Annotated in this window: 55 protein-coding genes and 1 rRNA gene (1 of these 56 only partly in view); 30 read left to right on the plus strand and 26 right to left on the minus strand. The window is 72.1% G+C overall.

Annotated features, from left to right (window positions below):
* The 9 genes from rrf to ACZ470_RS03660 form a co-directional block, all read left to right on the plus strand.
* Positions 1-87: ribosomal RNA gene (gene rrf / locus ACZ470_RS03620) — 5S ribosomal RNA — on the plus strand; the annotation flags it as partial.
* A gap of 61 nt (positions 88-148) precedes the next feature.
* Positions 149-811 carry an HAD family hydrolase gene (locus tag ACZ470_RS03625; protein ID WP_468424070.1) on the plus strand — a complete coding sequence of 221 codons (663 nt, stop codon included), beginning with the start codon at positions 149-151 and terminating at the stop codon, positions 809-811.
* Between the two features lie 20 nt (positions 812-831).
* The gene (locus ACZ470_RS03630) at positions 832-2,100 is read left to right on the plus strand and encodes an MFS transporter (protein WP_468425158.1); all 1,269 of its coding nucleotides are present in this window, start codon (positions 832-834) and stop codon (positions 2,098-2,100) included.
* The gene (locus tag ACZ470_RS03635; protein WP_468424072.1) at positions 2,051-3,223 is read left to right on the plus strand and encodes an acetoin utilization protein AcuC; all 1,173 of its coding nucleotides are present in this window, start codon (positions 2,051-2,053) and stop codon (positions 3,221-3,223) included. The genes ACZ470_RS03630 and ACZ470_RS03635 overlap by 50 nt, the downstream gene beginning before the upstream one ends.
* Positions 3,224-3,315: 92 nt before the next feature.
* Positions 3,316-4,131 carry a phosphatase gene (locus ACZ470_RS03640; protein ID WP_468424074.1) on the plus strand — a complete coding sequence of 272 codons (816 nt, stop codon included), beginning with the start codon at positions 3,316-3,318 and terminating at the stop codon, positions 4,129-4,131.
* A 129-nt stretch (positions 4,132-4,260) separates the two neighbouring features.
* Complete coding sequence (locus ACZ470_RS03645; RefSeq protein ID WP_004984898.1) at positions 4,261-4,473, plus strand: helix-turn-helix domain-containing protein; 213 nt, start codon at positions 4,261-4,263, stop codon at positions 4,471-4,473.
* A 154-nt stretch (positions 4,474-4,627) separates the two neighbouring features.
* Complete coding sequence (locus tag ACZ470_RS03650) at positions 4,628-4,726, plus strand: 30S ribosomal protein bS22 (RefSeq protein ID WP_003948845.1); 99 nt, start codon at positions 4,628-4,630, stop codon at positions 4,724-4,726.
* A 190-nt stretch (positions 4,727-4,916) separates the two neighbouring features.
* On the plus strand, positions 4,917-5,978 hold the full coding sequence (locus tag ACZ470_RS03655; RefSeq protein WP_468424075.1) for an NAD-dependent epimerase/dehydratase family protein: 1,062 nt from the start codon (positions 4,917-4,919) through the stop codon (positions 5,976-5,978).
* Between the two features lie 10 nt (positions 5,979-5,988).
* Complete coding sequence (locus ACZ470_RS03660; protein WP_468424076.1) at positions 5,989-7,065, plus strand: lysophospholipid acyltransferase family protein; 1,077 nt, start codon at positions 5,989-5,991, stop codon at positions 7,063-7,065.
* 45 nt (positions 7,066-7,110) lie between these two features.
* Here the strand turns inward: ACZ470_RS03660 and ACZ470_RS03665 are convergent, their stop codons facing one another.
* From ACZ470_RS03665 to ACZ470_RS03675, 3 genes are all read right to left on the minus strand, one after another.
* Positions 7,111-8,358, minus strand: coding sequence for a DUF5667 domain-containing protein (locus ACZ470_RS03665; protein ID WP_468424077.1), 1,248 nt, complete (start codon positions 8,356-8,358; stop codon positions 7,111-7,113).
* Positions 8,359-8,608: 250 nt separating this feature from the next.
* A complete protein-coding gene (locus tag ACZ470_RS03670; protein WP_468424078.1) occupies positions 8,609-9,457 on the minus strand; it encodes an ECF subfamily RNA polymerase sigma factor, BldN family in 849 nt (282 codons plus the stop codon).
* Positions 9,458-10,078: 621 nt separating this feature from the next.
* Entirely contained in the window at positions 10,079-10,990 is a 912-nt protein-coding gene (locus ACZ470_RS03675; protein WP_468424079.1) for an HAD family hydrolase, read from the minus strand.
* Between the two features lie 104 nt (positions 10,991-11,094).
* On the opposite strand from ACZ470_RS03675, the gene ACZ470_RS03680 reads away from it, so the two are divergent.
* The 5 genes from ACZ470_RS03680 (at position 11,095) to ACZ470_RS03700 (ending at position 16,789) form a co-directional block, all read left to right on the plus strand.
* Positions 11,095-11,373 carry a glutaredoxin family protein gene (locus ACZ470_RS03680; protein WP_468424081.1) on the plus strand — a complete coding sequence of 93 codons (279 nt, stop codon included), beginning with the start codon at positions 11,095-11,097 and terminating at the stop codon, positions 11,371-11,373.
* Positions 11,374-11,662: 289 nt separating this feature from the next.
* Positions 11,663-12,427 carry a redox-sensing transcriptional repressor Rex gene (locus tag ACZ470_RS03685; RefSeq protein WP_468424082.1) on the plus strand — a complete coding sequence of 255 codons (765 nt, stop codon included), beginning with the start codon at positions 11,663-11,665 and terminating at the stop codon, positions 12,425-12,427.
* On the plus strand, positions 12,424-14,139 hold the full coding sequence (locus ACZ470_RS03690; RefSeq protein ID WP_468424083.1) for a glutamyl-tRNA reductase: 1,716 nt from the start codon (positions 12,424-12,426) through the stop codon (positions 14,137-14,139). Before ACZ470_RS03685 ends, ACZ470_RS03690 begins: the two co-directional genes overlap by 4 nt.
* Positions 14,136-15,095 carry a hydroxymethylbilane synthase gene (hemC, locus tag ACZ470_RS03695; RefSeq protein WP_468424085.1) on the plus strand — a complete coding sequence of 320 codons (960 nt, stop codon included), beginning with the start codon at positions 14,136-14,138 and terminating at the stop codon, positions 15,093-15,095. Before ACZ470_RS03690 ends, hemC begins: the two co-directional genes overlap by 4 nt.
* Positions 15,092-16,789 carry a bifunctional uroporphyrinogen-III C-methyltransferase/uroporphyrinogen-III synthase gene (locus ACZ470_RS03700; protein WP_468424087.1) on the plus strand — a complete coding sequence of 566 codons (1,698 nt, stop codon included), beginning with the start codon at positions 15,092-15,094 and terminating at the stop codon, positions 16,787-16,789. Before hemC ends, ACZ470_RS03700 begins: the two co-directional genes overlap by 4 nt.
* Before the next feature lie 68 nt (positions 16,790-16,857).
* Here the strand turns inward: ACZ470_RS03700 and ACZ470_RS03705 are convergent, their stop codons facing one another.
* The 7 genes from ACZ470_RS03705 to ACZ470_RS03735 all read right to left on the minus strand — a co-directional run bounded on the left by ACZ470_RS03705 (position 16,858) and on the right by ACZ470_RS03735 (position 22,872).
* Positions 16,858-17,457, minus strand: coding sequence for a dihydrofolate reductase family protein (locus ACZ470_RS03705; RefSeq protein WP_468424089.1), 600 nt, complete (start codon positions 17,455-17,457; stop codon positions 16,858-16,860).
* Complete coding sequence (locus tag ACZ470_RS03710; protein ID WP_468424091.1) at positions 17,454-18,308, minus strand: metalloregulator ArsR/SmtB family transcription factor; 855 nt, start codon at positions 18,306-18,308, stop codon at positions 17,454-17,456. Before ACZ470_RS03710 ends, ACZ470_RS03705 begins: the two co-directional genes overlap by 4 nt.
* A gap of 76 nt (positions 18,309-18,384) precedes the next feature.
* Positions 18,385-19,026, minus strand: coding sequence for a DUF4232 domain-containing protein (locus ACZ470_RS03715; protein WP_468424093.1), 642 nt, complete (start codon positions 19,024-19,026; stop codon positions 18,385-18,387).
* Between the two features lie 138 nt (positions 19,027-19,164).
* Positions 19,165-20,652, minus strand: coding sequence for a MocR-like pyridoxine biosynthesis transcription factor PdxR (gene pdxR, locus ACZ470_RS03720; RefSeq protein ID WP_468424095.1), 1,488 nt, complete (start codon positions 20,650-20,652; stop codon positions 19,165-19,167).
* A gap of 14 nt (positions 20,653-20,666) precedes the next feature.
* Positions 20,667-21,395, minus strand: a complete 729-nt coding sequence (locus ACZ470_RS03725) for a B3/B4 domain-containing protein (RefSeq protein ID WP_468424097.1) — start codon at positions 21,393-21,395, stop codon at positions 20,667-20,669.
* 1 nt (position 21,396) lies between these two features.
* Positions 21,397-22,002 (minus strand): LysE family translocator, encoded by a 606-nt coding sequence (locus ACZ470_RS03730; RefSeq protein ID WP_468424099.1) that lies wholly within the window; start codon positions 22,000-22,002, stop codon positions 21,397-21,399.
* A gap of 108 nt (positions 22,003-22,110) precedes the next feature.
* Entirely contained in the window at positions 22,111-22,872 is a 762-nt protein-coding gene (locus ACZ470_RS03735) for an alpha/beta fold hydrolase (protein ID WP_468424101.1), read from the minus strand.
* Between the two features lie 129 nt (positions 22,873-23,001).
* Between ACZ470_RS03735 and hemB the strand changes: the two genes are divergently transcribed.
* A complete protein-coding gene (hemB, locus tag ACZ470_RS03740; protein ID WP_468424103.1) occupies positions 23,002-23,994 on the plus strand; it encodes a porphobilinogen synthase in 993 nt (330 codons plus the stop codon).
* Here hemB and ACZ470_RS03745 read toward each other — a convergent pair.
* Together ACZ470_RS03745 and ACZ470_RS03750 are read right to left on the minus strand one after the other, a co-directional pair.
* Positions 23,958-24,695: an NAD(P)H oxidoreductase gene (locus ACZ470_RS03745; RefSeq protein WP_468424105.1), complete on the minus strand. Its 738-nt coding sequence runs from the start codon at positions 24,693-24,695 to the stop codon at positions 23,958-23,960. The genes hemB and ACZ470_RS03745 overlap by 37 nt on opposite strands.
* A complete protein-coding gene (locus ACZ470_RS03750) occupies positions 24,692-25,735 on the minus strand; it encodes an NADP-dependent oxidoreductase (RefSeq protein WP_468424107.1) in 1,044 nt (347 codons plus the stop codon). The genes ACZ470_RS03745 and ACZ470_RS03750 overlap by 4 nt, the downstream gene beginning before the upstream one ends.
* 90 nt (positions 25,736-25,825) lie before the next feature.
* Here ACZ470_RS03750 and ACZ470_RS03755 point away from each other — a divergent pair, with 90 nt between their 5' ends.
* Entirely contained in the window at positions 25,826-29,098 is a 3,273-nt protein-coding gene (locus ACZ470_RS03755) for an AfsR/SARP family transcriptional regulator (protein WP_468424109.1), read from the plus strand.
* 15 nt (positions 29,099-29,113) lie between these two features.
* On the opposite strand, the gene ACZ470_RS03760 is transcribed toward ACZ470_RS03755, so the two are convergent.
* Entirely contained in the window at positions 29,114-29,851 is a 738-nt protein-coding gene (locus ACZ470_RS03760) for a DUF4232 domain-containing protein (RefSeq protein WP_468424111.1), read from the minus strand.
* A 213-nt stretch (positions 29,852-30,064) separates the two neighbouring features.
* Here ACZ470_RS03760 and ACZ470_RS03765 point away from each other — a divergent pair, with 213 nt between their 5' ends.
* Both ACZ470_RS03765 and ACZ470_RS03770 read left to right on the plus strand, forming a co-directional pair.
* On the plus strand, positions 30,065-31,408 hold the full coding sequence (locus tag ACZ470_RS03765) for a helix-turn-helix domain-containing protein (protein WP_468424113.1): 1,344 nt from the start codon (positions 30,065-30,067) through the stop codon (positions 31,406-31,408).
* A 92-nt stretch (positions 31,409-31,500) separates the two neighbouring features.
* A complete protein-coding gene (locus ACZ470_RS03770) occupies positions 31,501-32,403 on the plus strand; it encodes an SAM-dependent methyltransferase (RefSeq protein WP_468424114.1) in 903 nt (300 codons plus the stop codon).
* Between the two features lie 169 nt (positions 32,404-32,572).
* Here ACZ470_RS03770 and argS read toward each other — a convergent pair whose 3' ends face one another.
* The gene (gene argS / locus ACZ470_RS03775; protein ID WP_468424116.1) at positions 32,573-34,348 is read right to left on the minus strand and encodes an arginine--tRNA ligase; all 1,776 of its coding nucleotides are present in this window, start codon (positions 34,346-34,348) and stop codon (positions 32,573-32,575) included.
* A gap of 151 nt (positions 34,349-34,499) precedes the next feature.
* On the opposite strand from argS, the gene lysS reads away from it, so the two are divergent.
* Positions 34,500-36,242: a lysine--tRNA ligase gene (gene lysS, locus ACZ470_RS03780; RefSeq protein WP_468424118.1), complete on the plus strand. Its 1,743-nt coding sequence runs from the start codon at positions 34,500-34,502 to the stop codon at positions 36,240-36,242.
* Positions 36,243-36,311: 69 nt separating this feature from the next.
* Here the strand turns inward: lysS and ACZ470_RS03785 are convergent, their stop codons facing one another.
* The 3 genes from ACZ470_RS03785 to ACZ470_RS03795 all read right to left on the minus strand — a co-directional run bounded on the left by ACZ470_RS03785 (position 36,312) and on the right by ACZ470_RS03795 (position 39,473).
* Positions 36,312-37,622, minus strand: a complete 1,311-nt coding sequence (locus tag ACZ470_RS03785) for a DUF2637 domain-containing protein (protein ID WP_468424120.1) — start codon at positions 37,620-37,622, stop codon at positions 36,312-36,314.
* A gap of 88 nt (positions 37,623-37,710) precedes the next feature.
* The gene (locus ACZ470_RS03790; protein ID WP_468424122.1) at positions 37,711-38,544 is read right to left on the minus strand and encodes a DUF3558 family protein; all 834 of its coding nucleotides are present in this window, start codon (positions 38,542-38,544) and stop codon (positions 37,711-37,713) included.
* Between the two features lie 119 nt (positions 38,545-38,663).
* On the minus strand, positions 38,664-39,473 hold the full coding sequence (locus ACZ470_RS03795) for a DUF3558 domain-containing protein (RefSeq protein WP_468424124.1): 810 nt from the start codon (positions 39,471-39,473) through the stop codon (positions 38,664-38,666).
* A gap of 214 nt (positions 39,474-39,687) precedes the next feature.
* Here ACZ470_RS03795 and ACZ470_RS03800 point away from each other — a divergent pair, with 214 nt between their 5' ends.
* Complete coding sequence (locus ACZ470_RS03800) at positions 39,688-40,881, plus strand: RtcB family protein (protein ID WP_468424126.1); 1,194 nt, start codon at positions 39,688-39,690, stop codon at positions 40,879-40,881.
* Positions 40,882-40,909: 28 nt separating this feature from the next.
* On the opposite strand, the gene ACZ470_RS03805 is transcribed toward ACZ470_RS03800, so the two are convergent.
* Both ACZ470_RS03805 and ACZ470_RS03810 read right to left on the minus strand, forming a co-directional pair.
* The gene (locus ACZ470_RS03805; protein ID WP_468424128.1) at positions 40,910-41,059 is read right to left on the minus strand and encodes a hypothetical protein; all 150 of its coding nucleotides are present in this window, start codon (positions 41,057-41,059) and stop codon (positions 40,910-40,912) included.
* Positions 41,059-41,835 (minus strand): SDR family NAD(P)-dependent oxidoreductase, encoded by a 777-nt coding sequence (locus ACZ470_RS03810; protein ID WP_468424129.1) that lies wholly within the window; start codon positions 41,833-41,835, stop codon positions 41,059-41,061. Before ACZ470_RS03810 ends, ACZ470_RS03805 begins: the two co-directional genes overlap by 1 nt.
* Before the next feature lie 135 nt (positions 41,836-41,970).
* On the opposite strand from ACZ470_RS03810, the gene ACZ470_RS03815 reads away from it, so the two are divergent.
* Entirely contained in the window at positions 41,971-42,405 is a 435-nt protein-coding gene (locus ACZ470_RS03815) for an ester cyclase (protein ID WP_468424130.1), read from the plus strand.
* 30 nt (positions 42,406-42,435) lie between these two features.
* Here the strand turns inward: ACZ470_RS03815 and ACZ470_RS03820 are convergent, their stop codons facing one another.
* On the minus strand, positions 42,436-42,771 hold the full coding sequence (locus ACZ470_RS03820; RefSeq protein ID WP_383346145.1) for a YnfA family protein: 336 nt from the start codon (positions 42,769-42,771) through the stop codon (positions 42,436-42,438).
* 103 nt (positions 42,772-42,874) lie between these two features.
* Here ACZ470_RS03820 and ACZ470_RS03825 point away from each other — a divergent pair, with 103 nt between their 5' ends.
* From ACZ470_RS03825 to ACZ470_RS03855, 7 genes are all read left to right on the plus strand, one after another.
* Positions 42,875-43,360 (plus strand): MarR family winged helix-turn-helix transcriptional regulator, encoded by a 486-nt coding sequence (locus ACZ470_RS03825; protein WP_468424131.1) that lies wholly within the window; start codon positions 42,875-42,877, stop codon positions 43,358-43,360.
* Positions 43,361-43,423: 63 nt separating this feature from the next.
* A complete protein-coding gene (locus ACZ470_RS03830; protein WP_468424132.1) occupies positions 43,424-44,527 on the plus strand; it encodes an LLM class flavin-dependent oxidoreductase in 1,104 nt (367 codons plus the stop codon).
* A complete protein-coding gene (locus ACZ470_RS03835; protein WP_468424133.1) occupies positions 44,524-45,150 on the plus strand; it encodes a CE1759 family FMN reductase in 627 nt (208 codons plus the stop codon). Before ACZ470_RS03830 ends, ACZ470_RS03835 begins: the two co-directional genes overlap by 4 nt.
* Before the next feature lie 73 nt (positions 45,151-45,223).
* Complete coding sequence (locus ACZ470_RS03840; RefSeq protein ID WP_468424134.1) at positions 45,224-45,949, plus strand: response regulator transcription factor; 726 nt, start codon at positions 45,224-45,226, stop codon at positions 45,947-45,949.
* A complete protein-coding gene (locus ACZ470_RS03845; RefSeq protein ID WP_468424135.1) occupies positions 45,950-47,389 on the plus strand; it encodes a HAMP domain-containing sensor histidine kinase in 1,440 nt (479 codons plus the stop codon).
* 262 nt (positions 47,390-47,651) lie between these two features.
* A complete protein-coding gene (locus tag ACZ470_RS03850; protein WP_468425160.1) occupies positions 47,652-48,860 on the plus strand; it encodes an ArgE/DapE family deacylase in 1,209 nt (402 codons plus the stop codon).
* Positions 48,861-48,906: 46 nt separating this feature from the next.
* Entirely contained in the window at positions 48,907-49,563 is a 657-nt protein-coding gene (locus ACZ470_RS03855) for a maleylpyruvate isomerase N-terminal domain-containing protein (RefSeq protein ID WP_468424136.1), read from the plus strand.
* Positions 49,564-49,576: 13 nt separating this feature from the next.
* Here ACZ470_RS03855 and ACZ470_RS03860 read toward each other — a convergent pair whose 3' ends face one another.
* Positions 49,577-51,085 (minus strand): SulP family inorganic anion transporter, encoded by a 1,509-nt coding sequence (locus ACZ470_RS03860; RefSeq protein WP_468424137.1) that lies wholly within the window; start codon positions 51,083-51,085, stop codon positions 49,577-49,579.
* Positions 51,086-51,247: 162 nt separating this feature from the next.
* On the opposite strand from ACZ470_RS03860, the gene ACZ470_RS03865 reads away from it, so the two are divergent.
* Positions 51,248-51,667, plus strand: a complete 420-nt coding sequence (locus ACZ470_RS03865; RefSeq protein ID WP_468424139.1) for a MerR family transcriptional regulator — start codon at positions 51,248-51,250, stop codon at positions 51,665-51,667.
* A gap of 35 nt (positions 51,668-51,702) precedes the next feature.
* Here the strand turns inward: ACZ470_RS03865 and ACZ470_RS03870 are convergent, their stop codons facing one another.
* From ACZ470_RS03870 to ACZ470_RS03885, 4 genes are all read right to left on the minus strand, one after another.
* Positions 51,703-52,329, minus strand: coding sequence for a DUF305 domain-containing protein (locus ACZ470_RS03870; RefSeq protein WP_468424140.1), 627 nt, complete (start codon positions 52,327-52,329; stop codon positions 51,703-51,705).
* Between the two features lie 93 nt (positions 52,330-52,422).
* The gene (locus ACZ470_RS03875; protein WP_468424141.1) at positions 52,423-52,824 is read right to left on the minus strand and encodes a DUF6153 family protein; all 402 of its coding nucleotides are present in this window, start codon (positions 52,822-52,824) and stop codon (positions 52,423-52,425) included.
* Positions 52,825-52,857: 33 nt separating this feature from the next.
* Positions 52,858-53,523 carry a response regulator gene (locus tag ACZ470_RS03880; RefSeq protein WP_468424143.1) on the minus strand — a complete coding sequence of 222 codons (666 nt, stop codon included), beginning with the start codon at positions 53,521-53,523 and terminating at the stop codon, positions 52,858-52,860.
* A complete protein-coding gene (locus ACZ470_RS03885) occupies positions 53,520-54,647 on the minus strand; it encodes a sensor histidine kinase (RefSeq protein ID WP_468424145.1) in 1,128 nt (375 codons plus the stop codon). Before ACZ470_RS03885 ends, ACZ470_RS03880 begins: the two co-directional genes overlap by 4 nt.
* A 240-nt stretch (positions 54,648-54,887) precedes the next feature.
* Here ACZ470_RS03885 and ACZ470_RS03890 point away from each other — a divergent pair, with 240 nt between their 5' ends.
* Positions 54,888-55,262 (plus strand): DUF6223 family protein, encoded by a 375-nt coding sequence (locus tag ACZ470_RS03890; RefSeq protein ID WP_468424147.1) that lies wholly within the window; start codon positions 54,888-54,890, stop codon positions 55,260-55,262.
* A 336-nt stretch (positions 55,263-55,598) separates the two neighbouring features.
* Here the strand turns inward: ACZ470_RS03890 and ACZ470_RS03895 are convergent, their stop codons facing one another.
* Positions 55,599-55,806: the end of a protein kinase domain-containing protein gene (locus ACZ470_RS03895; RefSeq protein WP_468424149.1), read on the minus strand. 2,015 nt of this gene lie beyond the right edge of the window; the window shows 208 of its 2,223 coding nt (coding positions 2,016-2,223); its start codon lies beyond the right edge, outside the window — the gene reads right to left on this strand; its stop codon occupies positions 55,599-55,601.

The raw sequence follows: 55,806 nt of genomic DNA on the forward strand, positions 1-55,806 counted from the left end.
GGTTACATTCCGAACCCGGAAGCTAAGCCTTACAGCGCCGATGGTACTGCAGGGGGGACCCTGTGGGAGAGTAGGACGCCGCCGAACAAATATTGATGAAAACCCCGCACCGTTCCGGTGCGGGGTTTTCTGCGTTTAGGGTCGATGCATGCGCTATGACCTCGTCATCTTCGACAACGACGGTGTTCTCGTCGACAGTGAGCCGATCTCCAACCGCCTTCTGGCGGCCTATCTCACCGAGCTGGGCCACCCGACGTCGTACGACGACTCCATTCGTGACTACATGGGCTCCGCCTTGCATCGCGTGCACGATCTCGTGGAGGAGCGGACCGGGCAGCGGTTGCCGGCGGACTTCGACGACGTGTTCCACGCCCGGGTCTTCGCCGCGTTCGAGCGGGAGCTGAAGCCGGTGGTCGGCGCCATGGACGTACTGGAGAAGCTGGCTGCCGACGGCGTGCCGTACTGCGTGGCGTCGTCCGGGAGTCATGAGCGGATCCGGGTGGGGCATCGTGCGGCGGGGCTGGACCGGTGGTTCGACGACGGGCGGATCTTCAGTTCGCAGGACGTGGGGCGGGGCAAGCCGGCGCCGGATCTGTTCCTGTACGCGGCGGACCGTATGGGGGTGGCGCCCGAGCGGTGTGTGGTCGTCGAGGACAGCCCGCTGGGTGTTCAGGCGGCGGTCGCGGCCGGGATGGACGTGTACGGGTTCACCGCGATGACGCCGGCCGGGAAGCTGGCCGGGGCCGCGCGACTCTTCGGCGACATGCGGGAGTTGGCCGAGCTGCTCGACGGGAACCTGAGCGGAAACTGAGCACAACTCATCTTGACCGGATCTACCCACCGGTACCCCCGCGGCCTACGCTCGCCGCCATGACCGATGTGCTGCGGCGCGGCAGGGCCTCGCTGGCGTTCAGCTTCCTCGTGCAGGGCGTCGCCTTCGCTCTGCTCGTGACGCGGATTCCGGCCATTCAGGACCGGTACGGGGTCTCCGACGCGCTGCTGCCGGTCTTCCTCGCCGCCGTACCGATCCTCGCCGGCATCGGAAGTGTCACGACGGAGCGGCTGGTGAAGCGGGTGCCGCCGAGCCGGGTGCTGCGGTGGTCGCAGCCCGTGGTGCTCCTGGCCCTGCTGGGTGTCGGGGTGGGCGAGCACATGGCCGGGCTGGGGGTGGCGCTGGCCGCGTTCGGGCTCGCGGTGGGTGCGTTGGACGCCTCGATGAACATGCTCGGGGTGAGTCTTCAGCGGGCGTACGGGCGCAGCATCATGCTGAGTTTTCATGCCGCGTACAGCCTGGGCGGGATCGTCGGGGCGTCGCTCGCATGGGTGGGGGCGCACTGGGAGCTGGCGCTGTGGGTGTCGTATCTGCCGGTGGTGCTGGTGCTGCTGCCCGCGGCGCTGGTCGGGAGCCGGTGGTATGTCGACGGGGGCGGCCGGCCATCGGTGGAGGGCACCGAAGCAGAGGCTTCGGCGGGCGGCCTCGCGTGGCTGTTGCCGCTGTGTCTGGTGATGACGGTGGCGTACATCGGGGACTCGACGGTCTCCAATTGGAGTGCGAAGTACCTCCAGGACGTGCTGGGGAGTTCGGAGCAGCTGGCGACCGTTCCGTACAACGTCTACATGGTGACCACGCTGGTGGGTCGGGCGGTCGGGGACGTCGGCGTGCGGCGGTTCGGGGCCGTGGCGGTGGTGCGGGCGGGGGCGCTGGTGGCGGCGGTGGGGTTCGCCGTGGTGGCAGGGGCGCCGGGTGCCTGGGTGGGGATGCTGGGGTTCACGCTGCTGGGGCTGGGACTGTGTGTGCTGGTGCCGCAGACCTTCGCGGCGGCGGGGCGGCGGGCGTACGAGAGCGGCAGTGCGGGTGCTGCGGACGCGGCCGTGGCGCGGCTCAATGTCTTCAATTACGTGGGCTTCCTGATCGGTTCGCCGTTGGTCGGGGCGCTCGGCGATGTCTGGAGCTATCGCGGGGCCATGCTGGTGCCGATGGTGTTGGTGCTGGTGACGCTCGTGTACGCCAGGTCGTTCGCGGCTCAACCGGACCGATACGGTGGCGGGCATGAGCGGGCGCGCACAGCTGATGTGGGACGAGGCAGTAACGGGCTATGACTTCGGCCGGGACCATCCGATGGACCCGGTCCGGCTCGCGCTGACCCGGGGTCTGGTCGGTGCCCTCGGGCTCGACCGTGATGTCGAGGTGGTCGCCGCGAAGGCGGCCGGGGAGTCGACCTTGCGGCTCGTGCACCGGGAGGACTACATCGAGGCGGTGCGGGCCGCGTCGGCGAAACCGGAGACGGCGGACCAGTCGTACGGGCTGGGGACGCTCGACGATCCCGCGTTCGCCGGGATGCACGAGGTGTCGGCGCTGATCGCGGGGCAGTCGGTGGGCGCGGCGGAGGCGGTGTGGCGCGGCGAGGCGGCGCACGCGGTGAACTTCGCGGGTGGGCTGCACCATGCCATGCCGGGCGCGGCCTCAGGTTTCTGTGTGTACAACGACGCCGCGCTGGCGATCGCGCGGCTGCTGGAGCTGGGGGCGGAGCGGGTCGCGTACATCGACGTCGACGTGCACCACGGTGACGGTGTGCAGGCGGCGTTCTGGGAGGACCCGCGGGTGCTGACGGTCTCGCTGCACGAGCATCCGCGGACGCTGTTCCCGCAGACCGGGTGGCCGGAGGAGACGGGCGCGGCCGGCGCCGAGGGCGGCGCGGTCAACGTGGCCCTGCCGGCGGGCACCGGGGACGCGGGGTGGCTGCGGGCGTTCCACTCGGTCGTACCGGAGCTGATCGCGGACTTCCGGCCGCAGGTGCTGGTGACGCAGCACGGGGCGGACACGCACTTCGAGGATCCACTGGCGCATCTGGCGGTGTCGCTGGACGCGCAGCGGGCGGTGCAGGTGGCGTGCCACGAGCTGGCGCACGAGTACGCCGACGGGCGGTGGGTGGCGCTGGGCGGTGGTGGTTACGCGGTGGTGGAGGTCGTGCCGCGGTCCTGGACGCATCTGGTGGGCATCGCGGCGGGGCGGCCGGTGGAGCCCACGACGATGATCCCTGAGGGCTGGCGGCAGCAGGTCTACGCCCGGACCCGGCAGTCGGCGCCGCGGCGGATGACGGACGGGCGGTGGCCGGTCTCCTGGGCCGCGTGGGACGAGGGGTACGACCCGGCGGACCGGCTGGACCAGGCGATCCTGGCGACGCGGCGCGCGGTGTTCCCGCTGCGGGGGCTGCTGCCCTGAGCCCGGACGGCGAATTCTGGTCGTTACGCCGACCGTGCGGTGTTCGCCCGTTCCGGCCGCACACCGCGCCCGTTTGCCGCACCATCGCTTCCGTGCCGACCACCGCCGATCTCCGTGCGCATCTCCTCGCTGCCCGGCTCGCCGGTGTCGTGGGCACCACGCGGGAGGAGAGTCTGCGGAGTTACCGGCTGTTCGCCGCCGGGGACCCGCGCCTGCTGATCGGGCTGGACCCCGGATGGGTATGGGGTGAGCGGGAGTTGCTCGCTCTGATGGCGGAGAGATGCGGGGTCTCGGCCGATCCCGCGCACACCTCCGGACAGGAGGTGATCGACCCCGAGCGGACCCTCGCCGCCCTGGACGGCTTCGCGGAGCGGCTGGCGGTGGCCGCGGAGCGTGGCGTGCCGGTGCTGCTGGGCACCGGGCACCCGCATCGGCTGCTCGGTTTCTACGCCGCTCTGGCAGACGGCTTGTCGGCGGCGGGATGTACCGTTCTCACCCCGGCGCAGGGTCGCTGTGTCGACATAACGACCCGGTTCGGTCTACGCACGGGCAACCTCGAGTACGTACGGGGAGTCGGGCTCGTCCGGAGTGCGGCCGGTGAACGCCCCGGTTGTGAGCCCGGCGCACACACGCACTCCCCGCTGCCGGTTCGGACCGCGCTCGCGGCGGCGGCCGACGCCGGCGGGCCGCTTCCGGAACTGGTGATCGGTGATCACGGCTGGGTCTGCGGGGCAGGTCAGCTGGGGTTCGAGGCCATCGGGCCGGCCGATGTGAACGACCCCGCCCCGTTCGTCGGCGAGGCCGAGGGGTCGGTCTCCCTGGTCGTTCCACTTGATGACGGCGTGCGGTCCGATTACTACCTGCCGTTGACCCGCTACGTACTCAATCGAGCGTGTCTGTCACAGTAGGTCGCCGATGGCTGCACCTCTTCCCCACTCGCATCACCCGCCCCTACATTGGGGAGTGAGCACGCAGCGACGAAGAGTCACCGGAAGGGGAAGCCGGTGGCCGTCGAGTGCGGAAGGTTCAGGTGTGTCATGGCTGCAGCTGGCGAGAGGCCTCTGAACGAGGTTCAGTTCCTTACCGTGGCGGAAGTCGCCTCGGTGATGCGAGTGTCGAAGATGACCGTGTACCGGCTGGTGCACAGTGGTCATCTGCCCGCGATCCGGGTGGGGCGGTCCTTCCGCGTCCCGGAGCAAGCGGTTCACGAGTACCTCCGCGAGAGCTATGTGGGGGTGGAAACCGCCTGACGGCGAGGCGGGGAGGTCCGTACAGGGCACTCGTGGGCCTCCCCGGTCACCTCGATTACGACCTCAGCGCTCGGGCGGGTAGGCTAGCCCCTCGTAGGTCGTGTGGGCCCATGGCGCCCAAACACCGAGTGATGAGAAGTGAGCGAGGGTAGTCGTGGGCTCTGTTATCAAGAAGCGGCGCAAGCGGATGGCCAAGAAGAAGCACCGCAAGCTGCTCAAGCGCACGCGCGTCCAGCGTCGCAACAAGAAGTAAGCGACAGCGCGAAAGCGTGTCCAGTGGCCCCCCACCGCAGTCCGGTGGGGGGCCACTGTCATTCGCACGTCGACGGGCGGCTCGCGGACGCCCGGGACTGTCATCACTTCAAGTATCCGGGCGGTATCACAGAGCGACGGTGACCCGGTAGGTTGGCCGTCGGGAGCAGGGCGAGAGGAAGGCGCTGATCTTGGGAAAGGTCGTGCTCGTGACCGGGGTGGCCCGTCAGCTGGGGGGCCGTTTCGTCCGGCGTATCCAGCGGGATCCCGAGGTGGACCGGGTCGTCGCCGTGGACGCGGTCCCGCCCGAGCACCACCTGGGCGGCGCCGACTTCGTCCAGGCGGACATCCGCCACCCCACCATCGCGCGGGTGCTCGCCGAGTCGGGCGCCGACACGGTCGTCCACCTCGACGTCACGGGCACGCCGCTCGGCAGCGGCAGCAGGGCCGCGCTGAAGGAGACCAACGTCATCGGCACCATGCAGCTGCTGGGTGCCTGCCAGAAGTCCCCGAGCGTCAGACGGCTGGTCGTCAAGTCCAGTACGAACGTGTACGGTTCCGCGCCCCGCGACCCGGCGGTCTTCACCGAGTCGACCCCGCCCAAGTCGCTGCCCAGCGGCGGTTTCGCGAAGGACACGGTGGAGGTGGAGGGGTATGTGCGCGGCTTCGCGCGCCGCCGCCCGGACGTCGCCGTGTGCGTGCTGAGGTTCGCCAACATCCTGGGCCCGGCCGCGGACAGTCCGCTCGCCTCGTACTTCGCGCTGCCGGTGCTGCCGACGGTGTTCGGCTACGACCCGCGGCTCCAGTTCGTGCACGAGGACGACGTCATCGAGGTCCTGCGGATCGGTTCGCACGAACCGAGGCGTTCCACGCTCAACAGCGGCACCTTCAACATCGCCGGTGACGGCGTTCTGCTGCTCTCCCAGTGCTCGCGGCGACTGGGCCGGCCGACCGTGCCGTTGCTGCTTCCCGCGGTCACCTGGGCGGGTTCGCTGGTGCGTACGCTGGGGATGACGGACTTCTCGCCCGAGCAGATCCGGTTGCTCACGCACGGGCGGGTGGTGGCGACGGACCAGATGCGGGAGACGCTGGGCTTCACCCCGAAGTACTCGACTGCTGAAACGTTTGCGGACTTCGTCCGCGGTCGCGGTCCCGGGCTGCTTCCGCCGGAGACGCTCGCGAGGGCCGTCGACCGGATCGCCGCGCTGCCCCTGCCGGGCAGCACTCACCCCCCGACGCAGAGCGCCAACTGAGGAGCGCAGCATGGCGGACGCCAAGGTCATTCCGTTCGACGACGACCACCGTTCCCGTGGGGGCGCCGCGCAGCGCCCGGCGCGCCGGCGCGGAGGGGGAAGCCGGCGCCAGGGCGCCGGACGGTCCGCGGCGGTGGGGGAGGTCCAGCCGCTGCCGGGCATGGAATCCGTGCGGGATGATGATCCGGTGACCGGTGAAGAGGAGCAGCCCCAGGAGCAGGCCGGTGACGGCGCCGGTGGCGGGCCCGGCGGACTGGAGCAGCGGGTCGCGAGCGGGCTGGCCTTTCTGCGCCGCCGGCTCACCGGGGACTACGAGGTCGACGACTTCGGCTACGACGAGGAACTCACCGACCAGGTCCTGATGTCCCTGCTGCGCCCGATGTACGAGAAGTACTTCCGGGTCGATGTGAAGGGCATCGAGAACATCCCGTCGGAGGGCGGCGCGCTGATCGTCGCCAACCATTCCGGGACGGTGCCGGTGGACGGCCTGATGATGCAGGTCGCCGTGCACGACCACCATCCGGCGGACCGTCATCTGCGGCTGCTCGCCGCGGACCTGGTGTTCATGCTGCCCGTGGTCAACGAGCTCGCCCGCAAGCTGGGGCACACGCTGGCGTGCGCGGAGGACGCCGAACGCCTCCTCGCGCAGGGTGAGCTGGTGGGGGTGATGCCGGAGGGGTTCAAGGGCATCGGGAAGCCCTTCGGCGAGCGGTACAAGCTTCAGCGATTCGGGCGTGGCGGTTTCGTCTCGACCGCGCTGCGGCAGGGCGCTCCCATCGTCCCGTGCTCGATCGTCGGGGCGGAGGAGATCTATCCGATGATCGGCAACGCGAAGACGCTGGCCCGGGTGCTGGGATTCCCGTACTTCCCGTTGACGCCGACGTTTCCGTGGCTCGGTCCGCTGGGCGCGATCCCGCTGCCGACGAAGTGGACGATCCAGTTCGGTGAGCCGATCCCGACGGACGGCTATCCGCCGGAGGCGGCGGAGGACCCCATGCTGATGTTCAACCTGACCGATCAGGTCAGGGAGCAGATCCAGCACACGCTCTACAAGTTGCTGGTGCAGCGGCGGTCGGTGTTCTTCTAGGGCTGGCGGTGGGGCCCCTCACGGCGTGTGGGGCCCCACCGCTTCCTACTCCGCGTCCTCGCTGTCGATGCCCAGGCCCGGGAGGAGGCCGGGCAGGAGCGGGGGGATCGTGACATCGGGGGCGGGGGGTGGGGTGATGCCGCCCGTGGGCGGTGGCGGGGTGGTGATGGCGCCGCTCTCCTTGGGCGGGTCGAGCAGGCCGCCGGTGTTCCCGCCGAGCAGGCCGTCGCTCTCCCGGTCGCCCTCGGCGGAACCGGACGGTCCGGTGCTGCTGGAGCCGTCCTCCTCGGAGGCGTCGTCTCCCGTTCCGGGGGACTGCGAGGGGCCCGTGCCGGACGGGTCGCCGGGTGTCGACTCGGCGCCGCGCCGCTGGGCTCCGTCGCCGCCCTCGTCGGTCGGCGGCTGGGGCAGCAGCGACTCCAGCGGGGCCACGTCCTGCTCTATGGCGTCGAACACCGACGAGACCTGCTCGCTCACATCACCCAGCTGCACGGGCAGCCGGTCGCGCAGGGTGCCCCAGGTCTCGCGGTGCGCCTGGGAGAAGGAGGAGAGCGCCTGCATGGGGCCCAGGGAGTCCGGATCGCGCTCATAGGCCTCGCGGAGCAGCCGGTGACCCTCGGAGGCGTCGTGCCGCATGCCGGACAGGGCGCGGCGGATCTCACCGAGGGACTCGTGGTCGAGGGGGCCGCTGCGGCCCCGCTCCATCAGCCGGCGGGCTTCGCCGAGGCGGGTGGAGGCGTGGTCGAGGTAGACCCGGCCGCGCTCGTCGTTTCCGTCGGCGAGGCCGAGTTTGACGTCCTCGATGCCGCGCTTGAGTCCGTAGAGCGAGTCGCCAGGGAGGGCGTCGGAGCTGGCGGCGGCGACTCCGCCGAAGGCGCCGGCGGCGACACCGACGGTGAGTCCGCCCGCGGTGAGCCCTTTGGCCAGCCTCGATCGCGGTCGTAGTTTGCCCAGGGGGGTCGCCCGGTGGGCGCCCTTGGCCCGGCGTGCACGCTGGTCGGGTACGGCCTGGTCCGTCGCCCCGCCCGCCGCGGTGCCCTCCTGGAGCATGGCCTCGAACGCGGCCACCAGTTGGGCCCGCTGGACGACCTTGACCTCGGGGTCCAGTTCCGGTTTGGGCAGGGCGCCGAGGCCGGAGGTCAGCGCGAGCAGTTGTGCCTGCCCGGTCTCCGCGGCGGCCGGGGCCGGTGCCGAACCTTCGGACTGCGCGGCCGCCGTGCCCCGGTCGGACTGTTCCTCCAGGGCCTGGGCGAAGGCGTTCGCCCGCCGGTGCGCCGATACGTTCGCGATCACTGGCGGCACCTCCTCTCGTCATCACGGTCGACTCCCCAGGGGGTCCTGAGGGTTCCCCGCCCTGACCGGCGCCACACGATCGAGTGATCGGAGCCGGTCAGGGGGTGACCACAGGGAGCCTGTATCCCGCACAACGAGTGGCGCGGTACTTGGGTTACGCACGCCGGATCGCCGAATGAGGAAGCGAACCGGGTTTCACGTACCGTGAGTTGACTGTCGCGGAGCGTGTTCCGGTCGGCGGGCTCGTCGGTCAGCGGGCGTCTTCCGGGAGGAGCCGGGCGAGGGTGCGGACGGCCCGGTACTGGAGGGTCTTGATGGCGCCTTCGTTCTTGCCCATCACGCGGGCGGTCTCGGCGACGGAGAGACCCTGGAGGAACCGGAGCGTGACGCACTCCTGCTGTTGGGGGTTGAGTCGTCGTACGGCATCGAGGAGGGCGGCGTTGGACAGTGACTCGAGAACGGAATCCTCGGGGGAGCGCTCGACCTCGTTGGCGTCGAGCATCTCCCCGGTGGTGACCTCGAGGCGGAAGCGGCTGGACTTGAAGTGGTCGGCGACGAGGTTGCGGGCGATGGTCACCAGCCAGGCGCCGAAGTCGCGGCCCTGCCAGGTGAAGGTGCCGATGCGGCGCAGCGCCCGGAGGAAGGTCTCGCTGGTGAGGTCCTCGGCGGTCGCCTTGCCGCCGACCCGGTAGTAGATGTACCGGTACACGGTGTCGCTGTACTGGTCGTAGAGGCGTCCGAAGGCCTCGGCCTCGCCCGCCTGGGCGCGCTCGACGAGGTCCATCATCCGGGCGCTGTCGCTGTCGGCGGCGGGGCGGCGGGCGGTGGGGGTGCCGGTGGTCGTCCTGGCGGCCGCGCCTCTGGCCGCGCTCCTGGTGGTGCCGGCGGGTGTCGTGGCGTGGCGGCCTCGTCTGCCGACCGCGGCGCTGCCGTCGGCGAGGGCGTAGCAGGGGCCGGCGGGGGTGGTGGCAGTGGGTAGGGCGAGTGCGGGTACCGCGTGCGCGGGGGGGACGATGCCGCGCAACATCTCTCGGGCTGTCGCGACTGTTGCGCGCAGCGTAGCCAGGCCCGAGGCGTCAACCCCGACGTGTGGGTACACGGGACTCCCAGAGGCAGAGCTTCCATCACGTGCAGTGCGGTGCCGTTCACCCGTCGTGGTTATGGGTGGGTACCGGATTGCGTCTGAGGAGAATAACGCTTCGTGCAGGGTCTGCTACACCGAGTTGCTCAAATCATCGATTACGTCGCTTCCGTAACCGGTTGATGGGCGATCAGGGGTGGGGTGGTGACCGATTGTTGATCGAAATGGTTCGTATTCGGGGTCGGTGTGGGGCGAGTTGTGGCCGTGTCCAGCCAAGAGGACTGGACAGGGGGGTTGCGGGGTACGGCAGTTGGATTGGCCGGGGTTGGTCCGCATCGCTGCGGGCAGTCGTGCCGCATGGGCGGCACGGGTGGGCGCAGGCGGCACCCGGCGAGCGCCGGGGCGCGCGACCACCGCCCGGACCACGCTCACGCGGGTCCAGCTGCGGGCAGTCGTGCCGCGGGGTTGCGCTGCCCGGCGTCGGCGAGGTGCCGGTGTTGGTGCGGGCCGGGGGGGAGTCGCGCTGCCCGGCGCTGGCGGGGTGCCGCTGCGCCCACCCGTGCCGCCCCAGCGGCACGACTGCCAGCAGCTGAGTGGGAGAGCGTGACTGCCCGCAGCTATGGCGGATGCGGGCTTGGGTCAGCGGCGTTTGCGGTGGAGGGCGATGGCTGCTGCCGTGCCGCCGGCCACCGCGCCCACGCCCGCCGCCGCGGGGATGCCGACCTTGGCCGCCTTGCGGCCGGTGCGGTAGTCGCGCAGGCGCCAGTCCATGCGGCGGGCGTGCTTGCGGAGCTTCGAGTCCGGGTTGATGGCGTAGGGGTGGCCCACCAGCGACAGCATCGGGATGTCGTTGTGCGAGTCGCTGTACGCGGCGCAGCGGCCGAGGTCCAGTTCCTCCGCCAGCGCCAGCGCGCGTACCGCCTCCGCCTTGGCGGGCCCGTGCAGCGGTTCGCCCACCAGTTTGCCCGTGTACACGCCGTCGACCGACTCGGCGACCGTGCCGAGCGCCCCGGTGAGCCCCAGCCGGCGGGCGATCACCTGGGCGATCTCCACCGGTGCCGCCGTGACCAGCCACACCCGCTGCCCGGCGTCGAGGTGCGCCTGGGCCAGTGCCCGGGTCCCCGGCCAGATCCGCTCGGCCATGTACTCGTCGTAGATCTCCTCGCCGATGGACTGGAGCTCGGAGACGCGGTGGCCCTGGACGATGGAGAGCGCCGAGTCGCGCGCCTCCTGCATGTGCTCGGGGTCCTCGACCCCGGCCAGCCGGAACCACGCCTGCTGCCAGGCGAACCGGGCGAGGTCGCGCGTGTCGAAGAACTTCCGCTTGTACAGGCCCCGCCCGAAGTGGAACAGGGCCGCGCCCTGCATCACCGTGTTGTCCAGGTCGAAGAACGCGGCGGCCCGTTCGTCCCCCGGGACAGGGAACTCCGGTTCGCGTTCGGAAACTTCCTGGGTGGACTTGCGTGCTGCCTCCGCCGAGGCCTCGCCTGCCAACACGCTCCGCGCCGTGGCGGAGCGCCTACGGGGAGTGAGCCATCCGAGAGCGGCCATGGCGTGAGCATAGCCAGTCCGCCCGGCGGTTCCGGAGCCGAGAGGTTCGGACGCCGTGAACTCTGCGTGTCCGGGGTGTTGAACCGCGCGCGACAATGACCGGTATGAGCCCTCTCTTCCGCCGCAACACCCCGGCCGCCCCGCGGGACCGGCTCGTCACCCTCGTCCGCAAGCCCGGCTGCCATCTGTGCGACGACGCGCAGCTGGTGGTGGAGAAGGTGTGCGGAGAGCTCGGCGTCCCGTGGGAGCGGAAGGACATCACCCAGGACCCGGAGCTGCACGACCAGTACTGGGAGCAGATCCCCGTCGTCCTCGTCGACGGCCGCCAGCACACCTTCTGGCGTGTGAACGAGGACCGCCTCCGCAAGGCCCTCGCCGACTGACCGGCCAGTCCAAAGTGGCCGGAAAGTCGCTTAGGATCGATGGTGGCTTGGTCTCGGGGGCGGGATTCACAGAGGAGAGTGTGCGGTTTTGCCCCCAGAAGAAAAGGAACGGCGGTGCTCGTGCGCCGGTTCCGCCCGAGTGCGCCGGGGGCGCGTGACCCCGGTCACGTTGGCCGGGCAAATCGGACACAATCTTTGTGCACGCGTTCACAAAGACATAGCCTGCATTCGACGGGGCGGTCCGGGGACGTATGACCGCCTGAAGCCCCGCTCTACCCGCAGGAGCACCGTGGCAACTGGCCGAACTCACCGACCGGCGACCCGTAGCCGAGGGATTCCCGAGGCCACCGTCGCCAGGCTTCCGCTGTACCTCCGCGCCCTCACCGCGCTCTCGGAGCGCTCGGTGCCCACGGTTTCCTCGGAGGAGCTGGCGGCCGCCGCGGGGGTCAACTCCGCGAAGCTGCGCAAGGACTTCTCCTACCTGGGCTCCTACGGGACCAGGGGCGTCGGCTACGACGTCGAGTATCTCGTGTACCAGATCTCCCGCGAACTCGGCCTGACCCAGGACTGGCCGGTTGTGATCGTAGGAATCGGTAACCTCGGCGCCGCCCTCGCCAACTACGGCGGGTTCGCCTCCCGAGGTTTCCGGGTCGCCGCGCTGATCGACGCCGACCCCGCGATGGCCGGGAAGCCCGTCGCCGGGATCCCGGTGCAGCACACCGACGAGCTCGAGTTGATCATCCAGGACAACGGCGTGTCGATCGGCGTGATCGCGACCCCCGCCGGCGCCGCCCAGCAGGTCTGCGACCGTCTCGTGGCCGCCGGTGTCACCTCCATCCTGAACTTCGCGCCGACCGTGCTGACCGTTCCCGACGGTGTCGACGTGCGCAAGGTGGACCTCTCCATCGAGCTCCAGATCCTCGCCTTCCACGAGCAGCGCAAGGCCGGCGAGGAGGCCACGGCCGAGACCACGGCCGCCCCGGCCGCCACCCGCCAGGAGTCCGCCACCGACCAGGGGCCCGACGGGGACGTACCCGCCGTGATGCCGGCATGAGTCTCCTCGTCGTCGGACTGAGCCACCGCAGCGCGCCGGTCAGCGTGCTGGAGCGGGCCTCGCTGGGCGTGGACGCGCAGACCAAGCTGCTCCAGGACACGGTCGCCGCGGAACCCGCCACGGAGGGCGCGGTCCTCGCCACCTGCAACCGCATCGAGCTGTACGCCGACGTGGACAAGTTCCACGCCGGTGTCGCCGAGCTGTCCACGCTGCTCGCCCAGCACAGCGGGGTCGGCCTGGAGGAGCTCACTCCTTATCTCTATGTGCACTACGAGGACCGGGCCGTCCACCACCTGTTCTCGGTGGCCTGCGGCCTCGACTCGATGGTCGTGGGCGAGGGCCAGATCCTCGGCCAGATCAAGGACGCGCTCGCCCGCGCGCAGGAGCTGCACACCGCCGGGCGGCTGCTGAACGACCTGTTCCAGCAGGCGCTGCGGGTCGGCAAGCGGGCCCACTCCGAGACCGGTATCGACCGGGCCGGGCAGTCCCTGGTGACGTTCGGTCTGGAGCAGCTGGCCGTCGGCGCGCCCGTGGAGACCTGGGCCCGGGGCAAGAAGGCCCTGGTCATAGGCGCCGGCTCGATGTCCTCGCTGGCCGCGGCCACGCTCGCGCGGGCCGGTGTCGCCGAGATCGCGATCGCCAACCGTACGCCCGAGCGTGCCGAGCGTCTCGCGGAGATCCTGGTGGAGGGCGACGACACGGACGTGCTGGCCCGCGCGGTCCCGATGGGATCGGTGCCGGTCGAGCTGACACGTGCAGATGTCGTCGTCTCCTGCACCGGGGCGACAGGACTGGTCCTGACGGCCGAGACGATCGCCGCGGGTGCCGAGGGCCGTGTCGGACAGCCGCAGGGCGTCGGGCGTCCCGTCGTCGACCTCGACGACGCGGCCGTGGCGGCTCCCCTGCCGCCCACCTCCGTGGGTACGGAGGAGGGCTGCCCGCTGGACCTGTCCGCCGTACAGCCCGGTTTCTCCGTGATGGGGGAGGCGGCCGTCGCCGGGATGGACGCGGCGACGCTGGAGCAGCACGCGGCATGGGTCGCGGGCGGCACGGTCGACCGCCGGGAGGCCGCCCGCAGCGGCCCCGAGGCCGACGCCGAGCTGATCGGCGCGCTCGCCGCCACCGCGTCCGCCGTCGGCCGGATCCCCGAGCGGCGCCGTCCGGAGCCGGTGGCCGAGCCGCCGCGCCCGGAGCCGGTGCTGTTCCTGCTGGACCTGGCGATGCCGCGGGACATCGACGCGGCCGCGCACCGTCTCGCCGGTGTGCGCTTGGTCGACATCGAGTCGCTCGCCGAGGCGTCCGCGGACGCTCCGATGGCTGCCGATGTGGACCAGGTCCGGCGTATCGTCTCCGACGAGGTCGCCGCGTTCGGGGCGGCACAGCGGGCGGCGCACATCACGCCGACCGTCGTCGCCCTGCGCACCATGGCGGCCGATGTGGTGGCCGGTGAGATGGCCCGCCTGGAGGGGCGGCTCCCCGGCCTGGACGACAAGCACCGCGCGGAGATCACCCAGACCGTGCGGCGGGTGGTCGACAAGCTGCTGCACGCGCCGACGGTACGGGTCAAGCAGCTCGCGGCCGAGCCCGGCGGAGCCGGGTACGCGGACGCGCTGCGCACCCTGTTCGACCTCGACCCCGAGACGGTGGCCTCCGTCTCCCGCGCCGAGGAAAGCACCGAGAAGAACGCAAGGAAGAACCGAGGGCCGGCATGACTGAGAAGGCACTGAGGCTGGGGACCAGGCGGAGCAAGCTCGCCATGGCCCAGTCCGGGCAGGTGGCGGAAGCCGTGAGCCAGGTGACCGGACGGCCCGTCGAGCTCGTCGAGATCACCACGTACGGCGATGTCTCGCGCGAGCATCTCGCGCAGATCGGCGGCACGGGCGTGTTCGTCGCCGCGCTGCGCGAGGCGCTGGCACGGGGCGAGGTGGACTTCGCGGTGCACTCGCTGAAGGACCTGCCGACCGCGCAGCCCGACGAACTGGTCCTGGCCGCCGTCCCGGTGCGCGAGGACCCCCGGGACGTGATCATCGCGCGGGACGCGCTGAAGCTCACCGACCTGCCGCGCGGCGCCCGCATCGGCACGGGTTCACCGCGCCGCATGGCGCAGCTGAACGCGTACGCGCGCAGCCACGGCATGGACATCGAGACGGTCCCGATCCGGGGCAACGTCGACACCCGCATCGGGTACGTCACCAAGGGCGACCTGGATGCCGTGGTGCTGGCCGCCGCCGGACTGAACCGGATCGGACGCAGTGACGAGGTGACCGACTTCCTGTCGGTCGACACGGTTCTGCCCGCCCCCGGCCAGGGGGCACTGGCGATCGAGTGCACCGCGGACAACGCGGAACTCGCCGCCGCGCTCGCCGAGCTCGACGACCCGTTCACGCGGGTCGCCGTGACGGCCGAGCGGTCACTGCTCGCCGCCCTGGAGGCCGGCTGCTCCGCCCCTGTGGGCGCGCTGGCCGACCTTCTGGCCGACGGGCAGATTGTCAAGGAAATGCGCCTGCGCGGCGTCGTCGGCACGACCGACGGCTCGACGCTGGTGCAGCTGTCCACCACCGGTCCCGTGCCCGAGACGCACGAGGCGGCGATGGCACTCGGTCGCGAACTCGCCACCGGGATGCTCGCGCAGGGCGCGGCCGGTCTGATGGGGGAGCGAGCACAGTGAGCCCCACCACCCTTCCCGCCCCTCCGGAACACGGGCACGTCACCTTCCTCGGTGCCGGACCCGGGGATCCGGGACTGCTGACCCTGCGCGCCGTGGAGGCGCTGGCGAACGCGGACGTTCTCGTCGCCGAGCACGAGGTGCTCGACGTCGTACGCACGCACGCGAGGCAGGGCGTGGCCGAAGTGCACACGGACGCCGATCCGTCGGATCCGGGCACGGGCACGCCCCAGCTGACGGTCGTTGACGGCGCGTCAACAACCGCCGGTGCCACCGCGATGCGGGATGCGGCACATCTTGTCATGGAGGCCGCGCGGGGCGGCAGGCGGGTCGTGCGTGCGGTGTCCGGTGATCCCGGGCTCGACACGTACGCCGCCGAGGAGATGCTGGCGTGCGCCTCGGCCGGGGTGCCGTTCGAGGTCGTCCCGGGCATCGCGACCGCCGTCGGTGTGCCCGCGTACGCCGGTGTGCCGCTGCGTGACGCCGAGGGGGCGGACGTGCGGTTCGTCGACGCCCGTACGGCGTCCGACCGGTGCTGGACGGAGGTCGGGGCGTCGGACGGCACGGTCGTCGTCTCCACCACGCTCGACTCCGTGGCCGCCGCGGCGGGCGAACTGGTGTCCGCCGGACGCAAGCCCGACACCCCGATGACGGTGACGGTCGCCGGTACGACGACCCGGCAGCGCACATGGACGGCGACGCTCGGCACGATCGCGCAGACGCTGAAGCAGGCGAAGGTGCTGCCGTCCCCGGACGGCGGCCGGCCGGTCATAGCCGTGGTCGGCGAGCGCAGCGCCACCGCCCGTCGCGACCAGCTGTCGTGGTTCGAGTCCAAGCCGCTGTTCGGCTGGAAGGTGCTCGTGCCGCGTACGAAGGAGCAGGCGGCGTCGCTCTCCGACCAGCTGCGGTCCTACGGCGCGGTGCCGCACGAGGTCCCCACGATCGCGGTGGAGCCCCCGCGCACCCCGCAGCAGATGGAGCGGGCGGTCAAGGGCCTGGTGACGGGCCGCTACGAGTGGATCGCGTTCACCTCGGTCAACGCGGTGAAGGCGGTCCGGGAGAAGTTCGAGGAGTACGGCCTCGACGCCCGTGCCTTCGCCGGCATCAAGGTCGCCGCAGTGGGCGAGCAGACGGCGAACGCGCTGATCGCCTTCGGTGTGAAGCCGGACCTGGTGCCGAGCGGTGAGCAGTCGGCGGCGGGTCTGCTGGAGGACTGGCCTCCGTACGACCCGGTCTTCGACCCGATCGACCGTGTCTTCCTGCCACGCGCCGACATCGCCACGGAGACCCTGGTCGCGGGCCTCATCGAGCTCGGCTGGGAGGTGGACGACGTCACGGCCTACCGGACCGTGCGCGCGTCGCCGCCGCCGGCGGAGACCCGCGAGGCGATCAAGGGCGGCGGCTTCGACGCGGTGCTCTTCACCTCGTCGTCGACGGTGCGGAACCTGGTCGGCATCGCGGGCAAGCCGCACAACGTGACGGTCATCGCCTGCATCGGCCCGGCGACGGCGAAGACGGCCGAGGAACACGGCCTGCGCGTCGACGTCATGGCCCCCGAGCCGTCGGTCCACAAGCTGGCGGAGGCCCTGGCCGACTTCGGCACCCGCCGCCGCACGGCGGCACTCGACGCGGGCGACCCGGTGACCCGGCCGAGCGAGCGGAGGCCGGGGGCGCGGAGACGTCGGTCGACGACCTGAGGTCGTAGCAGGCGTGAGGCGATGGGCGGGACGTGCCGTGAGGGCGCGTCCCGCCCATCGCGTGTGGTTCAGCGGGCTCGGTCGTAGACCACGGCCATCTCGCCCAGGGGGCCGGTTTCCTGGTGGGTGAGGGTCCACTTTGTGGTGGGGAGGCCGTCGGCGAAGAGGCGTTGGCCTCCTCCGAGGATCTCGGGGACGATCATGAGGTAGAGCCGGTCCAGCAGGTCTGCTGCGAGGAGCGGCTTGATGATGCTCGCGCTGCTGTTGACGAGGATGTCGCCCTCGCCGGTGGTCCCGAGGGTGGAGACGATTTCCGCGGCGGGGGCGTTGACCACGCGGGTGTGGTCCCAGGGCGCCTCGGTCAGCGTGGTCGAAAAGACCACCTTCTCCGTGTCGACCAGCCACTTCGCATAGCCGCGATCACGGGGATCGGCGTTCTCGTCCGCGGCGACGGACGGCCAGTACCCCAGGAATCCCTCGGCGTTGACCCTGCCGAGCAGTGCCGTCGTCGCGCCCTCCCAGATGCGGGTGAGGTGGTTCCGTGCGACCTCGGTGGTCACGTACGGGGCGAACGAGCCGAAGTCGTGGGGCCCGGCGGGACCGTGGTAACGGCCGTCGAGGCTGAGGGCCAGGTTCGCGGTCACCCTGCGGCCGGTCGAGTCGGTCATGTCGCGCTCCTTGTGTCGGCACTGTCGGTGTCGTGCGGGTCCGCGGCGAGGGTCGCCACGAGTTTGTCGAGGCTCTGGCCGAAGCCGATCTCGATGCCCGCGATGAAGTCGGCGGAGTCGATGGTGCTGTCGGTGATCCGCCAGTGGGCGTCGAGGTCCGTGCCGGTGGCGGTGGGGTTCAGGCCGAGGTCGACGTGGGCGGTGAAGGCGATGCTCCCGTCGGGGAGCAGGGGGGAGAGGCGGTACGCGAGGTGCTCGCCGGGGTGTACCTCCTCGACGACTCCCTCCGCGCGGCCGGCGATCAGGTCGGAGCCGTCGGTGTCCTCGGCGTCGCGGTACTCGTGGACGATCCGGCCACCCGGCCGCGCCTCGAAGACGAGCTCGGAGACGCGGAGGTCGTCGGGTGTCCACCAGTGGGCGAGCAGGGATGCCTCGGTGAGGTGGCGCCAGACCAGCTCGGGCCGCCCCGTCAGCGAGCGGTGGAATCTGAACGAGCGGCCGTCGGCCCATCCCGTCCCGTCCGCGGCGAGCCGTTCCGCGCGGAGGCTGAGTTCGTAGCGGTCGTAGGTCGCGCGCGGGCCGCCGTCCTGGTCCGCGCTGTCGGCGAGCTGGTTGAGCGCGGCCGCCAGATCCCGGAGGGGGCCTGACCGGAGCGCGTAGATACGGCGCTGACCGGTGCGCTGGGAGGTGACGAGGCCGGCGCGTTCGAGGGTCTGGAGGTGCTTGGTCGTCTGCGGCTGGCGCGCCTCGGCGAGCTGGGCCAGGACGCCGACCGGCCGGGGCCGCTCGGCCAGCAGCGTCACGAGCCGCCAGCGGGCCGGTTCGGCCAGTGCGGTGAGCAGTGCTTCCATGAGTCAAAGTATTCGTGGAAGTGAATATTTGTGTCAAGGAATAAACCGCCTCACGCGCGGCCTGAACCGGTGGGGGTCAGCCGCCCTGGCCGGCGCTTCCGAGGGGGCCGACGTTCACCGGGGTGCCGGAGCCGTCCGTGACGGGCAGGGTGGGGGCGCCCGGCCAGTCGAGGGTGACGGACTTCGTCTCGTCCGGCGGGGTGACCACCAGGCCCGTGATGCGGACGCCGGAGCCGCCGGAGTCGTTGAGCGGGTAGGTGATGCCGAAGAACACCGACTCGCCGTCCTTGAGGACGACCTTGGGGGCCGGCTCGCCGGTGCGGTTCGCGGACAGTGTCCCCGCGTTGGTCTTGAGGTCGACGCCCGCGTGGCCCGACATCGCGCAGTCCCGGCCGCCGCCGTTCTTGAACTCGACCGCGACGGTGCCTTCCTGGTCGCCGTCGATGGTGCTGTCCGTCGCCGTGACCTCCAGCTCGTCGGTGCGGCACTTGTCGATCTCGCCGTTCTTGTCGGAGCCGGTTCCGGTGACTGTGCCCTGGCCCTCGTCCGCGTTCTTTCCGGAGGTGTCCTTTGAGGCGCCCTGATCAGAGCCGCCCGTGCGTGAACTGCCCTTCGAGTCGGGCGAGGAGGAGGTGGAGGACGAGTCGTTCTCGCAGGCGGTGAGCGAGAGACCCGCGACGATGGCCAGGGCCGCGATGGTGAGCTTGTTGACGCGCATGGTGTCTTCCTCGGGATCGGTCGGTGTGCCGGCCCGTCGGTACGGACGAGCGTTCTTCTGCACACCAAGAGCGGCCCGCCCGGACCCGCGTTTCGCTCAACCACCCGCCACTACACGCCTGTTACAGATGGAGCGAACTCAGGACAGTTCGCGCAGGGCGCGGCCGATGGCTGTCACGCCCTCCGTGATGGCTCCGGGCGGGTCCGCCGCGTAGCCGAGGACCAGGCCCGGGGGGCCGGGGAGTTGGCGGTGCCAGGAGAGGGGGTGGCACTTCACGCCGTGGGTGAGGGCCGCGGCGGCGAGTTCGGTGTCGGGGACGTCCGGGGTGTAGGTGACCGTCAGGTGGAGGCCGGCCGCCGCGCCGTGGACGGTCGCGCCCGGGAGGTGTTGCCGTACGGCGTCGATCATCGCGTCGCGGCGGCGGATGTGGCGGGTGCGGAGCAGGCGCAGGTGCCGCTCCAGTTGGCCCGATTCCATCAGCCGGGCGAGGACCAGTTGGGGCAGTACGGCGTTGCCCAGGTCGGTGAAGCGTTTCGCGGCGGTCAGCGCGTCCAGGTGGCGGGGCGGTGGGACCATCCAGCCGATCCGCAGGGCCGGGGCGAGCAGTTTGGACACGCTGCCCATGTAGCAGAGCCGGTCGGCGAGCAGGGAGCGCAGCGCGGGCACGGGCGGGCGGTCGTAGCGGTGCTCGGCGTCGTAGTCGTCCTCCAGGATCAGCCCGCCGTCCGCGGCCCACCGCAGCAGCTCGCGGCGGCGTTCGCCGCTCGTCACGACACCGGTGGGGAACTGGTGGGCGGGAGTGAGGAGTACGGCGCGGGCGCCGGTGGCGTGCAGCGCGTCGATGCGGGGGCCGTGGGCGTCGACCGGTACCGGTGGGGTGGTCAGGCCTCCGTTGCGCAGGTGCTGGTGGGTGCCGAGCGAGCCCGGCTCCTCCACCGCGACCGCGGTGATGCCGTCCGCCCGCAGCACGGGGTGCAGCAGGGTGAGCGCCTGCGCGGTGCCGGCGACGATGAGGATCCCGTCCGGCTCGACCCGGACGCCCCGGCTGCGCGCCAGCCAGTCGGCGACGGCGCGGCGCAGCCGGGGGGCGCCGCGCGGGTCGCCGTATCCGAGGTCCACGGTGGACAGTTCGGCGAGCACGGCTCGTTCGGCGCGCAGCCAGGCCGTGCGGGGGAACGCGGAGAGGTCGGGTCGGCCGGGGGTGAGGTCGATGCGGGCGTCGGCGGCGCGGAGCGCGTCGAAGACGTCGGCTCCGGGTGCGGTGGTGAAGGGGGAGTGCGGTGCGGTTCGGCCGGCGGGCGTCGCCGCCGGTCCGTGGGGCGGGGGCGTCGCGACCACCACCGTGCCGCCGCGCCGGCGTCCCTCGACATGGCCGTCCTCGGCGAGCCGCCGGTACGCCTCGGTGACCACGCCCCGGGAGACGCGCAGCTCGGCGGCGAGGACCCGGGTGGCGGGCAGTCTGCTGCCCACGGTCAGCCGGCGGTCGGTGATGGCCTGCCGCAGTCGCTGGGCCAGCCAGTCCGCCTTGCCGCCCGCGGGCGCGTCCTCGGCGCGCAGTTGGAGGAAGTCGGAGCCGTGCGCCGACGTACCGCTGGTCACCCCTTCCCTCTCGCTCACCGCACCCATGGTGCCATGCACGGTTACGGCGTCCGCGTACCGAGCAAGGGCTCGTCGCTGAACGTGAACTCCCGTGCGGAGGAGGTGAGAAGGGCCGTCGTCGGGGCGGTCCGCCAGTGCGCGGTGAGCTCCTCGGCGATCGTCTCCAGCGCCTCCGCGACGGTGTCCGTGGCGTCGTCGTGCACGGCCTCCGTCACCACGAAGATCCGGCTGGTGTGCTCGCCCACCGCCGAGTGGCCGCTCTGCCGGTTGGTCCAGCGGCGGGCGTGCGCCCGCCCGGCGGAGTCGGCGTACGTCACCTCGCCGGGTGCCGGGTGCTCGGTGTCGCCGCCGAAGGTCGTGTACTCCTCGTCGCCGTGGGCGTGGCGCACTTCGAGGAGCGGGCCGGTGATGCGGTCGGCGTCGAGGACGGCGACGGGGACGGCGTACGCGACGGAGATCGCGTTGCACAGGTCGACCACGGGGTGGATGCGCGGCAGGGTTCCCTCCTTCCGCAGCCGCCGCAGCAGGGACTCCGAGGCGCACCGGTACTGGGTCGGCTTCAGGCCCATCCGGGCGAACACCCGGCGCCAGGCCAGGACTTCGGGGAACTGGCCCTCGGAGGCGTCCGCCAGCCGGGCCCGGGCGCGGGCGGTGTACTCCGCGACGCGCGGGCCCACGTCGGCCTCGCGGCTGACGCCGGTGGCGTGGAGCGCGGCCGCCGCGAGCTGCGGGTGGTCGGACCAGATCGCGTCTGTGTGCCGGAATCGCATCTCAGGCCACCGCCATCCGTGCGCTCAGCCCCACGAAGCAGACGGCGAACACCCGGCGGAGGCCCGTCATGATCCTGGGCCGGGCCGTCAGGCGGTCGCGTACGGCGGCGGCGCACATGCCGTACGCGACGAAGACGATGAAGGTCAGGGCCATGAAGACCGCGCCGAGCTGGAGCATGAGGCCCAGGGAGCCGGGGGCGCCGACGGGGACGAACTGGGGGAGGAACGCGACGAAGAACATGGTCAGTTTCGGGTTCAGTACGTTGATCAGCACCCCGGAGGTGATCACGCGGGCCGCCGACCGCGGCTCGGCCTCCGCCGTGACGGTCAACGCGTCCTTGTCGCGCAGCGTCGCCCACGCCATGTACAGCAGATAGCCGACGCCGAGGTACTTCACCACCCCGTAGGCGACGGCGCTGGTGTGCAGCAGCGCGGCGAGACCGCTGATGGTCGCCACCAGGTGCGGTACGACGCCGAGCGTGCAGCCGAGCGCGGCCACCACGCTCGCCCGGCGGCCGTGGGACAGTCCGGCGGCGAGCGTGTACACCACGCCGGTGCCGGGGGTGACCACCACGACGAGGGTGGTCAGCAGGAACGCGAGACTCAAGGGAACCCTCCGCGAGTGTGCAGGTCCTCCCAGCCTGCTGCGGTCATGGTCCGAAGGGCAGAGCCAAAAGGTGCCGGTCCGGCCGGTCCAAAAGCCGTTGACGCGCTGTCAGAGGGCCTCGGCCACGGCCCGGGCGAACGCCTCCGGGTTGTCCAGCATGATGTTGTGGCCGCAGTCGGGGATCGCGGTCAAGGAGACTTCCGCGGCGGTCAGTTCGGCCGAACCGGGGAACGGCCCGTCGGCCTCCGGGTACAGGAACGCGCGCGGAATCGGAAGGGCGAGCAGGAGTTCGCGCATCGTCGGCGTCGTGCCCCGGACCAGGTGGGTGGCGCTGCGGTGCAGCGCCACACGTCCCGCCAGACGCATCGTCGACCACCAGTGGGCACCCGCCCGGTCGCGGACCTCGCGCCAGCCGCCGGACACGAACTCCTCCTCCGAGTACGCCGCGATGCCGCTGCTGCCGAGGGCGCCGGGCACCCGGGGCAACGGATCCAGGTTGGCGTCGGCCAGGACGAGGCGGGACACCAGCTCCGGGTGGCGGGCGGCGAGGACGACGGCGACGGAGCCGCCCATGCTGTGGGCGACCAGTTCGGCCCCCGCGACACCGGCGGCGCGCAGCGCGGCCGCGAGTGCGTCGGCGTGGTCCTCGAGGGTGTACGCGAACGAGGTGGGGCGGTCGCTGTGGCCGTGGCCGAGCAGGTCCACCAGGAGCGAGCGATGGCCGGCGAGGAGGGGATGGACGGCGGTCGCCGTGAAGTACGCGGGGGAGGTGGCGCCCAGGCCGTGGACGTACACGCGGACCGGGTCGCGGCCCGGCAGCTCCACCCAGCGGATACGGTCGCCCTCTGCCGTTACGGCGGCGCTGTGCACGGTCGGGTCCCCCTCGGGATGGCGTGATGACGAGCGACGAGCACCGTATCCCCCGGTGACCGGCCCCGGTGGTCCGGGCCGACTCCGCGTCGGCAAAGGCACGGGTGGGGCGGGCGTAGCGTAGGCGGTATGACGACGTACGGATCCTTTCCCGGCACGCGGCCCCGGCGCCTGCGGACCACCCCCGTCATGCGTCGGATGGTCGCCGAGACCCGGCTGCATCCCGCCGACTTCATCCTCCCGGCCTTCGTGCGTGAGGGCGTGAACGAACCCGTGCCGATCGCGGCCATGCCGGGTGTCGTGCAGCACACGCGCGACAGCCTGAAGAAGGCGGCGGCGGAGGCCGTGGCCGCCGGGATCTCCGGGATCATGCTGTTCGGTGTGCCGGAGGAGTCGAAGAAGGACGCCCTCGGGACGCCGGGCACCGACCCGGACGGGATCCTCCAGGTCGCCCTCCGGGACGTGCGGGCCGAGGTCGGGGACGACCTGCTCGTCATGTCCGACCTGTGCCTCGACGAGACGACCGATCACGGGCACTGCGGGGTCCTCGACGAGCAGGGGCGCGTCGACAACGACGCCACGCTGGAGCGGTACGCCGAGATGGCCCAGGTGCAGGCCGACGCGGGCGCCCATGTGGTCGGGCCGAGCGGGATGATGGATGGGCAGATCGGTGTCGTCCGCGACGCCCTCGACCAGATCGGGCGGGAGGACGTCGCCATCCTCGCCTACACCGCCAAGTACGCCTCCGCGTTCTACGGGCCGTTCCGGGAGGCCGTCGGGTCCTCGCTCAAGGGTGACCGCAAGACCTACCAGCAGGACCCGGCGAACCTCCGTGAGTCGATGCGCGAGCTGGCGCTCGACCTGGAGGAGGGCGCCGACATGGTGATGGTGAAGCCGGCGGGCCCGTATCTGGACATTCTCGCGCGGGTCGCGGACTCGGTGGACGTGCCGGTGGCGGCGTACCAGATCTCCGGTGAGTACTCGATGATCGAGGCCGCCGCCGAGAAGGGCTGGATCGACCGGGACCGGGCGATCCTCGAATCGCTGACCGGCATCAAGCGGGCCGGCGCGCGCAACATCCTCACCTACTGGGCCGTCGAGGCGGCCCGCGCCCTGCGCTGACTCCGTACGGCCGCCGGGCTCCTGGACCGTCCCTGCGGGGGACGGTCCAGGAGCCCGGCGCGTTCACGACGCCAGGAGGGCCTCCAGGGCCTTGTCCGTCGACGTGAGGGCCTGCTCGCCGGTGTTGAGCGAGTCGTAGACGTAGTGCACCGACGCGTTCTCGATGCCGCAGAAGGCGGAGATCCCGGTGCGGAGGGTGCGGGTGACCGTCTCGTGCCAGCCGAGGTCGGCGAACTGGTCCTGCCGGTAGCTGCCAGGGTGAGCCAGAGCATCCGTTTGCTGCGGAGGCGGGGGACGGGGCTGCCGTAGGCGAAGCCGTGGTTCCAGACGCGGTCGATCCAGCCCTTGAGAACCGCCGGGAGGCCGAACCACCACAGCGGGAACACCACGACGATCGTGTCGGCCGCCTCGACACGGCGCATGTGGGACCGGGTCTCGGCGGAGTACGTCTTGTCGGGGTCGGCCCAGTCCGGCTCGTCCTCCAGGGGCATCCGGGGGTCGAAGCCCTCGGCGTGGAGGTCGAGCAGGTCGACGGTGAAGCCGGCGTCCGTGAGGCGGGCGCGGACGTGGCGGGCGAGCCGTGCGGTCAGGGAGCCGCTACGGGGGTGGGCGAGGACGAGGAGGGCGTGCCCGGCCCCGGGGGACGCGGTCCCGGAGGAACCGGCCCCGGTGGGCGCGGTTCCGGATGTCGCGGTCGTCATCGGGTCTCACCCAGCCTGACCAGCATCTTGCCCGTGTTGGCGCCGCGCAGCACGCCCAGGAGCGCGTCGGGTGCCCGCTCGATGCCCTCGACGACGGTCGTCTCGGTGCGCAGGGTGCCGTCGGCGAGCCAGGGCGCGGCCTTGGCGATCCACTCGGGGAACAGGTCCAGATGACGGCTGACCAGCATCCCGCGGAGCGTGACCTCCTTGGCGGCCGCGTCGAAGAGGTTGCGGGGGCCGGGGACCGGTTCCGTGGCGTTGTACGTGCTGATCGCGCCGACCATCGCGATCCTGCCGTCGGGCCGCATCGCGCCGATGGCCGCCTCCAGGTGGTCGCCGGCCACCGAGTCCAGGTAGACGTCGATGCCGTCGGGGGCGGCCCGGTCGAGCTGTTCGGCCAGCCGGCCCTCGCGGTGGTCGACGGCCGCGTCGAAACCGAAGGTGTCGATGAGCTTGCCGGTCTTGAGCGGGCCGCCCGCCGATCCGATCACCCGGGACGCCCCCAGCTTCCGGGCCAGCTGCCCGGCGACGCTGCCGACCGCGCCGGCCGCCGCGGAGACGAGGACGACGTCCCCGGGGCGGACGGGGGCGGTACGGGTCAGGGCGGCGTAGGCGCTCAGGCCCGTGGTGCCGAGCGGGCCGAGGTACGCCTCCGGCGGGGCGAGGGAGGTGTCGATCACCGTCGCCGCCCCGGCGTCCAGCACCGCGTACTCGCGCCAGCCCAGGAAGTGCGAGACCGTCGCACCGACCGGCACCGACGCCGCACGGGAGGCGATCACCTCGCCGAGCGCGGCGCCCTCCAGGGGTGCGTCGAGCTCGAAGGGCGCGATGTACGAGTGTCCTTCGTTCATCCGGCCGCGCATGTACGGGTCCACGGACATCCAGGTGTTGCGGACCAGGATCTCGCCCTCGCCGGGCGCGGGGACCTCGGTGGTGGCCGTCGCGAAGTCCTCCGGAACCGGTTCACCCACGGGGCGGGCGGCGAGGCGGATCTCGCGGGAGGTGGTCGTGGTCTTCTCACGGGAAGTCGTCGTTGTCATGGGGGAAGCGTGCGCGGGGGCGCGCACGGACCACTGACGGACCGCGCACGGAGCGCGCACGCGGGGCGACGGCACGCGTTAGCGTGGGGCATGCGTTTCGACGTGTTGGGGCCGTTGCGGGTGCGGACCGAGGACGGCGGGCTCGTCCCGGTCACCGAACCGAAGGTGCGGACACTGCTCGCCGATCTGCTGGTGCACCACGGGAGTTCGGTGCCGGTGGACCGGCTGGTCGACGACCTGTGGGGCGACGACCTGCCGGGGAACCCCGCCAACAGCCTCCAGACCAAGGTGTCCCAGTTGCGCCGCGCCCTGGAGCGGGCCGAGGACGGCGGCCGCGCTCTCGTGGGGTACGGCCCGGCGGGCTATGTGCTGCGGGTGCCGGAGGACGCGGTCGACTCGGGGCGGTTCGTGCTGCTGACGGCCCGGGCGCGGCGGGAGGGCGACCCCCGGACGAAGGCGTCGCTGCTGTCGGAGGCGCTGGGACTGTGGCGGGGTCCGGCGTTCGCCGACTTCCGGGACGCCGCCTTCGTCCAGGCCGCCGCCGCGGGGCTGGAGGAGCAGCGGATCACCGCGCGGGAGGACCTCGCCGAACTCCGGCTCGAACTGGGTGAACACCACCAGCTCGCCGACGAGTTGGGCCCCGTCGTCGCGGCGCATCCGCTGCGGCAGCGGCTGCGCGGCGTCCACATGCGGGCGCTCTACCGGGCCGGACGGCAGAGCGAGGCACTGGAGGCGTACGAGGAGGTGCGGCGGCAGCTCGCCGAGGAGCTGGGCGTCGACCCCGCACCCGAACTCGCCGAACTCCACCAAGCGATGCTCCGGCAGGATCCGGGACTCGGACCCGGTTCCGCGCCCACCACCGCCGTCCGGGCGCGTACGAACCTGCCCACGCAGGTCAGTTCACTGGTGGGCCGACGGGACGCGGTCGACCGGGTGTGCCGGCTCGTCGGCGCGCACCGGCTGGTCACGCTCACCGGACCCGGTGGTGTCGGCAAGACCCGGCTCGCGCTGGAGGCGGCGGCCCGTCTGGCGGACGGCGACGGACACCCCGACGGGGTCTGGCTCGTCGAACTCACCGGTGCCGGGGGCGAGGTGGCCGAAACCGTCGCGGCGGTGCTCGACGTGCGCGACGACGCCGCGCCGGGGGCGCCCGGCGGTGACATGGGCACCGGTTCCGTACCGGACCGGCTGGCCGAGGCGCTCGGGGCGCGTCGGCTGCTCCTCGTCCTCGACAACTGCGAGCACGTCGTCGGGCCCGTCGCCGCGCTCGTCGGCGGGCTCCTGCGTGCCGCGCCCGGCCTGCGCGTCCTCGCCACCAGCCAGGAACCCCTGGCCGTCCCCGGTGAGGTCCTGGACGACGTCGCGCCGCTGGCGGAGGCCGAGGCCATGGAGCTGTTCGCGGAGCGCGCCACGGCCGCGGCGCCCGGCTTCGTGCTGGGGCCCCGGAACGCCGAGGCCGTCGCCCTCGTCTGCCGGCGCCTCGACGGCATCCCCCTCGCCCTCGAACTGGCCGCGACCCGGGTCCGCGCGCTCGGTGTGCACGCGCTGGCCGACCGGCTGCACGACCGCTTCCGGCTGCTCCACCAGGTCCGCCGGGACGCCCCGGCACGGCAGCGCACCCTCCGCGCGATGATCGACTGGAGCTGGGAGCTGCTGTCCCCGCCGGAGCGGACGGTGCTGCGGCGGCTCGCCGTGTTCACCGGAGGGTTCACCCTGGAGTCCGCGGAGGCGGTGTGCGCCGTACGCGACGCGGCAGGGGCGGGAGGCGCGGAAGACGCGGAAGACGCGGACGTACGGGCCGAGGACGTGCTCGACGTCGTCACCCGGCTCGTCGACCGCTCCCTGATCGTCCCGGCGTACGGCACCGACGGCCACGGCGGCCCGGAGGGCCCCCGTTACCGGCTGCTGGAGTCGGTGGCCGCCTACGGAATGGAGCGGCTGGACGAGGCCGGGGAGACCAAGGACACCCTGCGACGGCACGCCCTCCACCACGCCGATCTCGCCGAGCGGGCCGCGCCCCTGCTGCGCGGGCGCGACCAACGCCACTGGCTGCACCGCCTGGACGCCGAGACGCCGAACCTGCGCGCGGCCCTCGACCGCGCCGTGACGGCCGGGGACGGCGGACTCGCGCTGCGGCTGGTCAACGCGCTGACCTGGTACTGGTATCTGCGCGGACGTTTCGGTGAGGCGGTCAGGTCGCTGCGGCACGCGATGGAGTGCGCGGACCCGGGGGCCACCCCCGTGCCGGGCCCCGCGGCGCTCCGCACCGAACCCGCCCTCGCCTCCGCCCGCGTCAGACGGGCCGCGTTCGCCCTCTTCACCGGGGACGAACCGGCTGCGGACGGCCCCTGCGAGGGGGCCGACACCTGGGGCAGATGGCTGCTCGCCCACGCGCGCTGCGGCTTCGGCGACCCGGCGGGGGGCGAGGGTTCCTTCGAGGCTTCCTTCGACGGGCTGACCGCCGAGTTCCGTAAGGCCGGCGACCGTTGGGGCGAGGCCGCAGCGCTCAGCACGCTCGCCACCCAGGCGCTCTACGAGGGTGACCTCGCGGCGGTCCGGCGCCACGCCGGGGCGAGTGCCGTGATCTTCGACGAAGTGGGCGACCGGTGGGGTCAGTTGCAGGCGTCGGAACATCTGGGCGTGGTCGCCGAGGTCACCGGCGACTACCCGGCCGCGGCCCGGCTCCACCGGGACGGTGTACGCGGCGCCGAGGAACTCCAGATGTGGTCGCACGTCTCCTTCCGGCTGGCCAGGCTCGGCCGTATCGCGCTGCTGACCGGCGACGACGTATGGGCCACGGAGCTGCACGAGCGGGCCCGGCGGCTCGCCGTGGAGCAGTCGCACCGGACCGCGGAGCAGTTCGCCGAGAACGGTCTTGCCCTCGGCGCCCGCCGCCGCGGCGATCTCGCCACCGCCGAGGCGCTGTTGCGGCCCTGGCTGGACTGGAACCGGCGCTTCGGTGTGGACTCGGGCGCCGCGCTGGTCCTCGCGCAGCTCGGCTATGTCGCCGAGCAGCGCGGCGACGCGCGGCGCGCGGAGGAACTGCACCGGGACGGGTTCGCGGCGGCGCGTCGCAGCGGGGACCCGCGGGCGGTGGCGCTCGCCCTGGAGGGACTGGCCGGTGCGCGGGCGGTGGCCGGCCGGGCCGAGGAGGCCGCGTCCCTGCTCGGCACCGCGGCCGCCGTCCGGGACGCCGTCGGCGCGCCCCTGCCCCCTGCCGAACGCGCCGACGTGGACCGTGCGGCGGAGCGCGCCCGTGAGGCCCTGGGCGGGCCCGGCTTCTCGGCGGCGTTCGCCCGGGGCCGGACCTTCACCGCCGAGGACGGGATACGGCTGCTCGACGCGAGCATGTCGCGCGAGTGAGGCCGCAGACACCCCCTAGGACAGGGCGTCCTCCATCGACTGCTGCCAGTACGTCACCGCCAGCGTGCTGTCGTAGTACACGCCCTTCGCCGGCAGGGACGGGATCGCGGAGGGGCCGCCGCTGCTGTTCGGCGTGCGGCCCTGGAAGCCGACGGTGAGCTTGTGGCCGGTGGTGCCGCCGTTCCCGCTGCCGTCGGCGGCCGACAGGAGCACGCCGGCGTACGCGGACTCGCCCGGGTCGATGCCTACCACGGCCTGCGGCTTCGTCGCCTCGATGGGCTGCGGCACCCACTGCATCTCGTCGAAGCGGAGCACCGGGAAGTAGGTGAGGTCGCAGGGCTTCGAGCCGGTGTTCTTCACCGTGATCAGCATGTGGTTGAGGGGGCGGGGCACCGGCTGGGCGGTGACGCTGGTGTTGGAGCCGTTGCAGGCGACGCGGGTCTGAGGGGCGTCGTCATCGGACCCGCCGGAAGCGGACCCGCCGGAACCGGAACCACCGGATGCGCCGGACCCGTTCGTGCCACCGGCGGCCTTGTCCTTGTCGTTGTTGCCGCTGCCGTCGTTTCCGCCGGCCTGGGAGGGGGCGTTCGAGGTGTCCTTGGAGGTGTCCGAGGGCGTGTCCGCGGTCGCCGTCGCGCTCGGCGTGGCGGCGCCCTCGTCCTCGGTGCCCGTACCGTCCTGGCAGGCCGTGAGGGCGAGCGCGGCGAGGGTGGCTCCGGTGGCGGCGAGCAGACGGATGCGGGAGGTACGCATGGCGAATTCCTTTTCCTGAGTACGGGTTTCGGCGTGGCCGCTCGACCGGGGACCGGGAGCGGCGTGCTTGGATGACCAGAGCGTGTCCGGTGATCCGTCCCGGCTGCCAGCTCTGGCGGGGTATCCGGGACGCTGGAACGCTCGTACCGCTGTGACCTGGGGAAACGACCGTTCCCTGGAATGGCGGAATGGGACATGGGGGTGGGAGGAACGGTGTCGGAAGGCACGGCCGCGGCGGAGTTCGCCAGGCAGTTGAGGGCGCTGAAGGAGCGGTCCGGGCTGAGCTACGGGGTGCTCGCCAAACGGCTCCACATGAGTACGTCGACCCTGCACCGGTACTGCAACGGGGACGCGGTGCCGACCGAGTACGCGCCGGTGGAACGGCTGGCGAGGCTCTGTAGGGCGAGCCCCGAGGAACTGGTCGAGCTGCACCGGCGGTGGGTGCTGGCGGACGCGGCGCGAGGGCGGAAGGGGGCGCCCGACGCGACTCCGGAGGCGCCCGCACCTGTCGAGGAGCCGGCCGCGGAGGTGCCGGAGGCGGACGGGGTGCCGGAGGAGGACGGGGATCCCGAGGGCGGCGTCCCGCAGCCCGAGGTCCCCGAAGTCACCGGCACCGGCGAACCCAGCCCCCGTCCCCGGCGCCGTACCCGTACCGCCGTCCTCGCCGGCATCGCCGTGGCCGCCGTCCTCGGCGGAGTCGCCCTCGCCCTGAACCTCCCGGGAGGCGGCGGGGCGGACGGGGACGGGCGGAAGGGGCCCGTCGGGGCCGCGGGCGTCGACGGCGGAGCCGGCCGGGACGACACCGCCGCCTCACCGTCCCCCTCCGCCTCGCCCTCCGCGTCCACCAAGGAGAAGGGCAAGGGCACGCCCAGCGCGTCGGCCTCGGCGTCCGCCGCCGCCCCGCCGAGCGCCTCCAGGGGCACCGGGGGCCAGGACAACACCGTGCCGCTCACCGTGCGGACGGACCCGTACGTCTGGCAGGACCCCTGCTCCCAGCGGTATCTGATCGAGGAGCCGCCGGCCCAGGTCTCCCCGCCGCCGGTGGAGCAGGACGCGCCGGCGTGGGTCGCCACGCAGCGCGCCGTGTCGTCGGGGGAGCAGTATGTGCGGGTCACCGTGCAGGGCACCGGCTCGGAGACGGTGGTCGTGGACGGGCTCACCGTGCGGGTGGCGGGCAAGCGGTCGCCGCTCCCCTGGAACGACTTCGCCATGGGCTACCCCGGCGTCGGCTGCGGCGGGAACGTGCCCACGCGTTCCTTCACCGTCGCCCTGGACGCCGCGCGGCCGGTGGTGACGCCGGAGTCCGGGCACCGGAACTTCCCGTTCAAGGTGAGCGAGTCGGACCCCGAGGTCTACTTCGTCAAGGCCGACGCCTCGGCGTACGACGTGAGTTGGTACCTGGAGCTGAAGTGGTCAAGCGGCTCCCGCAGCGGCACGCTCACCCTCGGCGACGAGGGCGAGCCCTTCCGCACCAGCGGCAACAACGGGCGCCCGGCGTACGAGTTCCCGCTGGGCGGCGAGGAGTGGGTGCCGGAGGGAACCACCGAGGTGGAGTAGCCGACCGTACGGACCAGGCACCACCAAGTCCTTTCGCGCGTTAGGTTGTTGAATGCCGACGGAGTTCACGGACAGACCCCAGGGAGACACCCATGACCGGTGACGCGCTCAGCCAGGATCCCGTCGAGGTGCAGCGGCGGATCGACAGCAGCAAGGCGCATCCGGCCCGGGTCTACGACGTGTTCCTAGGGGGCAAGGACCACTACCCCGCGGACCTCGCGGCGGCGGCCGCCGCGCTGTCCGCGAACCCGACCGGCTTCCTCGACGTTCGGCACAACCGCGACTTCCTGCGGCGCGCGGTGAATTCGCTGGTGAAGGACGACGGCATACGCCAGTTCCTCGACATCGGCACCGGGCTGCCCACCGCGGAGAACGTCCACCAGATCGCCCAGCGCATCGCCCCAGAGTCCCGCGTCGTGTACGTCGACAACGACCCGGTGGTGCTGGCGCACGCGCGTGCTCTGCTCACCAGCGGGCCCGAGGGGCGTACGGACTACATCGACGCGGACCTGAAGAATCCGGCCGCCATTCTCGAACGGGCGGCGAAGACACTGGACTTCGACCGGCCGATCGCGCTGTGCCTGGTCGCGGTGCTGCACTTCGTCGAGGACGAGGAGGCGTACCCGATCGTGCGCGAGCTCGTCGACGCGCTGCCCTCCGGCAGCCGCGTGGTGCTCAGCCACCTCACCGAGGACATCAACCCGGAGAACGTGCGGGCGGTGCAGCGGACGTACACCGAGCGGGGGTTCACGTTCGTGCTGCGTACGCGGGCGGAGGTGGAGCGGTTCTTCACCGAGCACTCGCTGGGCATCGTGGAGCCGGGGGTGGTGCCGGTGCACCGCTGGCGGCCGGATCATGCCGCTCCTGTGCCGGAGCGGCCGGAGGACTCCTATCTGGAGGGTCTCGATCCGATCGAGCGGGTTCGCTACGCGGACATCAACAAGGTGACGGACGCCGACATCAATGTGTACGCAGGGATGGGCACGAAGGGCTGAGGTGGGGCGGGGGTGAGTTTTCTCGCCCCCGCCGCCCCTTCCCGTCCCGTCCCTGGGGGCTTCGCCCCCAGACCCCCATTGCGCAGTTCCCCGCGCCCCTGGGGGCAGACCCCCGTCGCGCCCACGCGGCGGAGCCGCATGTCGACACAGCCCCGCGCCCCTATGGCGGTCAGAGGCGCTCGGGCGTCTGGATGCCCAGCAGGGCCATGCCTCGGTGCAGGGTCGCGGCCGTGATGTCGCACAGGAACAGGCGGTTCTCCACCTGGGCCGGCGAATCGGCCTTCAGGACCGGGCACTTGTCGTAGAACGACGTGTACAGGGACGCCAACTGGTACAGGTACGCCGCCAGCTTGTGCGGGGCGTGCTCGTGGGCCGCCTCCGTCACCGTCTCCGCGAACGCGTCCAGGTGCAGCCCCAACGCCCGCTCGGCCGCCGCCAGTTCCAGCTCCGGGTGCGCCACCGGGCCCACTCCCTCGGGCGCCTTGCGGAGGATGGAGCGGATACGGGCGTACGCGTACTGGAGGTAGACGGACGTGTCGCCGTTCAGCGAGACCATCTGGTCCAGGTCGAACTTGTAGTCCCGGTTCGCCGACGTCGACAGGTCCGCGTACTTCACCGCGCCGATGCCCACCTGGGCGCCCCGCTCGGCGATCTCCTCCTCGGAGAGGTCCTGCGCCTTCTCCCGTACGACGGCCGACGCGCGGTCGATCGCCTCGTCCAGGAGATCCACTAGACGGACCGTCTCGCCCTCACGGGTCTTGAACGGCTTGCCGTCCTTGCCGAGGACCGTGCCGAACGCCAGCTGCGACGCGTGCACGTCGTCGTTCAGCCAGCCGGCCCGGCGGGCGGTCTCGAAGACCATCTTGAAGTGCAGCGACTGGCGGGCGTCGACCACGTACAGGAGCGTGTTCGCCTTCAGGTTGAAGACGCGGTCGCGGATCGCGGAGAGGTCGGTGGCCGCGTAGCCGTAGCCGCCGTCCGACTTCTGCACGATCAGCGGGACCGGGTTGCCGTCCGGGCCCTTGACGTCGTCGAAGAACACGCAGAGCGCGCCCTCGGAGCGCACCGCGACACCCGACTCCTCCAGGAGGCGGCAGGTCTCGGCGAGCATGTCGTTGTAACCGGACTCGCCGACGATGTCCGCGTCCCGGATCTCCATGTCCAGCTTCTCGAAGACGGAGAAGAAGTAGATCTTCGACTCGTCGACGAACTTCTGCCAGGTGGCCAGCGTGTCCGGGTCGCCCGCCTGGAGGTCGACCACCCGGCGCCGGGCCCGGGTCTTGAACTCCTCGTCGGAGTCGAACAGCTTCCGCGCGGTCTTGTAGAGGCGGTCGAGGTTCGACATCGCCTCCTGGCCGGACTCCTGGAGGTTCTCGTCGGCCTTGTGGTCCAGCTCGTGAGGGTGCTCGTCCAGGTACTGGATGAGCATGCCGAACTGGGTGCCCCAGTCGCCGATGTGGTGCCGGCGCACGACGTTCTCACCGGTGAACTCCAGCAGCTGGACCACCGAGTCGCCGATCACGGCGGACCGCAGGTGCCCGACGTGCATCTCCTTCGCCACGTTCGGCTGGGCGTAGTCGATCACCGTGGTGCCGGGGTTCGCGGCCGGGGGCACGCCGAGGCGGCCCGTGTCGTCCGCGTACCGCGCGGCGAGGTTCCCGGTGATCGCCCGGTCGGCGATGGTGAGGTTCAGGAAGCCGGGGCCGGAGACCTCGACGTCCTTGATCAGGTCGCCGGTGGTGATGTGGGCGACGACCTCGGCCGCCAGCTCCCGCGGGTTCGCCTTCGCCTTCTTGGCCAGCGCGAGGATGCCGTTGGCCTGGAAGTCCGCCCGGTCGCTTCGTCGCAGCAGCGGGTCGGCGCCGGCGGCCTCCGGCCGGGTGGCCGTGAGGGCGGACGCGAGCTGCTGCTGGACGGAGTCGGTGAGGGACGTGACCGAGGCCATGGAGTGGCTGCCGTTCTCTCGGGTTCGTGGACTGCTACGAAAGCCGAGTATCCCACGCGGTGAAAAGCGGTTTTCGCGGATGCGGGCCGGGCTGGGAGAATGGAGCGGTCAGCCGTGCGACCGTACCGGCTGTTCGAGCAGAAAGAAGGACGTGCCGATCGTGGCTCAGAGCACCGAGACCACCGACTGGGTCTCCCGTTTCGCGGATGAGGTCATCGAGGAGTCGGAGCGTCGGGCCCCGGGCAAACCGGTCGTCGTCGCGTCCGGACTCTCCCCCTCCGGCCCGATTCACCTGGGCAACCTCCGCGAGGTCATGACCCCGCACCTCGTCGCCGACGAGATCCGCCGCCGCGGTCACCAGGTCCGGCACCTGATCTCCTGGGACGACTACGACCGGTACCGCAAGGTCCCGGCCGGTGTCCCCGGCGTCGACGAGTCGTGGTCCGAGCACATCGGCAAGCCGCTGACCTCCGTCCCCGCCCCCAAGGGCTCCGCCCATCCGAACTGGGCCGAGCATTTCAAGGCCGCGATGACCGCGTCGCTGGCCGAGCTGGGCGTGGAGTTCGACGGGATCAGCCAGACCGAGCAGTACACCTCCGGTGTCTACCGCGAGCAGATCCTGCACGCCATCAAGCACCGCGGCGACATCGACGCGATCCTCGCCCAGTACCGGACCAAGAAGGCCCCGGCGAAGAAGCAGCAGCAGAAGCCGGTCGACGAGGCCGAGCTGGAGGCCGCGGAGGGCTCCGGTGCCGCCGCCGAGGACGACGGCAGCGCGGGCGCCGCCGGCTACTTCCCGTACAAGCCGTACTGCGGCAACTGCGAGAAGGACCTCACCACCGTCACCTCCTACGACGACGACTCCACCGAGCTGACCTACGCCTGCACGGCGTGCGGCTTCTCGGAGACCGTCCGGCTCAACGAGTTCAACCGCGGCAAGCTGGTCTGGAAGGTCGACTGGCCCATGCGGTGGGCGTACGAAGGCGTGATCTTCGAGCCGAGCGGCGTCGACCACTCCTCGCCCGGGTCGTCGTTCCAGGTCGGCGGCCAGATCGTCGGGATCTTCGGCGGCGAGCAGCCGATCGGGCCGATGTACGCGTTCGTCGGCATCAGCGGCATGGCGAAGATGTCGTCGTCCCGGGGCGGTGTGCCGACCCCGGCCGACGCGCTGAAGATCATGGAGCCGCAGCTGCTGCGCTGGCTGTACGCCCGGCGCCGGCCCAACCAGTCCTTCAAGATCGCCTTCGACCAGGAGATCCAGCGCCTCTACGACGAGTGGGACCGGCTCGACGCCAAGGTCGCCGACGGCTCCGCCCTGCCCGCCGACGTCGCCGCGCACTCCCGCGCGGTGCGCACGGCAGGCGGTGAGCTGCCCGGGACGCCCCGGCCGCTGCCGTACCGCACGCTCGCCTCGGTGGCCGACATCACCGCCGGGCACGAGGACCAGGCGCTGCGGATCCTGAGCGACCTCGACCCGGCCAACCCGCTGGGGACGCTGGACGAGGCCCGGCCGCGCTACGACAAGGCCGAGGCGTGGATCAACACCCACGTCCCCGCCGACCAGCGCACCATCGTCCGCGCCGAACCCGACGCCGAGCTGCTGAAGTCGCTCGACGAGCGGGCCCAGCAGTCGCTGCGGCTGCTGCTCGACGGACTCGCCGACAACTGGTCGCTGGACGGGCTCACCCACCTCGTCTACGGCGTGCCGAAGGTCCAGGCGGGCTTCTCCGCCGACGCCACGGCCAAGGAGCTGCCGGCGGAGATCAAGACCGCCCAGCGGTCGTTCTTCGCGCTGCTCTACCACCTGCTGGTGGGGCGGGACACGGGGCCGCGGCTGCCCACGCTGCTGCTGGCGGTGGGGCAGGAGCGGGTGCGGGCCCTGCTCGGGGAGTAGGCCGCTCGGTTCTTACGACGACAGGGGGCGTCCGGTGTCGGCCGGGCGCCCCCTGTCGTCGTACGCCGCCTACGCGATGTGGTCCTCTTCCAGTTCCGTCATGTGGCGCTGCTGGAAGCGTTCGGCGAGGGTCTTCAGCTCGCTCGGGCTCAGCGTCGTGCCGTAGGTCGCCTGGATGTTGTCGCCGAGGACGCGGGGGGTGGGGTAGCTGCCGTCTATCGACTGGCGGAACACCTGGTAGTACGCCTCGTCGTCCGGGTCGGCGGTGGGGGTGCCGCCGCCCTCGCCGAGCTCGCGGGTGCGGCCGCCGGGGACCACCGGGATGGGGAAGCTGCCGGTTTCCTCCGGGGAGGGTTCCTGTTCCTGGAGGGGGGGTTCTTCCTGGTACTGGTCCTGGTACTGCTCGGCGTGCTGCTGCTCCGCGACCCAGCGGGCGTATTCCTCGTCGGGGTCGTAGGTGGGGTCGTAGCCGCCGTGGTATTCGACCGTTTGCGGGTCGCGGGCGTGGAGCCAGGGGTTGCCCGCGGTGTCTTCCTGGTGGTCGGGGCTCTGGTTGCCCTCCAGTTCCAGGCGCTGCTCGCTGGGAGGTGCCGCTGCGCCCACCCGTGCCGCCCCAGCGGCACGACTGCCCGCAGCTGCGTCGGCGCGGCTGCCCGCGGCTGCGTCGGGCGGTGGGGGGATCAGGGCGGGTTCTATGCCTGCTGCTGCCAGGCCGGCGGGGGCCGTGTCGGAGAGGGGGACGCCGTACTTGGCGAGGCGGAGGGGCATCAGGGACTCGACCGGGGCCTTGCGGCGCCAGGCGCGGCCGAAGCGGGAGCGCAGGCGGGCCTGGTAGACCAGCCGCTCCTGCTCCAGCTTGATCACCTGCTCGTAGGAGCGCAGCTCCCACAGCTTCATCCGCCGCCAGAGCAGGAACGTCGGGCCCGGCGAGAGGATCCAGCGGGTGAGCCGGACGCCCTCCATGTGCTTGTCGGCGGTGATGTCGGCGATCCGGCCGATCGCGTGCCGGGCCGCCTCCACCGAGACCACGAACAGCACCGGGATCACGCCGTGCATGCCCACACCGAGCGGATCGGGCCACGCCGCCGCGCCGTTGAAGGCGATCGTCGCCGCCGTCAGCAGCCACGCCGTCTGCCGCAGCAGCGGGAACGGGATGCGGATCCAGGTCAGCAGCAGGTCCAGCGCGAGCAGGACGCAGATGCCGGCGTCGATACCGATCGGGAAGACATAACTGAAGTCGCCGAAGCCCTTTTTCAGGGCGAGTTCACGGACGGCCGCGTACGAACCCGCGAAGCCGATCCCGGCGATGATGACCGCACCGGTGACGACCACGCCGATCAGAACCCGGTGCATCCGTGTCAGCTGCAGTGGCCCGGCCACCCGTACTCCCCTCCCAGTGCGTGTTGTTGCGCGCAACAGAGTGGCACATGCGTGCGGGAGACGGGTGGCCGGTTCTGGTTCAGCGGGCTCAGCTCTTGTCGGAAGCGGGCTTCGAGGCCGAATCGGACGGTTTCGTCGACGCGGACGTGGAGGGCGAACCGCTCGCCGTGTCCGTGCCGTTCGCCTCCGTCACCGAGGCCACCGCCTCCTTGACCGCCTTCTGCGCGTCCTTCATCAGGTCGTCGGCGGACGGCGTCTTGTCACCGGCCAGACCGGCACCGTTGTAGTCGAGGGTGACGACCACGTTCTCCACGCGGGCCACGACCGTCTGCTGCTTGAAGGTGCCTTCCTTCTTCTTCAGGTCGTAACGCACCGCCGTCGCCTCGTCACCGGTCCCGGCGACCGGCTCCGACTTGGTGCCCTTCGCGCCCTCCGCCGACTGGGCGTCCCGGACCTGCTTGTCGTAGTAGTCCTTGGCGAGCTTGTCGCCCGCGCCACGGGTGGTGTCCGAGTCGAAGCGCAGCAGCGACACGTTCAGCCAGCGGAACTGCGAGCCGTCCACACCGTTGTTGTCCAGGCTGCTCCAGGAGCAGCTCGCCCGGGTGGAGATATCGTCGGAGTTGCCCTCCTTGCCCGACTTCGCCTTCGGTGCCAGGTCCTCGAGGGTCTTCTTGGACAGCACCCCGCACGGCTCCGGGAGCTTCTTGTACGCCGCCGCCTGCACGGTCGGGGACGGGCTCGCGGACTTCGAGGCGGAGGCGCTCGCGGCCTTGTCCTTGCCGTCGTCGGAGCCGGAGTCCGAGGAGCAGCCGGCGGCGACCAAGGGGACGGCGACCGCGCAGACAAGGACGCGGGTAAGGCGCTTCACTCGCTGTTGACGCGGGTCTCGCTGTGCTCGTCGCTGCATGGTTCCTTCACTCATGACGCTCGTGTTCCCTGCGGTCGGAACGGGGTCCGAGGGGTCACGGTACGCGTTGAGCCACCCGTGTGGTCGTCCTTCGCGCGCTTCGCGCAGAGGGGTGAAGGGGCCGTGAACGGTGCTCAGCCGCTCAGCGAGTCGGCCAGCTCGGCGGCCAGTTTCCGCGCCCTGTCCTGCATTTCCTTGCTGTCCGGCACGACGCCGACGGACAGCGGCTGCTCCGCGTACTCGATGGTCACGATCACGTTGGACGTGCGGAACGCCACAGTCACCGTCCGCTGCTCGGCGGTCGAACCGGAGCTGTTCAGCTCGTCGTCGAGGAACGCCTCGTCGCCCAGGTCCTCCAGCAGCCGGGGCTGGAGGTCGGAAGGACTGGCGGAGGGCGAGGCCGAACCGGACGACGCGGAGGCGGAGGGCGACGAACTCGCGCCCGTGGAGGGGCTGATGGAGGGGGTGCCGGACTCCGTGGTCGTCACCGTCGGCTCGGGGAGGTGTGCCGCCGCCTGCTTCGTCGCGAAGAGTTCCTGGGCCCTGGTGTCGTCGCTGACGGCGTTGTCGTAGGAGACGACCCGTTCGAAGTCGACCAGCAGATGGTCCGTCGCCGCCGTCGACTCCACCTTCCAACGGCAGCCCACCTTGCGGTCGGTGTCGTAGGTGAGCGTCGCCTCGCCCGCGTACGCCTTCTCGCGCGCTTCCTCGTCGGTCATCTCCTCGACGCCGGGCAGGAGTTGGTCGAGGGTCTCGCCGTCGACCACACCGCAGGGCTCGGGAAGCGTGGCGTACTTGCCGGGCTGGGCCGCCTGGGTCGCCGTGCCGGCGCTTCCCGGGTTGGAGTCGTCCGACCGGCCGCCGTCGTCCGGGCTGCCGGTGCAGCCGGCCAGGACGGCCGCCAGGAGCGCGGCGACGCCGGGTACGTACGCCTTCCGCTGCACGTTCGGGCTCCTCTCGACGGTGGGTGCGGGCCGTGCCCGCCGGGTCCCCCCAGTGTCCCCGCTGGTTAATCGCTTGCCGCACGGGGGCGCCCCCTGGAGACAATGTGTATCGCACGCACTGCCGTGGACGCCGGTCCGTTGTCCCTTTTCGTCGACCTTGGCACCGGTTTTGCGATCCATGACTTCTGTTGGCTTTCGGGGGAATGAGGACGTTATGTCGTACGTGGAACTGCCGGGTGCGAAGGTGCCGATCCGGATGTGGACGGATCCGGCGACGGTGGAGGAGGGCGCGCTCCAGCAGCTGCGGAACGTGGCGACCCTGCCGTGGATCAAGGGTCTGGCGGTCATGCCGGACGTGCATTACGGCAAGGGCGCGACGGTCGGGTCGGTCATCGCGATGCGGGGCGCGGTCTGCCCGGCGGCGGTGGGTGTCGACATCGGCTGCGGGATGTCGGCGGTGAAGACGTCCCTGACGGCGAACGATCTCCCCGGCGACCTCTCCCGCCTGCGCTCCAAGATCGAGCAGGCGATCCCGGTCGGCCGCGGCATGCACGACGACCCGGTCGACCCGTCCCGCTTCCACGCCTTCGCGACGGCCGGCTGGGACGACTTCTGGGGCCGCTTCGGCGGAGTGGCGGACGCGGTCAAGTTCCGCCAGGAACGTGCCACGAAGCAGATGGGAACGCTCGGATCCGGCAACCACTTCGTCGAGGTGTGCACGGATACGACCGGCGCGGTCTGGCTGATGCTGCACTCCGGTTCCCGGAACATCGGCAAGGAACTCGCCGAGCATCACATCGGCGTGGCCCAGAAGCTCCCGCACAACCAGAACCTGGTCGACCGCGACCTCGCCGTCTTCGTCGCGGACACCCCGCAGATGGCGGCGTACCGCAACGACCTGTTCTGGGCGCAGGAGTACGCGAAGTACAACCGCTCGATCATGATGGCGCTCCTGAAGGACGTGGTCCGCAAGGAGTTCAAGAAGGCCAAGCCGGTCTTCGAGCAGGAGATCAGCGCGCACCACAACTACGTGGCCGAGGAGCGCTACGACGGCATGGACCTGCTGGTGACCCGCAAGGGCGCCATCCGCGCGGGTTCCGGCGAGTACGGGATCATCCCGGGCTCCATGGGCACGGGGTCGTACATCGTCAAGGGCCTCGGGAACGCCAAGTCCTTCAACTCGGCGTCGCACGGCGCCGGCCGGCGGATGAGCCGCAACGCGGCGAAGCGGCGCTTCTCGACGAAGGACCTGGAGGAGCAGACGCGGGGCGTGGAGTGCCGTAAGGACTCCGGTGTCGTGGACGAGATCCCGGGCGCCTACAAGCCGATCGAGCAGGTCATCGACCAGCAGCGGGACCTCGTCGAGGTCGTCGCGAAGCTGAAGCAGGTCGTCTGCGTGAAGGGCTGAGGACAGCGGGCCCCCGCTCGGGGGCCCGCTACTTCGCGTGGGTGACCGCGTAGATCATGACGAACGCGACGATGTGGATGCCGAAGAGGAAGTAGCCGAGGTAGTACCAGACGTAGCGTTCGCGCTTCTTCTCCAGGGCCAGGCGGCGTTTCTCGCTGTCGCTGTCGCTTTCCGGCATCACGGCTCCCGGTGGATCTTGGTGTTGGAGGCCTGGGCGCGGGGGCGGACGACCATCAGGTCGATGTTGACGTGGGGCGGGCGGGTCACCGCCCAGGCGATGGTGTCGGCCACGTCGTCGGCCGTGAGGGGATCGGCGACGCCCTGGTACACCTTGGCGGCCTTCTCCGTGTCGCCGCCGAAGCGGGTGAGGGCGAACTCGTCGGTCTTGACCATGCCGGGCGCGATCTCCACGACGCGCACCGGGCGGCCGACGATCTCCAGGCGGAGGGTCTCGGCGAGCACGTGCTCACCGTGCTTGGCGGCGACGTAGCCCGCGCCGCCCTCGTAGGTGGCGTGGCCGGCGGTGGAGGTCACGACCACGATCGTGCCGTCGCCGCTCGCCTCCAGCTTGGGGAGCAGGGCCTGGGTGAGGTTGAGGGTGCCGATGACGTTCGTCTCGTACATCGTGCGCCAGTCGTCCGGGTCGCCCGTCGCGACCGGGTCGGCGCCGAGCGCTCCGCCGGCGTTGTTGACGAGGACGCCGACCGTCTTGAACGCGGTGGCGAACTCGTCGACGGCGGCGCGGTCGGTGACGTCCAGCGGGTAGGCCGTGGCCGCGTGGCCGGCCGCGGTGATCTCCTCGGCGAGCGCCTCGATCCGGTCCTTGCGGCGGGCGGTGAGGACGACGCGGTAGCCGGCCGCGGCGAGAGCGCGCGCCGTGGCGGCGCCGATCCCGCTGCTCGCACCCGTGACGACGGCGATACGGGACGCGGCGGGCGGTACGGCGGTGGCCATGGGCTGCTCCTCGACGGGGCTGGTTCGCGGTGGGGACCTGCCCGGCCAGCATAGGCGGGGACGGCCGGGCGGCGGCGGGGGCGGTGGCCCGGTGGGAGAATGGGACCGTTGGTCCTCCGGGGCAGGAGGTGGGTCATGGGTGAGGCGCGCGAGGTCATGGACCGGCTCACCGCGGCGGTCACCACGGACCTGGATCTGGACGCCGTGGCGGAGCTGTACGCGCGGGACGCGGTCGCCCACACGCCCGAGGCGGGGGAGCTGCACGGGCGGGACGAGATCGTCGAGTACTGGCGTCAGATCACGACGGCCGTGCCCGAAGCCCGGTTCGAGCCGCTGCACACGTTCGAGGTGGGCAGCACCGCCATCGACGAGGGGTGGTTCAGCGGCCGGAACACGGGGCCGTTGCCGTCACCGGACGGCCGGACCCTCCCGGCGACGGGTAAGGAGGTCAGGATCCGCGGGGTGGACATCGCCACCGTCGAGGACGGCAGGATCGTCAGCTACCGGCTGTACTTCGACCAGCTGGCCTTCCTCGAGCAGCTGGGGCTGCTTCCGGAGACCGTGGCCTGAGGCCATGGTCCGGGTCGTGGCCCGAGGTCGTCAGCCGTTGCGCGGGGCCCACATGATCAGGGCCATTCCGGCGAGGCAGACGAGCGCTCCGGTGATGTCCCAGCGGTCCGGGCGGTAGCCGTCGGCGACCACGCCCCACAGGATCGAGCCGGCGACGAAGATCCCGCCGTACGCGGCGAGGACGCGGCCGAAGTGGGCGTCGGGCTGGAAGGTGGCGACGAAGCCGTAGGCGCCGAGGGCGAGGACGCCGCCGGCCGCCCACATCCAGCCGCGGTGCTCGCGCACGCCCTGCCAGACCAGCCAGGCTCCGCCGATCTCCAGTACGGCGGCGAGGACGAACAGGGCGGCGGAGCGGAGGATCGGCATGCGCGCAGCTTCGCACGTGGGTGCGTCACCTGATGGACGGCGCCTGCCGCGGGCGGAGGGTGGGATACATCCGCAGACGCCGAGGAGTGGAGAGGAGCTGCCCATGCCGGGAGACACGCGGCCGCGGCTGCTGGCGGAGCTGGCCGTGGTGTCCCGGCGGTACATGGCCGCCCACGCCCTGTTCAACCAGGCGCTCGCCGACCATCTGGGTCTGCACCCCACCGATGTGCAGTGTCTGAGCCTGCTGACGCTGGAGGGCGGCCCGGTGACCACGGGCCGGATCGCGGAGCTGACGGGGCTGACGACCGGCTCGGCGACGCGGCTGGTGGACCGGCTGGAGCGGGCGGGCTATGTGGTCCGGGAACGGGACGCGGGGGACCGGCGGCTGGTGCTGGTGGCGGTCGTGCCGGAGAGGGCCGCCGAGTTCGGGCGGGTGTGGGAGCGGCTGGGCGGGGGCTGGTTCGCGCTCTTCGACGACCTCGACGACGGCCAGCTCGCCCTGTTCATCGACCATATGAGGCGCACGACGGAGTTCAGCGCGGAGCAGGCCGCGCGGCTGCGGTCGGGCGCCGTCGAGCGGGTGGAATAGTCCGGAAGGGCCGACCGTTCCAGGGGTATAGTTGAACCGTCAACAACCTGGAGGGTGAGCGGCATGCAGTTCGGGATCTTCAGCGTCGGGGATGTCACGCCCGACCCGACCACGGGGCGTACGCCGACCGAGCGCGAGCGGATCAAGGCCATGGTCGCCATCGCGCTGAAGGCCGAGGAAGTGGGCCTGGACGTCTTCGCGACCGGGGAGCACCACAACCCGCCGTTCGTGCCGTCCTCGCCGACCACCATGCTCGGCTACATCGCGGCCCGCACCGAGCGGCTGGTCCTCTCCACCTCGACCACCCTGATCACCACGAACGACCCGGTGAAGATCGCCGAGGACTTCGCGATGCTCCAGCACCTGGCCGACGGCCGGATGGACCTGATGATGGGGCGCGGGAACACCGGCCCGGTCTATCCCTGGTTCGGCAAGGACATCCGCCAGGGCATCAACCTGGCGGTGGAGAACTACGCGCTCCTGCACCGGCTGTGGCGCGAGGACGTCGTCGACTGGGAGGGCAAGTTCCGCACCCCGTTGCAGGGCTTCACCTCCACGCCCCGCCCGCTGGACGGCGTACCGCCGTTCGTCTGGCACGGCTCGATCCGCTCGCCGGAGATCGCCGAGCAGGCCGCGTACTACGGCGACGGCTTCTTCCACAACAACATCTTCTGGCCGGCCGACCACACCAAGCGCATGGTCGAGCTGTACCGGGCCCGGTACGCCCACTACGGGCACGGCACCCCCGAACAGGCGATCGTCGGACTCGGCGGCCAGGTGTTCATGCGGAAGAACTCGCAGGACGCGGTGCGCGAGTTCCGGCCGTACTTCGACGTCGCGCCGGTCTACGGGCACGGGCCCTCGCTGGAGGAGTTCACCGCGCAGACCCCGCTGACCGTGGGCTCCCCGCAGCAGGTCATCGAGAAGACGCTGTCGTTCCGCGAGTACGCCGGTGACTACCAGCGCCAGCTGTTCCTGATGGACCACGCCGGGCTGCCCCTGAAGACCGTGCTGGAGCAGCTCGACCTGCTCGGCGAGGAGGTCGTGCCGGTGCTGCGCGAGGAGTTCTCCAAGAACCGCCCGGCGAACGTGCCGGACGCGCCCACCCACAGCTCGCTGCTGGCCGGCGCGAAGGACGCCCGGAAGAAGGAAGGAGCGGACGCATGAGGCTCGTCGTCGTCTCGGCGGGACTGAGCGTGCCGTCGTCGACCCGGCTGCTCGGCGACCGCCTGGCCGCGGTCGCCGCCCCGGCCGCGACCGCCCCGGAACCCGCACCGGCGGACGTCCAGGTGATCGAGCTGCGCGACCTCGCCGTGGAGATCGCGCACAACTTCACCAACGGCTTCGCGGGACGGGCGCTGGCCGACGCGTTCGACGCGGTGGCGGCGGCCGACGGGCTGATCGTGGTCACGCCGGTGTTCTCGGCGTCGTACAGCGGGCTGTTCAAGTCGTTCTTCGACGCGCTGAGCGTCAGCGACCCCGACGCCCTCGCCGGGAAGCCGGTGCTGATCGCGGCGACCGGCGGCACGGCCCGGCACTCGCTGGTGCTGGACCACGCGCTGCGGCCGCTCTTCTCCTACCTCAAGGCCGTCGTCGTCCCCACCGGCGTCTACGCCGCCTCGGAGGACTGGGGCGCCGAGGGACTGGACGGCCGTGTCGAGCGCGCGGCCGGGGAACTGGCGGCGCTGATGGCCGGGCTGTCCACCACCCGCCCGCTGCCCAGGCGGGACTCCTTCGAGGAGGTCACCCCCTTCGAGGAGCGGCTCGCCGCGCTGCGGCCCGCCGGGTGAGATCCGGGTAAGAAGCGGGCCCCGGCCCTGTCCGCCGGGGCCGGGGGACCCGGGCGGTTGGCACACTGGGCGCGTGCCGCACACCGTTCTGCTCGCCGAAGACGACCGCGCCATCCGCAACGCCCTGGAGCGCGCCCTGACCCTGGAGGGCTACCGGGTCACGGCCGTCGCCGACGGTGTCGAGGCCCTCGCGCAGGCCCACCGCAGCCGGCCCGACGTACTGGTGCTGGACGTGATGATGCCGGGCATCGACGGGCTCCAGGTGTGCCGGGTGCTGCGCGCCGAGGGCGACCGCACACCGGTGCTGATGCTGACGGCGCTGGTGGAGACCGCCGACCGGATCGCGGGACTCGACGCGGGCGCCGACGACTACGTCGTCAAGCCGTTCGACGTCGAGGAGGTCTTCGCCCGGCTGCGGGCCCTGCTGCGCCGGGCGGCCCCCTACACACCGGCGCCCGAGCCCGTGGAGGAGACGAAGCCGAAGCCGGAGACCCCCGGCCGGTTCCTCGAGGCGGCCGGCCTGCGCATGGACCCGCAGGCGCGCCGGGCCTGGCGGGGCGGGCGGGAGCTGGAGCTGACCCGCACCGAATTCGAACTGCTGGAGCTGCTGATCCGGCACGCGGGCGTCGTGCTGGAGCACTCCACGATCTACGACCGCATCTGGGGCTACGACTTCGGCCCCGGCTCCAAGAACCTCGCGGTCTACGTCGGCTATCTGCGCCGCAAGCTCGACGAGCCCGGCGCGCCGCCCCTGATCCACACGGTGCGCGGGGTGGGTTACGTCCTGCGGGAGGGCTGAGTGTCGCCGGGGCGGGTGCCGCGGCGGAGGCTGCGGCTGCTGTCGCTGGGCACCACCTTCGCGGTGGCGTTCGCCGCGGTGACCGCCACCGTCACCGTCCTGGTCGGGCTGCTGTCGTACAACGCGGCCGCCCGGCTGGTGCGGATCGACCAGCAGTCGGTCTTCGACGAGGTCGTGCAGGACCTGCGGCGCGAGGTCCGGGAGAACCGGATGTCGCCGCACGACTTCTCCTCCGCCGCGCCCGGCCACGACCTGGTGCGGCCCGCCCGGACCGACGTCCAGGTGCTCGGGCCGGACGGCCGCGTCGTCGACCCGGGCAACCCCGGGCTGCCGGTCGTCGACTCCGACCGCCGGATCGCGGGCGCCGCCACCGCCGGGCGGGTGGTCGTGCACCTGGACGTCGACGTCGGCGACGACGTCTACCGGGTCGCGACCGTCGCGCTGGGCGGCAGCCGGGGCGCGGTGCAGGTCGCGCAGGAGTTCAGCGACACCGAGGACCTGCTGCGGGCGCTCCAGCGGCGCACGCTGGTCCTGACGGCGGCGGTGGTCGTCGGGGCCGGGCTGTTCGGCTGGTGGCTGGCCCGGCGCATCACCCGCCGCCTGGTCGTCCTCACCAACACCGCCGAGGCCGTCGCCCGTACGCGCAGGCTCGGCATCCAGGTGCCCGTCGCCGGCTACGACGAGGTGGGGCGCCTCGGCCGCGCCTTCGACCGCATGCTGGGCCGGCTCGCCCAGTCCGAGGAGGACCAGCGCCGGCTGGTCCAGGACGCCGGGCACGAGCTGCGTACGCCGCTCACCTCGTTGCGTACCAACATCTCGCTGCTGCGGCGCATCGACGAACTTCCGCCCGACACCCGTGAGGAGCTCGTCGCCGATCTCACCCAGGAGGCCCGTGAGCTGACCGACCTCGTCAACGAGCTCGTCGAACTCGCGGCCGGGCAGTCCGACACCGAGCCGCCGCAGCGGGTCGATCTCGCGGACATCGCGGAGGAGGTGGCGGGGCTGGCGCGGCGGCGCACCGGGCGGGAGCTGGTGGTCGAGGTGAGTGGTGACACCACGACGGACGGGCGGCCGGGGATGCTCACGCGGGCGCTGTCCAATCTCGTGGAGAACGCGGTGAAGTTCGACCGGGACGGGTGGGCTCCGGTGGAGATTCGGGTGGCGGGGCCGGTGCGGGTGGGGGTGGGTGCGGTGCGGGCGGGCGCGGTGCGGGTGGAGGTGCGGGATCGGGGGCCGGGGATCGCCGATGACGATCTGGTCCGGGTCTTCGACCGCTTCTACCGTGCCGCCGACGCGCGGTCCCTGCCGGGGTCGGGGCTCGGGCTGTCCATCGTGCGGGAGGTCGCGTTGGCGCATGGCGGAGCGCCGTATGCCTTCCGGCGGGAGGGTGGGGGGACGGTGACCGGGTTCACGGTGGGCGGCTTGGCGGTGGGGCGGTGAGGGCGGGTGCGGCGGCTGGGCGGGGTGGGTCGCGCTGCCCGGCGCCGGCGGGGTGCCGCTGCGCCCACCCGTGCCGCCCCAGCGGCACGACTGCCCGCAGCTACGGGCGGCTGCCCGCAGTTGGGCGGGGCTGGGGGCGTAAGTGGGCGGTGAGGTGTGCAGGTATGGGGGGAGGTTTGGGTGAGGGGAGGGGTGGGTGGTGACCGAGGAGGAGGCTGCCGCGCTTGCGGCGGTGGATGAGGGGGCCTTGGGGCGGACCTTGATGGAGTTGGTGGCCGTGCCCAGTGTTACTGGGAGTGCCGCCGAGTCGGAGCTTCAGCATCAGTTGGCCGGGCGGCTGGAATGGCTCGGGATGGATGTCGACCTGTGGTCGATGGACCTGCCCGCGCTGCGCGCCGACCCGGACTTCCCGGGCACCGAGGCGCCGCGCGAGGAGGCGTGGGGGCTGGTCGGGACCACCCCCGACGGCGGCGACGGGCCCACCCTGATCCTCCAGGGGCACGTCGACGTCGTACCGCCGGGCGACCTCGCCGCGTGGGACGGTGACCCGTTCGTGCCCCGGGTGACCGGGGACCTCGTGCACGGGCGCGGCGCCTGTGACATGAAGGCCGGGATCGCGGCGCACCTCGCCGCGCTCGCCGCGATACGGACGGCCGGGATACGGCTGCGTGGCCGGGTCGCCGCGCACTTCGTCGTCGGCGAGGAGGACGGCGGCCTCGGCGCATTCGGCACCCTGCGCCGCGGCCACCGCGGCGACGCCTGCGTCATCGCCGAACCCACCGCCGGCACCCTGATCACCGCCAACGCGGGCGCGCTGACGTTCCGGCTCGCCGTGCCCGGCAAGGCGGCGCACGGCAGCTCGCGCGAGCAGGGAGTCAGCGCCGTCGACGCCTATCTGCCGCTGCACCGGGCGCTGGCCGCGCTCGAGACCGAGCGCAACCGCGACCCGGACCCGCTGCTCGCCGAGTACCCGATCCCGTACGCCCTGTCGGTGGGCACGGTGCGTGCCGGGGACTGGGCGAGCAGCGTGCCCGACCTGCTGGTCGCCGAGGGCCGGCTCGGTGTGCGCCTCGGTGAGGACCCGGCGGACGCGCGTGCGGCGCTGGAGCGGTGCGTGGCCGAGGCCTGCGCCGCGGACCCCTGGCTGCGCGACCACCCGGCGACCGTGACCTGGCCCGGCGGGCGCTTCGCCAGCGGCCGGCTGCCCGAGGGGCACCCCCTGCCGGACGTCGTCCGGGGCGCCCACGCGGACGCCGTGGGCGGGCGGCCGGGCTCCCGGCTGCGTGAGCGGGGAGCGACGTACGGCAGTGATCTGCGGCTCTACACCGGCGCCGGAATTCCCACGCTCCAGTTCGGCCCGGGGGACATCGCGGTGGCCCACAGCGACCGCGAACACGTCTCCCTGCGGGAGACGGCGGAGGTGGCGCGGGCCCTGGTGCTGACGGTGCTGCGGACGGTGGGGACGAAGTGAGGGCGGCGGCTTGTCCGCCGTTCCGGGGCCGCACTACCGTGCCGATGTGGATCTCTTCTCGCGTTCGTGGACGGCGCTGCGCGCGGCGGTGGCGGAGCTGCCCGACGAGGCCTTCGCGCGGCCGTCCGGGTGTACCGGCTGGCTCGTACGGGACCTGGTCTGCCACCTGGTCATCGACGCGCAGGACGTCCTGATCACTCTGGCGACCCCGGCCGAAACGGAACCGACCCGGGACGCGGCCACCTACTGGGAGGTCTCCGGCACACCGCCGACCGGTGACGACCCGCTCGACGCGCTGACCGTCCGGCTGGCCGCCGCGTACGAGGACCCGGCGCTGCTGAGGTTCCACCTCGACGACGTGGGCTCCGCCGCGGGCCGGGCCGCCGGACTCGCCGACCCCGCCCTGCGGGTCGGCACCCGCGGCGAGGTCCTCACCGCGGGCGACTACCTCTCGGCGTACGTCCTGGAGTGGACGCTGCACCACCTCGACCTGGTGGCCCACCTCCCGGGCGTCCCGGGACCGCCCGCGGAGGCCCTCGCCGGGGGCCGGGAACTGCTGGAGCGGATCGCCGGGGCCGCGTTCCCCGCGTCGTTCTCCGACACGGACGCCCTGCTGACCGGGACCGGCCGGCGTGCCGTGACCGACGCGGAGAGGGCCGAGCTGGCCGAGTCGGGCGTGCGGGTGCCACTCGTCCTCGGCTGACGGCGCCCGCGCGTCAGTGGCTCCCGGTGAGTTCGCCGCTCAGCGTCCGGTGGATCCGCGCGCTGGGTTCGTTCAGCCCGACGATCTCGACGGTCTTGCCGCGCTGTGCGTACTTGGTCTCGACGGCGTCCAGCGCGGCCACGGACGAGGCGTCCCAGATGTGGGCGGCGGACAGGTCGATGACGACCCTGTCGGGGTCGGTGCCGTAGGAGAACTGGCCGACGAGGTCGTTCGAGGACGCGAAGAACAGCTCGCCCGTGACCCGGTAGACGACGGTGCCGCCGTCGGGGTCGGTGACGGCGGTGACCTCGGCGAGGTGGGCGACGCGCCGGGCGAAGACGACCATCGCGGTGATCGAGCCGACGACGACGCCGATCGCGAGGTTGTGGGTGGCGACCACGCACACGACGGTGACCACCATGACGGTGATCTCCCCGGCCGGCATCCGCTTGAGCGTCCTCGGGGCGATCGAGTGCCAGTCGAACGTGGCGAACGACACCATGATCATGACCGCGACGAGCGCCGCCATGGGGATGTCGGAGACGACCGGCCCGAAGACGATGCAGAGCACCATGAGCAGGGAGCCCGCCAGGAACGTCGACAGCCGGGTACGGGCGCCGGACACCCGCACGTTGATCATCGTCTGGCCGATCATCGCGCAGCCGCCCATGCCGCCGAAGAGGCCGGTGACGATGTTGGCGACGCCCTGCCCGATGGACTCCCGGGTCTTCGAGGAGCGGGTGTCGGTGATGTCGTCGACCAGCTTCGCCGTCATCAGCGACTCCATCAGACCGACCAGGGCCATGGCGAACGCGTACGGCGCGACGGTGGTGAGGGTGTCGAGCGTGAACGGCACGTCCGGCAGCCCCGGCACGGGCAGCGAGGACGGCAGCCCACCCTTGTCGCCGACGGTCGGCACCGCGATCCCGGCCGCGAGCGTGATGACGGTGAGGATCACGATGGACACCAGCGGCGCGGGCACCACGGTGGTGACCTTCGGGAAGAGGACCATCAGCGCAAGGCCGGCGACGATCAGCGGGTACACGGCCCACGGCACGTCGGTCAGCTCCGGGACCTGGGCCATGAAGATGAGCACGGCCAGGGAGTTGACGAAGCCGACCATCACGCTGCGCGGCACGAACCGCATCAGCTTGGCCACCCCGAGCGCGCCCAGGACGATCTGGAGGACACCGGCGAGGATGACGGCGGCGACGAGGTGGCCGAAGCCGTGCTCGCGGTTGAGCGGGGCGATCACCAGGGCGACGGCACCGGTGGCCGCCGAGATCATGGCCGGCCGGCCGCCGACGATCGCGACGGTCACCGCCATGGTGAACGAGGCGAACAGACCGACCGCGGGATCGACCCCGGCGATGACCGAGAACGAGATCGCCTCCGGGATCAGCGCCAGCGCGACCACGAGACCGGCCAGCACCTCGGTGCGCAGCACCTTCGGGTCGGAGAGCCAGGGCGGGCGACGGGAGCCGCGCAGCAGGGCGGAGGGGGACAGTGCGGAGGAGGACAAGACGAGGGGAACCTGTCTGGAAGACTTGGGGAACGGGAGACCCGGCAGACCACCCGACGGGTGATGCTCGAGGGCGAAGACTCCACGACTCTACCCTAACGTTAGGGTAGGGATCGGCGTCGGCTGCCCGCAGACCGCAGAGAGACGAGGACGGCACCCCGCGTGAGCAGCGAGCACATGCAGATCGGCGAGGTCGCCGCACGGACCGAGCTGTCCCTGCGCACGATCCGGCACTACGAGGAGACCGGGCTCGTCATTCCCTCCGCCCGCTCCCAGGGCGGGTTCCGCCTCTACACCGAGGCCGACGTCGCCCGTCTGATGGTCATCCGGCGGATGAAGCCGCTCGGCTTCTCCCTCGACGAGATGCGCTCCCTGCTGGAAGCCACCGACCGCCTCGACTCGGACGACGAACTGCCGCCCGAGGAGCGCGAGGCCCTGCTGGACCGCATCCGCGGCTTCGAGCAGGCGGCCCAGCGACGGGTCGAGGACCTGCGTACGCAGCTCTCCCGCGCGGAGGAGTTCGCGGCCGACCTGTCCCGGCGTCTGACCCGCTCTCCCCTGGTCCCGAACAGCGGGGGGTGAGGGCGGGCCCCGCGGGACTCGCCCTCACCGGCGGGTCAGCCCTCGCCGAGCAGCTTCCTCATCTGCTCGATCTCCGCGCTCTGCGAGGCGATGATCTCCCCGGCCATCTTCTTGGCCGGTCCGTAGGAGCCGTCGGCCCGCTCGGTCTCCGCCATCTCGACCGCGCCTTCGTGGTGCTTGATCATCAGCTCCATGAACGCGGTGTCGAAGGCCTTCCCGGAGGCGCTCTCGAGGCCGGTCATCTCCTCCTCCGTCATCATCCCGCCCATGCCGTGCAGGGAGTGGTCCATGGCGCCCTCGGCGGGCACCTCCTCGCCCCAGGACGTCAGCCAGCCGGACAGCGTCCGGATCTCCGGGTCCTGGGCCTTCCTGATGTCGGCGGCGAGCTTCTTCACCTCCGCCGAGGCGGCCCGCTCGGGCGCGAGGTCCGCCATTTCGACGGCCTGGCGGTGGTGCGGGATCATCCCCTTCGCGAAGGCCACGTCGGCCGCGTTGTGCTGCCCCTGCGACGCGGGCGCCGACGAGGTGGCGGTGGTGGCGCCGTGGCCGCCGTGTCCGGCCGAGCCGCCCTCGTCGCCGCCACAGGCGGCCAGGACGAGCGCCGCCGCTCCGGCGGCGGCGACGGCGACGGTACGGCGGACGAGTGAATGCTTGCGGATCATGGTGGTGCAACTCCTTGACGCACGCCGGTCACGGCGCGCGGTGGAATGGATACAGGGCGCGCGAAGGCACGGAGCGATGCCGTGCGGGCCGCCCTATATCCGCAGGAGTTGCAGCTCGGAGAGGTCGGGCGGGGCGCGCCCGTCGTGCGCGGACGCGGTGAACGCCGCGGTGGGGGCAGGGCCGGCGGGAGCGTCCCGCACCACGCCGACGAGCGCAGGCGGGGTGTACGTCGTTCCCGTACCGGCCGCCGCGCACGTTCCGTCGGCGTGATCGAGATGCCCCGATCCGCCGTCCGTGTGCGCGCATGCGCCGTCCGCGTGAGGCACGCCGTGCGGTGCGGCCGCCACCATGGCGTGGCCGGCGTCCGCGTGTGCCGTGGGTACCCCGCCGGGGGCCAGGCCGTGCATGCCCACCACACCGGCCAGCACCGCCAGTACCAGCAGCACGAGCAGCCGCCCCGCGGGGCGGCTGCTCGATCGGGCACTGGTGGTCACGCACCCATCGTACGGATGGCCCCGCGCCGGTGTTCAGCGCGAGGTGCGCGGGGTGACCAGACCGGACTCGTAGGCGAGAACCACGAGCTGGGCGCGGTCGCGGGCGTGCAGCTTGGCCATGGCCCGGTTGATGTGGGTCTTGGCGGTCGACGGGCTGATGACCAGACGACCGGCGATCTCGTCGTTGGTCAGGCCCTGTGCGGCCAGGGCGACCGCCTCGCGTTCGCGGCCGGTCAGCTCCTCCAGCCCGGTGCCGGCGCGGGCGGGCGGCGGCTGGGTGACGTACCGGTCGATGAGCTTGCGGGTGATGGCGGGCGCGAGCAGGGCGTCGCCTCGGGCGGCGACGCGTACGGCGTGCAGGAAGTCCTCCGGCAGGATGTCCTTGACGAGGAAGCCGGCGGCGCCCGCGCGCAGCGCCTGGAAGACGTACTCGTCCATGCCGTAGTTGGTCAGCATGACGACGTGCACGCCCGCCAGGGCCGGGTCCGCGGCGATGCGCCGGGTCGCTTCGATGCCGTCCATGACCGGCATCTGGATGTCGATGAGCGCCACGTCGGGCAGCCGCTCCTTGACGAGGGCCAGGCCCTCCCGGCCGTCGGCGGCCTCGGCCACCACCTCGATGTCGTCCTCGAGGTCGAGCAGGGCGCGGAATCCGCTGCGGATGAGCGGCTGGTCGTCGACCAGCAGGACCCGGATCACGAGGCTCCGTTCGTGGGGATGTCGGCCTGGACGGTGAAGCCGCCCGTGCCGCGCGGCTCGGTGCGCAGCCGGCCGCCCAGGGCCGTGACGCGTTCGCGCATGCCGAGCAGCCCGAGGCCGGGCGTCGGCGCGGAGTGCGAACTGGCCTTTCCGTCGTCGTCGACCCGGATGGCGAGGGCGTCCGGCCGGTAGTCGATGCGCACCGAGGCGGTCGTCGCTGCGGCGTGCCGGGCGACATTGGTGAGCGACTCCTGAACGATCCGGTAGGCGGTACGGCTCACCGCGGCCGGTACGGCGTGCGGATGTCCCTCGATCGTCAACGTCGTCTCCAGGCCGGTCGTCCGGAACCGCTTCACCAGGTGGGGGATGTGGTCGAGGCCGGGCGGCGGGGTGGTGTCGTCGTCGCGCAGCGCCTCCAGGGTCGCGCGCAGCTCCCGGCTCGCCTCCCGGCCGGCCTCCTGGATCGCCAGCAGGGCCTCCGGCACCTGCTCGCCCCGCCGCCGGGCCACATGGACTGCGACCTCGGACTGCACCTTGATGACGGAGATCTGGTGGGTGAGCGAGTCGTGCAACTCCCGCGCGATGCGCAGCCGTTCCTCGTCGGCCCGGCGTCGCGCGGTCTCCTCGCGGGTGCGTTCGGCCTCGTCCGCCCGCCGTTCTGCCTGCCGCACCGCCTCCCCGGCGGCGAACGCGGCGATCAGCCAGGCGAGTTCCAGGGTGCTCCGGGCCTGCGCCACGACCTCGCGCGCGCCCCCGTCGTGGAGGACCAGGGCCGTGAGGTGGAGCACGGCCAGCAGGCCCACGGAGGCGGCCAGCGTGACGGCGCGGTGCCCGGCGCGCACCGCGCCGTAGACCGCGACCAGGTACGAGACGGCGAGCACCTCGTAGCCGGCCCCCAGACCGCCCACCGCGCACAGCCCGGTGACGGCCAGGACCACGAGCGGCGCCCGGCGGCGCGCGGCCAGCGCCAGCCCGCCGGCCGCCAGCAGCGCGGCGCCGAGCAGCTCGCGGCCCCCGGCCGGGTGCGGCCCGGACAGCCCGGTGCCCAGCAGCAGCGCCGCCACGCCCAGGGCGGTCGCCCAGTCGACGACCCGGGCCGGGACAGCGAACCGTCCTTTGTCCATGGGTGCACGGTAGCCGGACGCGGTGGTGGGCGAATCCCGCTCGTGGACGAGCGGCCGGCTACCGCGTGCGCGGTACCACCGGGCCGTCTGCCGCGTCCGCGGTACGCGGATCCCGCGGCGGCGGCAGCGGAAAGTGCCCACGCCTGCTGGACGACCGGGCGGGGGGCCGGCGCGCATGCTCGGGACACATCGAACCGCGCAACCAGCGACGGAGAAGTGACGGAGAAGGAGGAGAGCGGCATGAGTGCTTCAGCAGCTCTGATCGCGGCCGCCGAGGGCGGGATCATCGGCGACGGGCGGACCGGGGCCAACCTGGCCCTCCTGGTGGGTGCGCTCGGCCTGGCCACCGGCTGGCTGGCCCTGGCCCGCGCCGGCGGCCGGATCGGCATCGGGAACGCGCGCGCCGGCGGGATGTCGGCCGTCGCGGTGGGGGCGGTCGGCACGGTCCTCGCGGTGCTGCACGTGGCCACCGCGAGCGGCGGTCCCGGCACCGGCAACGGACTCGTCGGCGCCGTCGTGGCCATCCCGCTGGGACTGGGCGCCGTGCTCCTCGGCCGCCGCGCGCTGACCCGGACCCGCCGCGCCGAGGGGCCCGTCGACCGGATGCCCGTCTGACCTCACCGGGCCACGACGTGTGCACGGCCCCGCACGTCGGCGCCGTGGGCGGCGACGCCGAGGCCGACTTCCCGACCGCGGAGCCGGCCGCGTCCTTTCCGAGGGGGTGACCGCGCGGGCCCCGCGCGCTTCGGTGGCCGGCGCCGGCGGCAAGGGCGGAGCTCGTCGTCGGTTGCCGCAGGGAGCCCCCCAGGTCGTGGTCCTCGAATGCCTGGGCCATCGCCGCCGTTGCGCCGCAACCCTCGCTCGGGACGCGCCCGCGGAGCCCTCGATGAGGCCGCCGCGCGGCCGGATGCGGGCGACGCCCCAGCGGTCATGACCGTGGACGCGCGCCGTTCACTCCCGCAGCGGCAGTGCCGTGAGCGTGTCCGCCCGGAGGACGTGGACGTGTTCGGGCGTCGCCGCCAGGGAGTTGGAGACCGTGTCCTGCGCGGGTCCGGAGTAGGTCCACGCGGCCCTGCGGTCGCGCAGGTCCACCGCGTACAGCAGCCGGCGCTCGTCGAAGGCGGTCAGCAGGGCCAGTCCGCCGCGCAGCAGGGGCTCG

The sequence above is a fragment of the Streptomyces sp. NPDC031111 genome (assembly GCF_055570675.1).

Excerpts from the sequence above, each read along its gene's own strand:
- ACZ470_RS03625 (WP_468424070.1), top strand. The coding sequence starts at position 149 with ATGCGCTATGACCTCGTCATCTTCGACAACGACGGTGTTCTCGTCGAC.
- ACZ470_RS03635 (WP_468424072.1), top strand. The coding sequence starts at position 2,051 with ATGAGCGGGCGCGCACAGCTGATGTGGGACGAGGCAGTAACGGGCTAT.
- ACZ470_RS03645 (WP_004984898.1), top strand. The coding sequence starts at position 4,261 with ATGGCTGCAGCTGGCGAGAGGCCTCTGAACGAGGTTCAGTTCCTTACC.
- ACZ470_RS03660 (WP_468424076.1), top strand. The coding sequence starts at position 5,989 with ATGGCGGACGCCAAGGTCATTCCGTTCGACGACGACCACCGTTCCCGT.
- ACZ470_RS03675 (WP_468424079.1), bottom strand. The coding sequence starts at position 10,990 with ATGGCCGCTCTCGGATGGCTCACTCCCCGTAGGCGCTCCGCCACGGCG.
- ACZ470_RS03680 (WP_468424081.1), top strand. The coding sequence starts at position 11,095 with ATGAGCCCTCTCTTCCGCCGCAACACCCCGGCCGCCCCGCGGGACCGG.
- ACZ470_RS03690 (WP_468424083.1), top strand. The coding sequence starts at position 12,424 with ATGAGTCTCCTCGTCGTCGGACTGAGCCACCGCAGCGCGCCGGTCAGC.
- hemC (WP_468424085.1), top strand. The coding sequence starts at position 14,136 with ATGACTGAGAAGGCACTGAGGCTGGGGACCAGGCGGAGCAAGCTCGCC.
- ACZ470_RS03705 (WP_468424089.1), bottom strand. The coding sequence starts at position 17,457 with ATGACCGACTCGACCGGCCGCAGGGTGACCGCGAACCTGGCCCTCAGC.
- ACZ470_RS03710 (WP_468424091.1), bottom strand. The coding sequence starts at position 18,308 with ATGGAAGCACTGCTCACCGCACTGGCCGAACCGGCCCGCTGGCGGCTC.
- ACZ470_RS03715 (WP_468424093.1), bottom strand. The coding sequence starts at position 19,026 with ATGCGCGTCAACAAGCTCACCATCGCGGCCCTGGCCATCGTCGCGGGT.
- pdxR (WP_468424095.1), bottom strand. The coding sequence starts at position 20,652 with ATGGGTGCGGTGAGCGAGAGGGAAGGGGTGACCAGCGGTACGTCGGCG.
- ACZ470_RS03725 (WP_468424097.1), bottom strand. The coding sequence starts at position 21,395 with ATGCGATTCCGGCACACAGACGCGATCTGGTCCGACCACCCGCAGCTC.
- hemB (WP_468424103.1), top strand. The coding sequence starts at position 23,002 with ATGACGACGTACGGATCCTTTCCCGGCACGCGGCCCCGGCGCCTGCGG.
- ACZ470_RS03745 (WP_468424105.1), bottom strand. The coding sequence starts at position 24,695 with ATGACGACCGCGACATCCGGAACCGCGCCCACCGGGGCCGGTTCCTCC.
- ACZ470_RS03750 (WP_468424107.1), bottom strand. The coding sequence starts at position 25,735 with ATGACAACGACGACTTCCCGTGAGAAGACCACGACCACCTCCCGCGAG.
- ACZ470_RS03755 (WP_468424109.1), top strand. The coding sequence starts at position 25,826 with ATGCGTTTCGACGTGTTGGGGCCGTTGCGGGTGCGGACCGAGGACGGC.
- ACZ470_RS03760 (WP_468424111.1), bottom strand. The coding sequence starts at position 29,851 with ATGCGTACCTCCCGCATCCGTCTGCTCGCCGCCACCGGAGCCACCCTC.
- ACZ470_RS03770 (WP_468424114.1), top strand. The coding sequence starts at position 31,501 with ATGACCGGTGACGCGCTCAGCCAGGATCCCGTCGAGGTGCAGCGGCGG.
- argS (WP_468424116.1), bottom strand. The coding sequence starts at position 34,348 with ATGGCCTCGGTCACGTCCCTCACCGACTCCGTCCAGCAGCAGCTCGCG.
- ACZ470_RS03790 (WP_468424122.1), bottom strand. The coding sequence starts at position 38,544 with ATGAGTGAAGGAACCATGCAGCGACGAGCACAGCGAGACCCGCGTCAA.
- ACZ470_RS03800 (WP_468424126.1), top strand. The coding sequence starts at position 39,688 with ATGTCGTACGTGGAACTGCCGGGTGCGAAGGTGCCGATCCGGATGTGG.
- ACZ470_RS03805 (WP_468424128.1), bottom strand. The coding sequence starts at position 41,059 with ATGCCGGAAAGCGACAGCGACAGCGAGAAACGCCGCCTGGCCCTGGAG.
- ACZ470_RS03810 (WP_468424129.1), bottom strand. The coding sequence starts at position 41,835 with ATGGCCACCGCCGTACCGCCCGCCGCGTCCCGTATCGCCGTCGTCACG.
- ACZ470_RS03815 (WP_468424130.1), top strand. The coding sequence starts at position 41,971 with ATGGGTGAGGCGCGCGAGGTCATGGACCGGCTCACCGCGGCGGTCACC.
- ACZ470_RS03820 (WP_383346145.1), bottom strand. The coding sequence starts at position 42,771 with ATGCCGATCCTCCGCTCCGCCGCCCTGTTCGTCCTCGCCGCCGTACTG.
- ACZ470_RS03825 (WP_468424131.1), top strand. The coding sequence starts at position 42,875 with ATGCCGGGAGACACGCGGCCGCGGCTGCTGGCGGAGCTGGCCGTGGTG.
- ACZ470_RS03830 (WP_468424132.1), top strand. The coding sequence starts at position 43,424 with ATGCAGTTCGGGATCTTCAGCGTCGGGGATGTCACGCCCGACCCGACC.
- ACZ470_RS03835 (WP_468424133.1), top strand. The coding sequence starts at position 44,524 with ATGAGGCTCGTCGTCGTCTCGGCGGGACTGAGCGTGCCGTCGTCGACC.
- ACZ470_RS03850 (WP_468425160.1), top strand. The coding sequence starts at position 47,652 with ATGGAGTTGGTGGCCGTGCCCAGTGTTACTGGGAGTGCCGCCGAGTCG.
- ACZ470_RS03870 (WP_468424140.1), bottom strand. The coding sequence starts at position 52,329 with ATGATCCGCAAGCATTCACTCGTCCGCCGTACCGTCGCCGTCGCCGCC.
- ACZ470_RS03885 (WP_468424145.1), bottom strand. The coding sequence starts at position 54,647 with ATGGACAAAGGACGGTTCGCTGTCCCGGCCCGGGTCGTCGACTGGGCG.
- ACZ470_RS03890 (WP_468424147.1), top strand. The coding sequence starts at position 54,888 with ATGAGTGCTTCAGCAGCTCTGATCGCGGCCGCCGAGGGCGGGATCATC.